Here is a 56,611-nt window from a genome sequence, read left to right on the forward strand (position 1 = left end):
CGGGACCGGTAGCGTCCTTGCGCAATCCGGGTTCTGGAATATGGCGACGGGAGCCGACGGGCTGGGTGCAGCCGGTCTGGATATCTCGTTGGTCAATGACCAGTTCACCCTCGTCAGGCCAGATAACACGACCACGACCGGGACCGGCACGCTCCACGAGCTGGCGCTGTCACCGGATGCCAACGGCGCGTACCAATTCGCAGGAACGTTGACCGGTGATTTCGACAACAACGCTGCAACGGCGAATACCACCGTCGACTACACGCTGACCGCCTTTGCCGATGGTCGCTATGCACTGGATCTGGTGCAAGGCTTCAGTTCGACGATAGTGCTCAGCAGTGCCAGCGGCTCGCTCTCTCCCGGCAACCCGGATCCGGTGCGCACATTGTTGATTCCGCAGACGAATGACCCGGCTATTCCTTCGACATCCGAGGAGATTGTGTTCTTTTCCGCGAAGGCGCTTGCGTCGACCTCGGATATCCTGACCGGCATCGGGCTCGGAGCACCCGACCCCACCGAAGCCACGCTACAGACCCCCCCCCTGCCGTCGTACATAGACCCGGCGAACATGTACGTCAGCACGGCCGGCATCGGCGTCGGCAATAACGTTTTCCAGGGAGATAACCTGGCGGCAATCAGCGCCGCCGATGAAAGCTTCGTCATCAATCCAGAGAGCCTGCTGACGGGCATGAAGGTCTTCATCGACAACTCCGTGGCGGGTTACAACACGGCGACCGAGGATCTGTACTACAGGATCTACTACGCGGATGGCACGCATTCGAACCAAGTCGAGGTGAACACCCTGACGCCGGAGGCTGGCGGGCAGGTGTCCTTCCTCGTCGAGAAGGAGGGTACGTCACTGATCGACGCTGTTCAGCTGACGATGGGCCGGGGCGATATCAAGATCCCGGTGATCCAGTTCATTCAGCAGAGTGAGAGCCTGGCCAGCGATGTCCAGCTGGCGTTCAGCGCGACGCTGACGGACAAGGACGGGGACTCGGCGACGAGTACGTTTGCCGCCAACCTGTTCGCCAACGAACCGGCCAACGCACCCTTCGACTTCACGCTGGTTGGCACGGCCGGAGAGCAAGATGCGTTCAACATCGATCTGTCAGTCAATGAGAACCTGTACCAGGTCACCGGTTTCGATGTGGGCTCAGGTGTGCAAGACAAGCTGGTGCTCAACGGCGACCCGAACGCCGTTTTCCAGATCGACAACTCTGGTGCAAACGGCGTCGTGACGGTTGCCGAGGCTGGCGGACAAGCAACGACCATCACCGTGGTTGGGGCCCATGTTCAGAATACCGACATCTTTTTTGGCAGCGCCTGAGGCTTTGCGCGCGTGAACGGATGCGAGGGTGGCCTAGGAAACCACCCTCGCATTCTTTTTGCGGTTCAGATACGAGATCCCCGTGATCGCATGCGCTGTGAACTGGCGAGCAGCACAAGGCTTGAAGAACGCGGCGGGTAGGTACAGGTTGGCGTGGCGGGATTTACCGAGAACGACATCAGTATTGCGGGGCACTCTGTCCCGGGTTACCGACAAGGATGGCGAAACGTTGGCGGTCTACCCCCTGAAAGTGAGGGGCAGACCCTATTGTATCGACTTGAAATTCAATCCAGTTCCACCCAGGCGGACTCGGACGGTGCTTCGTTGGTGAGCCCGTGTTTCAGCGCATACATCAGCAAGTCGATGCGGTTGATGAGATTAAGCTTTTGATAGATGTTGCTGAGGTGGTTGTGCACGGTGTGCTCGCTGATCCCCAGGCGCCCGGCGATGCTCACATATTTGGCGGACGGTTCGCCCACGATGGCGCGAATCAGTTCTCTCTCGCGCAACGTCAACCGCGCCTGTTTCGCCTGCTCCAGATTGCATTTCATGGGTATATGCCCGGTCGCGGCATAGCCGGAAAGGCCGCCAGCCCAGGCTCTATCCATTGCGAAGTCGCTATGGTGGACCTTGAGGATGGCCTGGATAATCGATTCCGTCGGGTCTTCCGCCAGCACGATGCCGCGAGCGCCAGCCTCTATCGCCTGGGCAACGGGGACGACTTCGTACAGGCCCTTGAGCAGCAGCACTTTCATTTCGGCGCTACGGGTGAGTCCCGCGACGACATCCAGAGGATTCAGCGCATTCGGAAAGAAACTGAAAAAAATGACATTGGGCCGCAACTGATCGGCAAGATCCAGCGCACTGGTATAGGTGGTGGCCTGTGCTATCACTTCCATCTGGGGCTTTCTGGCATTGATCAAGTCGTGAAGGCCCTTAAGCACGAGCGGACGACAATCGATCAACATCACACGAATTGGTTCTTTTTGGTCAGTCATGATCTTCCTGACCCCCTTGATAAACTAACGATGGCCTCCACCCGCTGGCCTTCCCGGGTCAGCAACTTGCTCACTGGGTCGGCGCGATTGAAGGACGGATTTGAACGCCGGGAGGCCGCGATAGCGCCCACCCAGGCATTGGCAACCAGAGGCCCTGGGGCCATTTCCATCAACAGCACCGGCAGGCGAGGCGAACGTTTCCAACAGGCAGACAAAGCCCGGGAGAAAAGATCAATACGAGTAATTATCAATGGTTTGCGCATGATGATGTGCTCCCTCCCGCCTCTCAACTGATTCTAGGCCAGCCCGGAGCGCTACCTGCCTGCCCATCCGTCGGTCCTCGATGCAAGCCCAGTGCGAGTAGGCCTGACCGCAGTTCTCAAGAGGGGGGGTAACCCTCGAAAATCAAGGTATTAGGCTCGCCAAAGGTGGCCAGTGGCCAAGGTCTGATCCTGGTTGCAATCGTCAATTAATCGACGAATGGTGTGCACTTAGGAGTACTAATTTTGGTTTAGTCAATTTATCGGCGATACCTGCCTGGCCGAGCCACCTGCCAGCCAGAGTTTGGGGAAATCAGTGAGTAGCTCTGGCCGCTCCCGTCCTGCGGATTTGAGATAACACCTGATGCCCGCGCCACTGCCCTAAAAGCCCCGCCGGAAGAATGATTCGGCGGGTTTTTTTTGTGCGCGAGGTCTCGTTCTCAGTAACGCCTTCACATATTCAGAATGAGCATTGGGGAAGGTTCTCAAGGGAACGCTGTTGCTGGCCGATAACCCGGGCAGTCAGGGACTTGTTGGTCTCTTCCGGTCGGCATGGGGGCTCATAGTCTATGCGAAGGTGTTTGATAGCCTAGTGCCACCAATTATCATCTGCGCGCCAAATCAAGGGCTGCGAAGCTGAGTCCGTCCGTGCATTTGTCTTTGGGTTCTTCTTCTTAAATTGCCTGGAAATCTTCGATGCTGTCGTATCACCAAAAGCGTTTTCTGATCGTCGATGATTTCTCGGACTTTCGCAGTTCGGTCAGGTCGATGCTGCGCGAACTGGGCGTCAAGGAAGTGGACACTGCCGATACCGGTGAGCAGGCGCTGAAAATGTGCTCGCAGAAGCAGTACGACTTCATCCTGCAGGACTTTCACCTGGGCGACGGCAAGAAGAATGGCCAGCAGGTGCTCGAAGACCTGATGGAAGAAAAGCTGATCAGCCATGAAGCGGTGTTCGTCATGGTCACCGCCGAAACCAGCCAGGCCATGGTGCTCAGCGCGCTGGAGCATGAACCCGATGCCTACCTGACCAAGCCGTTCAACCGATCCAGCCTGGCCCAGCGCCTGGAGCGCCTGGAGCAGCGCAAGACCCTGCTCAAGCCGATCCTGCAGGCCCTTGACCGCGGCAAGCCGATGGAAGTGCTCAACGCCTGCATCGCCCTGTGCAAGCAAGATATTCGTTACTCGCCGTTGTGCCTGCGCTATCGCGCCGATGCTCTGCGCGACCTGAATCAGAACGAAGCGCTGGAGCGCCTCTATGACGGCATCATTGCCGACCGCCCGTTGCCATGGGCGTTTGCCGGGTTGGGCAAGTTGCTGTTCAAGCGCGGTCAGGTCGGGCAGGCCAAGGGCATTTATGAGAAAGCCCTGAAAGTCTTCCCGATGATGCCGTCGCTGTATGACGGCATGGCTGACGTGCTGGTCGCCGAAGGGGACACCAAGGGTGCACAGCGCGTTCTGGAAGAGGCGATTCGTCTGTCGCCGCTGGCGGTGCGCCGGCAAGCGTTGCTCGGTAAGCTGGCGATGACCAACGAGGACTTCGACACGGCGGCCAAGGCCTATCGCCAGGCCGTGAGCCAGGGCGCGCAGTCTCGGTTCAAGGATGCCGAGAGCAATCTCGGCCTGGCCCACGCCTTGATCAGCAAGGGCAGCGAACGGGGCCTGGACACGCGGACCCGACTGGAAATCAACACCACATTGAGCGCCGTGGCCAAGGAAAATCCCTCCGATCCGGGCCTGCAAATCCGCGCGCGCCTGATGAAGGCCACCAGCCTGTTGCTCAACGATGCCGAGACGGCGGACAAGCTCACCGAGCAAGCCTTGTTGCGCCTGGATGGCATGGAGCAATTCATGAGCGCCGAAGCGGCCTTGCTGGTGGCCAAGCAGCTGAAAATGCTCGGGCAGACCGAGGCCGGTACCGCGATGCTGAAAAACTGCGTGGAAATCTACGGCGACGATCCGGTGGTCATGAAGGACATCGCCAAGCAGACCGACGACCCGAGCATCCTCAACTCCGGCAACGCCGCCGCGGAACTCAACCGCCAGGGTGTGCGCGTGTACAAGACCGGCAACCTGGTGGAGGCCCGGCAGGTATTCCGCAAAGCCCTGGCGATGCAGCCGAAGAACATCAGTATCGCCCTGAACATGGCGCAATCGTTGTTGCATGGCACCGATACCAGCGCTCCTTCGGCGGAGCTGGAAGAATGCCGGACCTGCCTGAAAATGGTCGGCCTGATGCCCGACTCCGACGCGCGCTATCCGCGTTACCAGAAGCTGAAAAGCAAGGCGTTTGGCCAATGAACGACAACCAACAGGCACTGGATTTCTCCACGGTGATCGCCTCTACCGTGCACGACATGAAGAACTCGCTGGCCATGCTGATGCAGGCCCACAGCCAGTGGCTGGCGCGATTGCCGGAGCCGGCGCAGCAGACACCGGAGCAGGGCGTGATCGACTTCGAGTTCGCCCACCTCAACGGCATGCTGGTGCAGTTGCTGGGGCTGTATAAGCTCGGCGTCAATCAGATGCCCTTGCAACCGGCCTACCATGAACTGGACGACTTCATCGAAGCGCAACTGGCATGCCATCAGGAGGTGTTCGCCAGCCGCGGCATCATGGCCACCTTTGAAGTGGACCCGTTGAGCCCGTTGGGTTTCTTCGACCGTGAGTTGATCGCGTCGGTATTGGCCAACTGCATCAACAACGCCATTCGCTTTGCACGGCATGCCGTTTTGATCAGCGTCAGCGACGAAGCCGGGCAACTGGTGTTGACCATCAATGACGATGGCGAGGGATACCCGGCTCAGATGCTCGAACGTCAGGCCGATTACGTGCAGGGCATCAATCAAAGCACCGGCAGCACCGGGCTGGGCCTGTACTTTGCCGGGCGAATTGCCGCGCTGCATCAACGCAACGGCGTGGGAGGGCGTACCGAAATCAGCAATGGTGGTCCGTTGGGCGGTGGGGTGTTCCGCCTTTACCTGCCCTGACAGGCAGCATATTTTTCGACGCTGCTTGAAATTCCGAACACGCGGAGCCTATTTTGTACGGTCGCCGTTCGCGGCCCGCGCAATAACAAGGATAGCGTCATGAGGACCGTTGGCCTGAGTTCACTCGCGCAGCGATTGACGGGCATTGATGAAGTTGAATGTGTCACGCCGGATTTGAATGGCGTTCCACGGGGCAAAGTGATGACCTGCGAGGGCTTTCTCGACGGTCGACGTCTGCAGATGGCGCGGGGCGTGCTGTTGCAATGCATCATGGGCGGATATCCGCCGGCGCGGTTTTACGGCAGCGATGATGGCGACCTGGCGCTGATCCCGGACCCAGCACAAATCCACCGCTTGCCCTGGAGCCATCCACCGCGGGCCTTCGCCATTTGCGACGCGAATGAACTGGGCACCACCACCAGCTCCAGCCTGTCGACCCGTGGTCAGCTCAAGGCCGTGATTGCCCGTTACGCAGCCCGTGGCTTGGCGCCCGTGGTGGCGACGGAGCTTGAGTTCTTCGTTTTTGCGCCTAACACCGACCCGACTCAGTCGTTCCAGCCGCCACTGGGGCTGGACGGTCGTCGCGAAGATGGTCAGTCGGCGTTCAGCGTCAGTTCCAATAACGGCTTGCGGCCGTTCTTCAATGAAGTCTACGAATGCATGGCTGCGTTGGGGTTGCCTCGCGATACCTTCATGCACGAAATGGGTGTCAGCCAGTTCGAGATCAATCTGCTGCACGGTGATCCGCTGTTGCTGGCCGACCAGACGTTCCTGTTTAAGCACTTGCTCAAGGAAGTTGCCCTCAAGCACGGCCTGAGCGTGGTGTGCATGGCCAAGCCATTGCCGCATACGCCGGGCAGTTCAATGCATATCCACCAGAGCGTGGTCGAGATCGATTCAGGGCGTAACGTGTTCAGTGATGAAGCGGGGCAGGAGACGCCGACCTTCCGCCACTTCATTGCCGGTCAGCAAGTTTGCATGGCCGACTTCACCGCGTTGTTTGCGCCGAACGTGAACTCCTATCAGCGCTTGTGCCACCCTTACGCCTCACCGAATAATGCCTGCTGGTCCTACGACAACCGGGCGGCCGGCCTGCGCATTCCGGCCAGTTTACCGGTGGCCCGTCGAGTCGAGAACCGCTTGCCGGGGGCCGATGCCAACCCGTATCTGGCGATTGCCGCAAGCCTGGCGGCGGGCTTGCATGGCATCGAGAACGCGTTGGAACCGAGCGCGCCGATCCAGGGTGAGTTCGAAGTGCCGGACAATCTTTCGTTGCCGTGTACCTTGCATGCGGCACTGGAGCGTCTGAAACGTAGCCAGTTGGCCAAGGAACTGTTCGGCGCGGAATTCATCGAAGGCTACATCGCTTCGAAGACCCTGGAGCTGAGCAGTTTCCATGATGAAATTACTCCCTGGGAGCGTCGTGTGTTAGCGACCCAGGCCTGACGATCCGTCGACATCCGGCTATCGTTTAGCGGTAGCCGATTCTCACTGCAAGGAGCCGCTCGTTGCGCCAAATCTGGAAATCCTTTCGGGCGCTGTATTTCGCCTCGCTGATGATGTTGATCGGCTCGGGCCTGTTGAGTACTTACCTGGGCCTGCGCCTGGCGGCCGACCATGTCGACAGCCTGTGGGTCGGTGCATTGATGGCCGCCAACTACTTCGGCCTGGTGCTGGGGGGCAAGATCGGTCACCGGTTGATTGCCCGGGTCGGGCATATCCGGGCCTACTCGGCCTGTGCCGGGATTGTCGGCGCGGCGGTGTTGGGGCATGGCCTGATCGATTGGCTGCCGGCCTGGCTGTTCCTGCGGGTGATCGTCGGCCTCGGCATGATGTGCCAGTACATGGTGATCGAGAGCTGGCTGAACGAACAGGCCGAGGCCAAGCAGCGCGGGTTGGTGTTTAGCGGTTACATGATCGCCTCTTACCTGGGCCTGGTGATGGGGCAACTGATTCTGGTCATGCATCCGGCGCTGGGGCTGGAGCTGCTGATGCTGGTCGCCCTGTGTTTCGCCCTGTGTCTGGTGCCGGTGGCCCTGACGCGGCGGATCCACCCGGCACCCATGCATCCGGCGCCGATGGAGCCACGGTTCTTTATCAAGCGCGTGCCGCAGTCATTGAGCACGGTGCTCGGGGCAGGCCTGATCGTCGGTTCGTTCTACGGTCTGGCACCGCTGTATGCCTCGCAGCAAGGATTGTCCACGGAGCAGGTCGGTCTGTTCATGGGTAGCTGCATTTTTGCCGGGCTGCTGGTGCAGTGGCCGTTGGGCTGGTTGTCCGACCGCTACGATCGGGCCGTGTTGATTCGCAGCTTCGCGTTCAGCCTGGCCCTGGCTGCACTGCCGCTGGCGATCATGCCGCAGGTGCCGCTGGAGGTTCTGTTTATCGCCGGTTTCGTCTGTTCGCTGGTGCAGTTCTGCCTGTATCCGTTGGCGGTGGCGTTCTCCAATGACCACGTCGAAGGCGATCGTCGGGTGTCCCTGACGGCAATGTTGCTGGTGACCTATGGCGTGGGTGCGAGTATCGGGCCGCTGGTGGCAGGCGTGCTGATGAAGCTGTTCGGCAGCCAGATGCTCTACGCGTTTTTCAGCTTCTTTGCGTTGGTGCTGGTATGGCGGATTCGCCCGAAAGCGGTGACCAACCTGCATCAGGTCGACGACGCACCGCTGCATCACGTGGCCATGCCGGACAATATGACGAGTTCGCCACTGGTGGCGGCGCTGGATCCTCGGGTCGATGAGCAGGTGGTGCAGGATCAGATGTGCAATCCGGTGAATCCGGAGCCGTCAGCCGAACCTGAATCCGAATCAGAAACCGATCAACCGCCAGAAGACCCTGATTCGGGGCGCGAGCAAAGCTTTACCGAGGCCAGGCCTTAAAACCGGGGGCACAAAAAAAACGGGCAGTCACCGCAAGGGACTGCCCGTTTTTTGTTGACGCTCCATCAGATGTCGTCTTTGTCGAAGCGACGTGCTTCGCGTTGCAACTGATAGACGAAGCGTTCGACCTGACGCTGCACCAACCCGCTCATGTTGTGGAAGCGAACGCCGGCGAAGGTGGTGGAAATCTTTTCTTCGAAGTGCAGATAACGCAACTCGACCGGCGCGGTCATCTTGCCAAAGGGCAGTTCGGCGCTGAAGCGGTCGTACACCTGGCCCAGTTGCAGGCTGCCAGTGATGTCGCCGTCGAAGCGCAGTTTGCAGCCGGTAGCGGAAATATCCAGCAGCTTGCCGCTGATGGGGGCCTTGAGTTTTTCGCCGTCGAGGTTGACGTTGACCAGTTGTGCCAGCTTCAGCGCGGCGCGGAACGCATTGCGGCGCTGGTGGTACACCACTTCGTCGGGCAGGGCGCCACGATAGCAGCGGCTGCCAGCGGATTCGTCGATGTTCAACCGGCCGTTGCTTTCCCAGGCAATGCGTACACCTTCGTGGAAGCCTTCGACCCTGAACGGTTCGCCCGCCAGCAGGTAGCGCTCGCCATCACGGGGAATCATTTCGTCCAGGGCAATCATGTTGCTGTCACGGTCCAGGTCCACCAGATAGCTCTGGAAGCGCTGGCTGCGCTCGTGGAATGTGATGATCAGCGGGTCATGGCTTTCGAGCAGCTGGCGCAGGTTGCTGGAGATTTCCAAGGGCGTGGAGAGCACCTTGGGTGGCTGCGGAGCATCATCCACGGATAAGGCATTGGACACGGTTAATCAATCTCCAGACAAAATTTGACTACGGCAGTCTGGCAGTTTGCCAGTATGTTGCGCGTCTTGATAGAGCGGGGGCATTGACCGGCTCATGCCTGACTGAGCGGGCGCGGCTTGGCAAGCTTGGAGAATGTTCCGCTGGCATCGTAAAGCGCCGGGGTTTCACCGCCGGTGAGGATTTTCAGCTGGGTGGCCGTAGCGGCCTGCTGAGTGAGGATCGACTGGCCGTTGTTGGCGTTGATGGCCTGGCACTGGGCGAGGAGATCGGTCAGCACGTCACTTTGCGCCAGCAACTGCTCGCCAATGCTCGACTGGCCGGCCAATTGCTCCAGACCGCCGCGGTTGGTCGGCAGGTTGAGGCTGGCGAGGACTTCACTGCGCTTGCGGCCATGCTGTTCGAGCAAAACGACCAATGCCTGTTTCTGCGCCAGGATGTTCTCGAGCAATGGCATGTCGCGGCCATGCAATGCGAGGGATTCGGTCTGCAGTAATTCCAGCAGGTGTTGCGCTGGGGCAAAGTCGTCGGTGATCAGTTGCAGTAAATGAGTGTCGTGCATGGCTGGCCTTGGGTTTTAAGCGTCCAAAAGCCTGGCGCCGGCGGTGGCCTAGCGCTGGGCTTCGAAGTTGAGCAGTTTGCTGGCTACACGGTTGCTGTCGACTTTATAGCTGCCATCGGCAATCGCTGCTTTCAACTCGGCCACGCGGGCGTTGTCGACGGCAGGCTGATCGCGCAGCTTGTCAGTGACCTTCTGCAACTGTTGAGCCTCATTGCTGAGATGTACCGATTCCCCGCTTTTGACGGTACCGGCCGGTTCGGCCGCGGACTCCAGCGGCGCAGATTTGCCGGCCTCGGCACTTTCCTTGCTGGCGCTGGTACGTGTACTGCCCGTAAGGGACGAGGAGCTGTTCAATCGGCTGAAATCGATGACCATGATAAAAAACCTCTGGGAATTTGGACGCTTGCCATGGTTTCGGCCATTCCCTGGAAAACTTTAGGCCCATTTATCAATGAACCTTGCGCGCGCCAGCGCTTGCCGTGCCTGGAACACAGTCTAGGGAACAGCCGCGGCAAGCGCCACATTCTGATGAATAGCGAGCCTTACATGGACACTTCCACCTGCCCCGGCGCGATGACCTGCGCCTTGATGACTCGCTGGGAGTTGAGGTTTTTCACCCGGATCTGTTCGCTCAGGCTGCCGTTTGACAGCGCTTCGCCCGGCATGCGCACGCTGAGCGTACCGCTGCGGGCGGTAATCACCACCTGATCACCCTTGCGGATGACTTCTGCCTGTTCGATATGCACCAGGGTAATCACCTGGTCGGCGACCATTGGTCGGGTCAGTCGCTGTCCGATCGCCTGATCGAGGGAGGTCAGGTAGCCCTGGCTGGTGAGGCTGATATCGCGCTCGCGCAGGACCACGTCCCCAGGCTCGACAATGGCTGCGCGGCGCAGTGGCCGGGCGCTGGTCACGACTTCGCGAAACAGGCGGACTTGAGCGGGCACGAACACTGTCCAGGGGGAAACGCCCTCGCAGCGAACCTTGACCGTAACCCGTCCCAGCGGCTTGGGACTCTCAAGCGTTGCTGTCAATTCCTTGTCGCACATGGGCATGTGCATGCGCGGATCGAGTTGGTTGACCTGGATCTCGTAGCGACCTTCCGTTTGGCTGGTAGCCAGATAGTCTTCTACGGTGAATTCAAGAAAGCCCTGAGTGACGCCGATAAGCATGTCAGGCAAGGTAACCGCGTCAGCAAGGGCAGGGCTGCCAGCGTTGAACAGGCAAACAGCCGCCAGCACACCGAGCAATTTTCGGCAGGGTGTGGTCAGGCGTCGGAAAAATGTCGGTTCTGTGTTCATAACGATTAAAAAAGCAAGCGCCGTGCCGTTTAGTGATGAAGGCGCGTCGCAACAACACTTGGCGTTGGTGTAGGAGTCTGGGCATGGCTGGTGTAATGGATTCGGTAAACCAGCGCACGCAACTGGTGGGGCAGAATCGCCTTGAGCTGTTGTTGTTCCGTCTCGACGGCCAGCAGCTGTACGGGATCAACGTGTTCAAGGTTCGGGAGGTGCTGCAATGCCCCAAACTGACGCTGATGCCCAAGTCCAGTCCTGTCGTGTGCGGCGTGGCGAACATCCGGGGGGCGACCATCCCGATCCTTGATCTGGCGATGGCGACCGGCTCCGGTGCGTTGAAGGACAAGCACAATCCCTTCGTGATCATCACGGAGTACAACACCAAGACCCAGGGTTTCCTGGTCCGCTCGGTGGAGCGCATCGTCAACATGAACTGGGAGGAGATCCATCCGCCGCCCAAGGGCACCGGGCGCGATCACTACCTGACGGCGGTGACGCGAGTCGACAATCAGTTGGTCGAGATCATCGACGTCGAGAAGGTGCTGGCGGAAGTGGCACCGACGCCTGAAGCGATTTCAGTCGGTGTGGTGGATGTCGAAACCCAGCACAAGGCGCTTTCGTTGCGCGTGCTGACGGTCGACGACTCGTCGGTGGCACGCAAGCAGGTCACGCGTTGCCTGCAAACGGTCGGCGTCGAAGTGGTGGCGCTGAACGACGGTCGGCAAGCGCTGGACTACCTGCGCAAACTGGTCGACGAGGGCAAGAAGCCGGAAGAAGAGTTCCTGATGATGATCTCCGACATCGAGATGCCGGAGATGGACGGGTACACCCTGACGGCGGAAATCCGCAACGACCCGCGCATGCAAAAGCTTCATATCATCCTGCACACTTCGTTGTCGGGGGTATTCAATCAGGCGATGGTCAAGAAGGTCGGTGCCGATGACTTCCTGGCCAAGTTCCGTCCTGATGACCTGGCATCCCGGGTAGTCGACCGGATCAAAGCAGCAGATATCAGCTAGGGATTCGCACCCCTGGCAGTCAACACGATTTAAGAGGCGGCATCATTGTCTACGGGTAATTTGGATTTCGAACAGTTCCGGGTATTCCTGGAAAAAGCCTGTGGCATTTTGCTCGGTGAAAACAAGCAGTACCTGGTCTCCAGCCGTCTCAACAAACTGATGGAACAGCAAGGCATCAAGTCTTTGGGGGAGTTGGTTCAGCGCATGCAGACCCAACCGCGCAGCGGTTTGCGCGAGCAGGTGGTGGATGCCATGACCACCAACGAAACCCTGTGGTTTCGTGACACCTACCCGTTTGAAGTCTTGAAGAACAAGGTTCTGCCCGAGGCGATCAAGGCCAGTCCCGGCCAGCGCCTGCGCATCTGGTCGGCGGCGTGTTCGTCGGGCCAGGAACCGTATTCGCTGTCGATGTCCATCGACGAGTTCGAGCGGGTCAACCTGGGCCAGTTGAGGATGGGCGTGCAGATTATTGCCACCGACCTGTCCGGTACCATGCTGAACTACTGCAAGACCGGCGAGTACGACAGCCTGGCCATCGGCCGCGGTCTGTCGCCCGAGCGCCTGCAGCGTTATTTCGACCCGAAAGGGCCGGGGCGCTGGGCGATCAAGGCGCCGATCAAGAGCCGTGTGGAATTCCGTTCCTTCAACCTGCTGGACAGCTACGCGAGCCTCGGCAAGTTCGATATCGTGTTCTGCCGCAACGTGTTGATCTACTTCTCCGCCGAGGTGAAGAAGGACATCCTGTTGCGTATCCACAGCACGTTGAAGCCGGGCGGTTACCTGTTCCTCGGTGCTTCCGAAGCGTTGAACGGTTTGCCGGATCATTACCAGATGGTCCAGTGCAGCCCGGGGATCATTTACCAGGCGAAGTGATTTCGTTGGTGTTGTCAAAAAACGGGAGCCCCTCAGGGGCTCCCGTTTTTTTGTCCGCAATATCTCTCCCACAGTTGTTAGGTGGTGTTCTCGAAAGTGGATCAAGCGGCAGAAAAGCGGCATCCGGCGGAAAACCGTTGCCGCTTTTCTGGCATTACCGCGTTGCCATGGCCGGCAAAGCCCCGGTTTCCGGGGTTTTTTGAATTGGCATGGGGCTTGCTAAGTTGATCCTACGAAAAATCAGGTCACCCGAAGGTTTCCCGACATGAGCATCAGCTTCGATAAAGCGCTCGGTATCCACGAACAAGCCCTGGGCTTCCGCGCCCAGCGTGCCGAAGTCCTGGCCAACAACATCGCCAACGCCGATACCCCGAACTACAAGGCTCGGGACCTGGACTTCTCGAAAGTGCTCGCCGAGCAGAACGAGAAAACCAAAAACGGCACCTTCGCCTTGAACATGACCAACAGCCGTCACATCGAAGCTGAAGGCCTGGGCAATGGCGACGAGTCGTTGCTGTATCGCACCCCGATGCAACCGTCGATCGACCAGAACACCGTGGACGCCCAGCTGGAACAGTCGAACTACGCGGAAAACGCGATTGGCTTCCAGGCCAGCTTCACCCTGCTCAACAGTAAATTCAAAGGGCTGGTGTCAGCCCTGCGTGGAGAGTAAGCCATGTCTCTGTCCAGTGTTTTCAACATTGCCGGTAGCGGCATGAGTGCGCAGACCACGCGCTTGAACACCGTCGCTTCGAACATCGCCAACGCCGAGACGGTCTCGTCGAGCATCGACCAGACCTACCGTGCGCGTCACCCGGTATTCGCCACCATGTTCCAGGGCGGGCAGAACGGCGGCAGCGACTCGCTGTTCCAGAGCGAGGACGCCGCCGGTCAGGGCGTTCAGGTGCTGGGTGTGGTCGAAGACCAGAGCAATCTTGAAGCGCGCTATGAGCCGAACCATCCAGCGGCCGATGCCAAGGGCTACGTCTATTACCCGAACGTCAACGTGGTGGAAGAAATGGCCGACATGATTTCCGCGAGCCGTTCGTTCCAGACCAACGCCGAAATGATGAACACCGCCAAAACCATGATGCAGAAGGTCCTGACCCTCGGTCAGTGATAAGGGGCGATTCAGATGAGTGTTACCGATTCCACCAGTGGTTTGAGCCTCAACGACATCCTGGCCAACTCTTCGATCAAGACCAGCACCACGACTGACGGCCTCGCGTCGGCAACCGGCAGCGCCACGGGTAACCAGGCCCTGGGCAAGGATGCGTTCCTGCAGTTGCTGGTGACCCAGCTGAAAAACCAGAACCCGCTGGAGCCCCAGGACAACGGCGCGTTCGTGGCCCAGTTGGCGCAGTTCAGCAGCCTGGAAGGCATCACCACGCTCAACAGCACCGTGACCGGCCTGGCCAGCAACTACAACTCGTCCCAGGCCTTGCAGGCATCGTCGCTGGTGGGGCGTTCGGTCATCGCGCCGGGCGACAAGGCCGTGGTTGATACCACCAAGAGCCTCAGCGGCACGGTGGTCGTTCCGTCTTCGGTGGCGTCCGCCACCCTGAAGATCACCGACGCCGACGGCAAGACCGTGCGCACCATCGACCTCGGTTCGCAGAAGGCCGGCAATGCCAGCTTCATCTGGGACGGCAAGAACGATGCGGGTGAGACGGTACCTGCGGGCACCTACACCTTCGGCGCCACGAGCACGATCGATGGCCAGTCCGTCGCGTTGATCACCAACCTGCCCGCGACCGTCAACAGCGTGACCATCAGCCAGACCGGCGGTGAGTTGATGCTCAATCTGGCCGGGCTGGGCAGCGTTGCCCTGTCCAAAGTACAAACCATTGGTATGTAGAGCCGACTAACACGGCACAAAGGAGTGGATGATGTCTTTCAATATCGGCCTTAGCGGTCTCTATGCAGCCAATAAACAACTGGACGTGACCGGCAACAACATCGCCAACGTCGCGACCACCGGTTTCAAATCGTCCCGCGCAGAATTCGAAGACGTGTACTCGGCGACCCGCCTGGGCACCGGTAGCAAGGTCATCGGTAACGGTGTGCGCCTAGCCAACGTGTCCCAGCAGTTCACCCAGGGTGACATCAACAACACCGGTAACGTGTTGGACATGGGCATCAACGGTTCCGGCTTCTTCACCCTGAGCAACAACGGCTCGATTTCCTACACCCGTGCCGGTACGTTCAAGGTCAACAGTGATGGTTACATCACCAACACCGACTACACCTCGCGTCTGCAAGGCTACGGTGTGGATGCCAACGGCAAGATCATCAACGGCGTATTGACCGACCTGAAGATCGACACTTCGAACCTGGCACCGAAGTCCACTTCGCTGGTGACCTCGACCATCAACCTGAACTCGACGGCTCCGGTGATCGACGACACAGTGGCGGCGGGCAAGTTTGACCCGACCAATACCGCGACCTACACCAAGTCGTTCAGCACGCCGATCTATGACAGCCAAGGCAACATGCACCCCATGGATCAGTACGTGGTGAAAACCAGTGCCAACATCTGGAAGGTCTACACCCTGGTGAACGGTCGTAACCCGGATGCTACCGGTAGCGATCCGAAAACCACCGCGCCGGTGGCTTCCACCATGACCTTTGACTCCACTGGCAAGCTGACTCAAGTCAGCACTCCGCCAGGTCCGGTGATCCGCAGTGACCTGAAGCTCACCGGCTGGGTACCAGGCAATGTAACCAACGGTGTCTTCACGCCTAACGGTGCTTCGGCGAACCCGGCCGGTATTACCATTTCAATGGCCCAGACCACTCAGTACAACGCAGACACCGCCCGTTCGATCCCGACTCAGGACGGTTACGCCACTGGCCAGATCACTAACCTGACCATCGACGGCACCGGTACCTTGTTCGCTAACTTCAGCAACAACCAGAACAAGGCCATCGGCCAGGTTGCGCTGGCCAGCTTCACCAACGAGCAAGGCCTGCAAGCGATCGGCGGGACCAGTTGGAAGGAAACCTTCGCATCGGGTATCCCGGGTTATGACGCGCCGGAAACCGGCACCCTGGGTTCCATCCAGTCCAACTCCCTGGAAGAGTCCAACGTCAACCTGACCAACGAACTGGTGGACCTGATCAAGGGCCAGAGCAACTATCAGGCGAACGCCAAGACCATTTCGACCCAGAGCACCATCATGCAGACCATCATTCAGATGACCTGATACCGATGCTTTGTAAAAAGCTGTAACGGAAAGCTCCTCTTTTAGGGGCTTTCTTGTTTAATGCACGCGCCGTGGCCCTCCGTGCCCGGCATTGGTGTTTGCGTGGGCGTTTTCGCACGCATCGTCACGCAAGACCTGGGCGCCAATGAGCGGTTCGCCCAACCACTGACAGGGATGCAACGAATACTTCATGGCTTTTCTTTCTCGCTCTCGAATCGTCTTCGGGACGCTGTCCTTTTTTGCCTTGCTGGTCGGGCTTGCCTGGCATCAGGGCTGGGGATCTTCTCCAAAGAAGTACCTGACCACCACGGTGACCGTCGAAAACCTTGAAGAAACCGTATTGGCCAGCGGCGTGGTCAAGCCCTTTGAGCAAGTCAGCGTCGGCGCTCAGGTCAATGGTCAACTCAAGAGCCTGAAGGCCGGGTTGGGCGATACCGTGCGCCAAGGGCAGCTGTTGGCCGAAATCGACCCGCTGTTGCCACAGAATGAGTTGCTCAAGTCGCGGGCCGCATTGCTCAGTGTCCGGGCGCAACACAAAGCCCGACGGGCGATGATTCGTCAGTACGAACTCGATTTTCGTCGCAAGCAAAGCCTGGTTGCCACTGAGGCCGGATCGCGGGCCGATCTGGAAATGGCCGAGGCGCAACTGCAAAGCGCCCGTGCCGAATTGGCATCCCTGGCGGCACAAATCTCCCAGGCAGAGATAGAAATCAGGATCGCCGAAGTCAACCTCGGCTATACGCGTATCAGCGCGCCGATGGACGGCGAGGTCATTGCCGTAGTGACCAGGCAAGGTCAGACCGTCGTTTCCGCACAAAGTGTGCCGACGTTGCTGATCCTCGCCCGGCTGGACCGGATGACGGTCGAGGCGCGGATATCCGAAGCCGATGTGGTGCGAGTCAAGGCCGGTCAGGCAGTGTCCTTCAATATTCTGGGGGACCCGGATCGGCGTTTCGAAAGCCATATCCGCGCGGTCGAGCCTGCGCCCGAATCCATTGCTCGCCAGGATTCGACACAAGGCGCTGGCGGTGCGACGTCCGGGGGCGCCGATGCGGCGGTGTATTACAACGCATTGTTCGACGTGTCCAATGATGATCGTTCGCTGCGTACGTCGATGACGGCGCAGGTCAGCGTGTTGCTCAACTCTGCTGAAAAGACCACGACGCTGTCGGTGGCGGCACTTGGCAAGCGTGTGGCCGACGGCCGCTATGAGGTGCGTCGGTTGGTTGATGGCCAGCCGCAGACCGTGCTGGTCAAGACCGGATTGCGCAATGACCTGATGGTTCAAGTGCTGGACGGGCTCAAGGAACACGACGAGGTGGTGCTCGGTGAGGAGCTGGAGCCTCTATGAGCAGCGTGACCGACGTCGGCAGCTTGAACGTCGAGCCCCTGAAGGAGGCTTCACGAACCTTGCCACTGCTGTCACTTGAAGGCGTTCAACGCTGGTTCGCCGACGATGAGGCCAGGACTCATGTTCTGCGTGATGTGAACCTGGTGATCGAAGCCGCAGAGATGGTGGCGATCATCGGGCCTTCCGGCTCCGGCAAGTCGAGTCTGATGAATATCCTCGGTTGTCTGGATCGTCCCTGCGCCGGACGCTACTGCATCAATGGCGTCGACATGGCGCAGATGAGCAGCGATGACCTGGCGACATTGCGCCGTGAGCATTTCGGTTTCATCTTCCAGCGTTTTCATCTGTTGTCCCACCTGAGTGCCGAAGCCAACGTCCAGATTCCAGCCATCTATGCCGACGAACCTTTTGCCGAACACCAGCAACGGGCCAGGTCATTGCTTGAGCGTCTCGGGCTGGGGCAGCGATTGCAGCATCGACCGGGGCAGCTCTCCGGTGGTCAGCAACAGCGTGTCAGCATCGCTCGCGCATTGATCAATGGCGGTGCGGTGATCCTGGCCGACGAGCCAACCGGTTCGCTGGACTCGCACAGTGGCGAGGAGGTGATGGCGATTCTGCGGGAACTGCATCGCAACGGTCACACGGTGATTATCGTGACCCACGATCCGCAAGTGGCCAAGTGCACTGACCGGATCATCGAAATCCGTGACGGCGAGATCGTTGCCGATCAAGTCAACCACGCCCAAACAGCCTTTGCGGGGCGGGCTGTCGAGCCCGCGAGCACTGCGCAGCATGTCGTGCGCGATGTGAGCGGGGTGCATTGGCGCCGATTCATTGAGGTCTTCAAGATGGCCTGGCTTTCCCTGTGCAGCCATCGGATGCGCACATTGCTGACCATGTTGGGGATCATCATCGGAATTGCTTCGGTGGTCTCGGTGGTCGCACTGGGGCAGGGCGCGCAGACTCGAGTGTTGCGTGATATCAGCGCCATGGGCACCAACACCATTGATGTATATCCGGGCAAGGACTGGGGTGATGAGCAAGCCGCCTCTATCCGGACCTTGCAGGCTGTTGATCTACGGGTCATCCAGGCGCAGTTCTGGGTCGACAGCGTTTCACCGATGGTGAGCGGTAGTCGGACGATTCGTTATCGCAACCAGCACGTCGACGCGTCGGTCAACGGCGTCAGTCAGGATTACTTTCAGGTGATGGGCATCGGCATGGCCAGGGGGGTGGCGTTCAGCGACAGTGATGTCGCGCGTCGCGGCCAGACCCTGGTGATCGACCACAACACTCGACAACGGCTGTTCAAGGAATGGGAACAACCGCTGGGCAAAGTGATCTTTGTGGGCGGCATGCCGTGCACGGTCGTCGCGGTCATGGAAAGTCGCGATGACGGATTTGCGGGGCCGAGTCTTCAGGTCTATTTGCCTTATACGACCGTGATGGGGCGTTTGCTGGGGCAGAGTCATTTCAATTCGATCAAGGTCCGGCTCAAGGATCAGATTGCCAGCGGTGCCGCCGAGCAAGCCCTGCAAACATTGTTGCTGGCGCGCCATGGGCGTCAGGACTTTTTCTTCAACCCCAGCGACAGCATCCTCAAGGCCGTGCAGAAAACCACGGACACCCTGACATTGCTCATTTCCGCGGTGGCCTTTATTTCTCTGCTGGTGGGTGGCATCGGCGTGATGAACATCATGTTGGTGTCGGTTACCGAGCGAACCCGGGAGATTGGCATTCGAGTGGCCGTCGGCGCACGGCGTGCTGACATCCTGCAGCAGTTTCTGATCGAAGCTGTGCTCGTGTGTCTGTTGGGTGGTTTGTTGGGCGTGCTGCTGTCGTTATTGATCAGTCAGGTATTTGGCTACTTTGTGCAGATGATCGTCATGGAATTCACCGCGCTGGCGATGGTTTCAGCCTGCCTATGTTCGCTTTTGGTGGGCGTGCTCTTCGGCTACATCCCAGCGCGCAATGCGGCGGGACTAGACCCTATCCATGCGTTGGCCCGGGAATGAAGTCCATGAAATCCAGATGGGCATCGGCGCTGTTGTTACCTTTGTGGTTATCGGGTTGCGGCTCTCTGTTGCATAGTGAATATCGTCAACCGGCGGTGCAAACGCCGGCCTACTGGTTTGGCGACGCCTCGGATGGGCGAGCGCTGGCTGCGGGTGAGCGTTGGTGGGAGACGTTTGCCGACCCGCGTCTGAATGCACTTGTCGACGATGCGCTGGCGCGTAACAACGACCTTGCTGTCGCCGCTCTCAGAGTGCGCCGTGCGACGCTTCAGGCCGGACTGACCGGCACCAGCATCAGCCCTGATGTGAACGTTGGTCTGGGGGCCGACTGGAGCAAAAAACTGCACGCAGGCAACTCGAGTTCGCGTCGGTTCACCACTGACACGGCGATAAGTTACGAAGTCGACTTATGGGGACGGCTGGCCAGTACGCGTGATGCTGCTGAATGGGAAGCTCTGGCGACCGAGTATGACCGGCGAGCCAGTGCTTTGAGCCTGATCGGCACTACCGCCCGACTGTACTGGCGCATCGGGCTTTTCAACGAGCTGCTCAGCAGCGCCCGGGAGAGTATCCGCTACGCCGAGCAGACTCTACGGTTAGTGCAGTCCCAGCGCCTGGCGGGTGCGGCATCCCGCCTGGAAGAGGCCCAGGCCGAGCAGGTGCTGGCCACGCAACGCGCCGTACTGAGCGACTATCAGCAGCAGCTTGAAGCGGCGCGCAATGCCTTGGCGATTGTGTTTGATCGAGCGCCGGAACACCGGCTCTCCGAGCTTGAGCAATTGCCGGCGGCGACATTGGCAAACGTGCCGGCGGGGTTGCCGGCTCATTTGATTGATCGTCGTCCGGATCTGCAGGCGGCCGAATGGCGATTGCGCCAGGCACTGTCGAACTATGATGCAACGCGGGCAAGTTTCTATCCCGGCTTTACGCTTACCAGCAGTCTGACCACTGGAGGTAGTCGAGAGCTGCACAATTTACTGAGTGACCCTGCGGGCGTGTTGGGGGTTGGCGTGACGCTGCCTTTTTTGCAGTGGAACGTGCGCAAGTACACTGTCGGTATATCGAAGGTGGACTATGAAGCCGCGATCATCGGTTTCCGCCAAGGCGTCTATGTGGCGCTGTTCGAAGTCGAGGATGCCCTGTCGGCGCGGGAACAGTTTGCGAATCAGGGAGCGCTGCGCGAGCAAGCCCTGGCGGCAGCGGTCAAGGCTGAAGGGTTGGCCGAGATTCGCTACCGCAGTGGGCAGACGGGGATCAAGGAGTGGCTCGACCTGCAAGAGACTCGTCGCTCGGCGCAAATTACTCTGGCGCAAAACCGCTTTGACCGATTGCAGGCGCAAATGGGCTTGTACCTCGCGTTGGGGGGCGGCTTCGGCCACTAAATTTTATTCCGGTATTAACGTCAAGTTATTGGGATGATGGTTTTGCAATTAAGGAAGATTGTGTTCGGGGTTTGGTTTTAGTTGGTTTCGTTTGATTGATATGGCCCGGTGTTTTTATGCAATTTAGGTTGTAGGGGTTTGTTTGTGTGTAAGTGTTGTTTTTTATTGTTTAATTAATCGATAGTGGATGGTTGCTAGCCAATTGATGTTGTTTTTGGTTGGGTTGGGGCGTAAGGTGGGCGCTCTTTCATTAGGGGTGAAATGATAGCTCGGCTTTTTGTCGATAGAGCTTTTGATGTGGGTGTGACATTTGTATTGATGCCTGACTTCAACGTTGCCGGCCAAGTGCCGAAGTGTTGAGTTGGTACTCTGTCTACGCATGTTTGAGGGCTTGTCGTACGAGGGGAGGGCTATGGTCGATCGAGTTAATAGCGGCGGCTTTCGTCTTTGATGAATTGACGGGTACTGAATCGCAGTGCTCTTGCTAAAGTATCTAATTCAATGAGTGATTGGGTGCGAAGTGCCAACTTGCTGATTGAGGGGGGGACGTTCTTTTTGAAATGGAGGTCGTTATGTCACTGCGTATGGGTTTGGGTCTTACTTTGGCTGCAAGTTTGCTGGTTGGCGCTGTTGCTGTTCAGGCTAAACCAGCCGCCTGGTGGAAGTACCAATCGGCTTCGACCGGTCGCTTTATGTGCAGTAATGTTCCGCAAGCGCCGGGCTGGATTCGCTTCTCCGGTCCTTACAATAATGGCGGTTGCCGTTAAGTCGTACGGTACGACTAAGTAAGTAAAAAAGGCCTCTTCTCCTGGAAGGGGCTTTTTTATGGTTCTTCACGGAATCCCGGGAAACACAGAAACAAGAACGCCGATTTGATTGATGATGTTCGTGCGAGCAAACACATCTAACAAACCGGCGTTCTTATGCGCGATATTAATACTTTCCTTCCTTTTTGGGAGGGATTTTCTGTCGTCACCATCAAGCCCGATGGCGATGCTCTACAGATCGACCTGACGCCCCACGCCACCCGGTTTCCTTCCTGTGGCGGCTGCCAACAACCTTGTTCAACCACGCATGAGTACTGCCAGCGAGTCATTCGTGATTTGCCCATTCTCGGCCGAGCAGTGCGCCTCAGCGTGTTGCTCCGACGTGTCGGTTGTCGCGACTGTGGCAAACGCATGGAAGCCGTCAGTTGGCTGGATCGCTATGCCCGCATGACGCGCCGCCTGGCCGAGGCGGTCATTCAAGCCTGCGAACGCCTGCCCACAAAACACGTGGCTCAACTGTTCGGGCTGCATTGGGACAGCGTGCGGTTGCTGGAGCGTCGAGCCTTGCAAGCGGCGTTGAGTGTTTTGCCAAAGGCGCAGCCACGGCGCTTGGTAATGGATGAATTCGCGCTGTTCAAAGGTCATCGTTACGCCAGCGTCGTGCTGGACGCCGATACCCGGCGAGTGCTGTGGATTGGCGAAGGTCGCAGCCGTGCGGCGATCAGGCCATTCTTCGAGGAGCTGGGGCCAGAGGGTTGCGCTCGCATCGAAGCGGTGGCGATGGACATGAACACCGCCTTTGACCTGGAGGTTCGTCAGCACTGCCCAAAAGCGCGCGTGGTCTACGACCTCTTCCATGTGGTGGCCAAATATGGCCGAGAGGTGATTGATCGAGTCCGCGTCGACGAAGCGAATCGGCTACGTCATGACAAGCCTGCCCGAAAGGTCATCAAGCAGGCGCGATGGCTGTTGCTGCGCAACCCGCAGAACCTGAAAACGCCGGAGCAACAGGTCCGTTTGGAGGATCTGCTGGCGGCCAACCAAGCGTTGATGACGGTCTATTTGATGAAGGCTGAACTCAAAACGCTTTGGGCACCGAGCACCGCCTGGGGCTGGCGATCAGCCTGGCAGCAATGGCTGCGCCTTGCGCATGAAAGCGACATACCGCCTCTGATCCAGTTTGCCAAACGACTGAAGGGTTACTGGCGGGGCATCGTCAGCCGTGTTCGCTGGCCGATGCATACGGGCCAGTTGGAAGGCATCAACAATCGAATAAAGGTCATCAAACGGATGGCGTACGGTTACCGGGACAGCGAATTCTTTTTCATGAAGATCAAGAGCGTCTTTCCCGGTAATCCGTGAAGAACCATTTTTATACGTGACAGAAAAACAAAAGAAAAACCCCCGGCAAACCAGAAGTCTGTCGGGGGTTTTTCGTTCAGGCGTCTCGCAACGCCTGAGTCAGCTCAGCTTACTGGCAAGCTTCGCAATCCGGCTCGTCGATGGCGCAAGCCTTCGGAACTGGAGCAGGACCGGCAGGCGCTGCCAGGACCGAGTCGTCACCGTGGTTGCCGCCGCTGGAAACAGCGTTCAGCTTGCCGGTGTTGATGGTCGACTTCTCGGTGCTGGTCGCAGCCAGGGCACGGAGGTAGTAAGTGGTTTTCAGGCCACGGTACCAGGCCATGCGGTAGGTCACGTCCAGCTTCTTGCCCGAAGCGCCGGCGATGTACAGGTTCAGCGACTGAGCCTGGTCGATCCACTTCTGACGACGGCTTGCCGCGTCGACGATCCACTTGGTGTCAACTTCGAAGGCGGTCGCATAGAGCTCTTTGAGTTCTTGCGGGATGCGCTCGATCTGCTGCACCGAACCGTCGTAGTACTTCAGGTCGTTGATCATGACCGAGTCCCACAGACCGCGAGCCTTCAGGTCGCGAACCAGGTACGGGTTGATCACGGTGAATTCGCCCGACAGGTTCGATTTCACATACAGGTTCTGGTAGGTCGGTTCGATCGACTGCGAGACGCCGGTGATGTTGGCGATGGTCGCGGTCGGTGCGATGGCCATGATGTTCGAGTTACGGATGCCTTTCTGTACACGGGCGCGAACCGGTGCCCAGTCCAGGGATTCGTTCAGGTCGACATCGATGTACTTCTGGCCACGGGACTCGATCAGGATCTGTTGCGAATCCAGCGGCAGGATGCCTTTGGACCACAGCGAACCCTGGAAGGTCTCGTAGGCGCCGCGCTCGTCGGCCAGGTCGCAGGAAGCCTGGATCGCGTAGTAGCTGACCGCTTCCATCGACTTGTCGGCGAACTCGACGGCAGCGTCGGAACCGTAAGGGATATGCTGCAGGTACAGCGAGTCCTGGAAGCCCATGATGCCCAGGCCGACCGGACGGTGCTTGAAGTTGGAGTTCTTCGCTTGCGGCACCGAGTAGTAGTTGATGTCGATCACGTTATCGAGCATGCGCACGGCGGTGTTCACGGTGCGTTGCAGCTTGGCGGTGTCCAGCTTGCCGTCGACGATGTGGTTCGGCAGGTTGATCGAGCCCAGGTTGCAAACGGCGATCTCGTCCTTGTTGGTGTTCAAGGTGATCTCGGTGCACAGGTTCGAACTGTGGACCACGCCCACGTGCTGCTGCGGGCTGCGCAGGTTGCACGGGTCCTTGAAGGTCAACCATGGGTGGCCGGTTTCGAACAGCATGGACAGCATCTTGCGCCACAGGTCTTTGGCCTGGATGGTCTTGAACAGCTTGACCTTGCCCGGGTACTCGGTCAGGGCTTCGTAGTACTCGTAGCGCTCTTCGAAGGCCTTGCCGGTCAGGTCGTGCAGGTCCGGTACTTCGGACGGCGAGAACAGGGTCCACTTGCCGTCATCGAAGACGCGCTTCATGAACAGGTCAGGGATCCAGTTGGCGGTGTTCATGTCGTGGGTACGACGACGGTCATCACCGGTGTTCTTGCGCAGTTCGATGAACTCTTCGATGTCCATGTGCCAGGTTTCCAGGTAGGCACACACAGCGCCTTTGCGCTTGCCACCCTGGTTAACGGCTACAGCGGTGTCGTTCACTACTTTCAGGAACGGCACGACGCCCTGAGATTTGCCGTTGGTGCCCTTGATGTACGAACCCAGCGCACGAACCGGCGTCCAGTCGTTGCCCAGGCCACCAGCGAATTTCGACAGCATGGCGTTGTCGTGGATCGCGTGGTAGATGCCCGACAGGTCATCCGGCACGGTGGTCAGGTAGCAGCTCGACAGCTGTGGACGCAGGGTACCGGCGTTGAACAGGGTCGGGGTCGAAGCCATGTAGTCGAAGGACGACAGCAGGTTGTAGAACTCGATCGCGCGGTCTTCTTTGTGCTTCTCTTCGATCGCCAGGCCCATGGCCACGCGCATGAAGAAGATCTGCGGCAGTTCGAAACGCACGCCATCCTTGTGGATGAAGTAACGGTCGTACAGGGTTTGCAGGCCCAGGTAGGTGAATTGCTGGTCGCGCTCGTGGTTGATCGCCTTGCCCAGTTTTTCCAGGTCGAAGGTGGCCAGCACAGGGTTCAGCAGTTCGAACTCGATACCTTTGGCGATGTAGGCCGGCAGTGCCTTGGCGTACAGGTCGGCCATTTCGTGGTGAGTGGCGCTCTCGGCCACACCGAGGAAGCCCAGGCCTTCGCCGCGCAGGGTGTCCATCAGCAGGCGTGCGGTCACGAACGAGTAGTTCGGCTCGCGTTCAACCAGGGTACGGGCGGTCATCACCAGGGCGGTGTTGACGTCGTTCAGGGCCACGCCGTCGTACAGGTTCTTCAGGGTTTCGCGCTGGATCAGGTCGCCGTCGACTTCTTCCAGGCCTTCGCACGCTTCGGTGACGATGGTGTTCAGGCGGCCCATGTCCAGCGGCGCCAGGCTGCCATCGGCACGGGTGATGCGGATCGACGGGTGAGCGTTGACCGCTTCCTCGGCCGGTGCGTGGGCAGCGCGTTCTTTCGAACGACCGTCACGGTAGATCACGTAGTCGCGAGCCACTTTCTGCTCGCCGGCACGCATCAGGGCCAGTTCGACCTGGTCCTGGATTTCTTCGATGTGGATGGTGCCGCCCGATGGCATGCGACGCTTGAAGGTCGCGGTGACCTGTTCGGTCAGGCGGGCAACGGTGTCGTGGATTCGCGACGAGGCAGCAGCGGTGCCGCCTTCAACTGCGAGGAACGCTTTGGTGATGGCGACGGTGATTTTGTCATCGGTGTAGGGAACGACAGTGCCGTTACGCTTGATCACGCGCAGTTGGCCAGGCGCGGTGGCGGACAGATCCGAATTCGAATCAGCGGCCTGCGGCAAGGTGCCCTGCGGGTTCTCGCGAGTTGTGTCGGTTTGCATGGGGGAGTGTCTCCACATTCTCTATGTTTGTTTGGGCACCATCACGGTGCCCACCGTTCCGTCCTGAAGCACTACAACCGGCGAGCGCCGGGCATAACAACTTCGGGACAGTAGGAAGGGGGCTTTATCGAGCGCCGCTTCCATGCCGAAGTCTTTGGTCTCACGCCTTGGGCCTGAAACCTTGGTCCTTTGCAGGTGACAGTTGGGACTGCAACACCCGTACCGTTTTCACCACTCGGGGCCGAAACACAGTAGCCATCCGCACGCGCGGTTTGGTCTTTCAAAAATACGTATGGTTCAACCGGACAGAGGCAATAAAAGCGCTTGAAATTGGTGTCTGGTTTGTGTTTGGTTTTTTTGCGCAAAACCCTACATCTAGGGTTTTTTTAGCGCCGGGCTACAAGATAATGCGTTTTGGGGGGCGATTGCAACGTACTGCCTGTGGATAAACCTGTGCGTAAATTGTGTGTGAAAGAGGGAACCGGCGTGTAGGCCGCGACCTTGCTGGACCGGACCTTTTTTCAGCGATTTTCAACGATCGAAAACGGCCGGGCGGATTTTTAAGGGCGCGAACCCTATCACAAAAAACCCTGTTGTCCGAACGCATTTACCCGCTTGTGTTCTCGACGGGCGACGTTTATACAATCGGCCCAGCGTGTATACATTTTTATCCCCCCGAATCATTACAAAAAGACGGGTGGATCCTTCCTTATTGGTGTTTTTGGCAAGCAGAGGTCACCCGTGGAGCAAGAAGCCTGGCAGGTATTGATTGTGGAGGACGACCAGCGACTGGCCGAACTGACCCGCGATTACCTGGAAGCCAATGGCCTGCGTGTATCGATCGAAGGGGATGGTGCGCTCGCTGCGAATCGCATCATCAAGGAACAACCGGACCTGGTGATCCTCGACCTGATGCTCCCCGGTGAAGATGGCCTGAGCATTTGCCGCAAGGTCCGCGCCCGATATGACGGCCCGATCCTGATGCTCACCGCCCGCACCGATGATACTGACCAGATTCTCGGCCTGGACCTGGGTGCTGACGACTACGTTTGCAAACCGGTACGCCCGCGTCTGCTGCTGGCGCGCATCCAGGCGCTGCTGCGTCGCAGTGAAACACCCGAAGTCCCCCCGGAAAAACAGCGGCGCCTGCAGTTCGGCCCGCTGATCGTCGACAACGCCTTGCGCGAAGCCTGGTTGCAGGGCAACGGCATCGAGCTGACCAGCGCCGAATTCGACCTGCTCTGGCTATTGGTGGCCAATGCCGGGCGCATCCTCTCCCGGGAGGAGATCTTCACCGCGCTGCGGGGTATTGGCTATGACGGTCAGGACCGCTCCATCGATGTGCGCATCTCGCGCATCCGCCCGAAGATCGGCGATGACCCGGAGCATCCACGGCTGATCAAGACCGTGCGCAGCAAAGGCTATCTGTTCGTTCCCGAGGCTTGCGTAGACCAGTCCCTGTGAACTCGATCTTCCTGCGTATCTATGGCGGCATGTGCGCCGCGCTGATCCTGGTGGCGGTGCTCGGTGTGCTGGCGTTGCACCTGCTCAATGAGGTGCGCAGCGAGCAATACCGCGAGCGCCTGGCCCACGGCACGTTCTCGCTGATGGCCGACAACCTGCAACCGATGAACCAGACTGAGCGCCACCGGGCCTTGCTGGTGTGGGAGCGGCTGCTGGGGATTCCGCTGGCGCTGAAAACCTTTGCCGAGACCGACCTCGACCTGACCCAGCGCACCCGTGTGTTGCGCGGTCAGGCATTGGTGGAACAGACCGGGCCGCACGCGGCGAAGGTCTACAAGCTGGTCAGCGACAAGGAACAGTTGATGCTCACCGGGGAAGTGCAGCAGATCAGCGAGCAACTGGCCCGGGCGACCATCTACCTGTTGACCGATGAACTGGTGCGCACCCCGGTCGCCGACCAGCCCTTGCGCCTGGCGCAATTGAAGGAAAGCAAGGGCTTCGGCTTCGACCTGCGCCTGGTCACGGTTGACGAGGCGGACATGGACGAAGACCAGAGCCGCCGGGTGTCCGAGGGTGACACGGTGATGGCGCTGGGCAAGGGGGGCGATTCGATCCGGGTATTTGCCGGCATGGTCGGTACGCCGTGGGTCCTGGAAATCGGCCCGTTGTATCAGATGAATCCTTATCCACCAGAATGGCTGGTGCTGATCGCCGCGCTGGGCCTGACACTGATCGGTTTGATCGTCTATCTGCTGGTGCGTCAGCTCGAGCGACGCTTGCGTGGCCTGGAGGCCGCCGCCACGCGCATTGCCAAGGGCAGCCTGGAAACCCGCGTGCCGGCGCGCGGCGCGGACTCGGTGGGGCGGCTGGCCTCGGCGTTCAACGGTATGGCTGAACACTTGCAGCAGTTGCTGGCGATCCAGCGCGAATTGGTGCGCGCGGTGTCTCACGAATTGCGCACGCCGGTGGCACGCCTGCGCTTTGGCCTGGAGATGATCGGTTCGGCCACCACGCCGCAAGCCCTGGAAAAATACTGCCAGGGCATGGACCACGACATCGAGGACCTCGACCGGCTGGTGGACGAGATGCTGACCTACGCGCGGTTGGAGCAGGGCTCGCCGGCGCTGAACTTTCAGCGGATCGATCTGGATGCCTTGGTCGATCAGGTGATCGAAGAGCTGGCGCCGTTGCGTGCCGATGTCACGGTGCAACGGGGCTTGTGTCTGTCGGCTGCCGATAACGACGACGCCTGGGTCGAGGCCGAGCCGCGCTACCTGCACCGGGCGATCCAGAACCTGGTGAGCAATGCCATGCGCCATGCGCAATCACGTGTGACCATCAGCTATCAGGTGGGGCAGCAGCGATGCCGGGTGGATATCGAAGATGACGGGCCGGGGGTGCCGGAGTCAGCGTGGGAGAAGATCTTTACGCCGTTCCTGCGTCTCGACGACAGCCGTACCCGCGCGTCTGGAGGCCATGGGTTAGGCCTGTCCATTGTGCGACGCATCATCCATTGGCATGACGGGCGCGCGTTGATCGGCAAGAGCAAGAGCCTGGGCGGGGCGTGCTTCAGCCTGAGCTGGCCGCGCAATCAGGAGAAGCGTTGAGCTCTCGTGTTGTCTGATATGGCCCCATCGCGAGCAGGCCTGACAGGCGCCAAAGACTTCAGGCCTTGATGCTGACCAGACTCAACAACTGCCCATCCTTGACCCCGAACTGCGCATCCAGCTCGGTGCCATTGCGCCATTCGCTGGACAGATCAGTGAGCAATCGCAACCGCACCTCACCCGACTCACTCCACTCCAGCACTTCGGCATGTTCGAAATAAAAGCGTTGCTGAACGATCGGATAGAGCGCCTTGAACAGGCTTTCCTTGACCGAGAAAGTCAGGGTGACCAGCAACGCCCTTTGATCGTGATCACCGGCCGCCATGCGCTGTAGCTCCGGCGGATTGAGGATTTCCCCGGCCAGGCGTTCGGCCCGTTCGGCATTGAGCAGGTTTTCCAGGTCCATGCCCAGGCCGCGCCAATGACTTTTGTTCGCCACGATCGCCGCGGCCCGGCCAGTGCTGTGGGTGATCGAGCCTGCGATATGAGCAGGCCAGACCGGTGCCCGGTCTTCACCGATGGCCGGAATGAAGCTCAAGCCTTCCAGTCGCTGTAGCGCGGCCCGGGCACACACCCGCCCGGCGAGAAACTCCGCCTGCCGTTTGGCGACAGAGCGCTGAATGCTCGCCGGCGCTTCGACAGCGCTGCGCTGAAAGTCATCGCTGGCCAGTCGGGCGCTATCGAAGTGAGTACTCAGCAGGACCGTATCGGGCAGCACAAACGGCAGCGGCCAATGGTCATCGAGGGGCGTGCAGCAGACGGGCAGGACGGGGGTTGAATTCATATCAGGCATTTTGCCGGGTTGGCTTGAGGCTGGGTAGTGGCAGATGGCTTTTGTGGCGAGGGAGCTTGCTGTGGCGAGGGGGCTTGTCGGAATGCCGCACCACCCCGTTGGGTGGCGGAGCCACCCCAAAACCTGCAACCGAGATTTGTCAGACATACGGTGTTTACCGAATTTACGACTGCTTCGCAGCCGAGCGGGACGGTGCGGCGATCCGACAAGCTCCCTCGCCACAGGGAGCTGTGCTTTTCCTCAATAGTTGAGTGTCAGCTGAAGATCTTCTTGAAAAACGCCTGCATGTCCGCCCAGGATTTTTCATCCGCGGCCTAGTTGTAGCCAATGTCCGGTCCGCCATGGTCGCCATGGCCCAGTCGATCGGCATCCGGGTTGGTGAAGCCGTGCCTGGCGCCGTCGAGGCTGACGAATTGGTAGTCGTCGCCGGCCTTGTCCATCTCACTCTTGAACGCCGTGATGTTTTCCGGGGTGACGATGCTGTCCAGCGCCCCGTGTTCCACAAGGATCTTCGCCTTGACGCTGCCTGGCGTCGCCGGCGTATTGGTCGCCAGCGCTCCGTGGGAACTCACCACACTTGCCAATGGCACGCCCTGTCTTGCGGCATTGAGCACCACGGCGCCGCCAAAGCAGTAGCCGATGGCGGCAATTTTATGCGGGTCGGTCTGTGGTTGTTTTTTCAGCAGGTCGAGCCCGGCCTGAAACCTCGCGCTCGACACGGCACTGTCTTTCGCCACGGCTTGCATGAAGGCCATGGCGTCCTTGGGGTGCTCGGTATTTTTGCCATCGCCATACATGTCAATGGCCAGGGCGCTGTAGCCCAGGCCGGCGAGATCCCGGGCGCGACGCTTGGCGTAGTCGTTCAGGCCCCAGAACTCATGTACCACCAGGACCCCGGGGCGCGGGCCTTTGATGGCATCGTCATAAGCGTAATAGCCGATCATTTTCGTGCCATCGGCACTTTGGTAGGGGATTTCCCGGGTCTGGATGGCGGCCTGGCTGAGCCCGCTCAAGGCCAGCAGGAGGACGGCGAGGAACATGCGCATGGTCGGAACTCCTGTTGAAACGTGTCGAATGATTCGGGACGGGCCGGTTCAGCCCAGGTTCAGAGTGTGTTCAGGGGGAGTTCAGGGCGCGGTGCGTAACCTTGCCCCGTACCCAAAAAACAAACGGCACATGAGGAAACTCCCCAATGACTGGATTCAAAAAACTGCTTCTGGCATTCGCGGTTCTGGGCGCAAGCACCGCGGCTTTCGCGTCCGACGACAACTTCGCCAGCCTTACTCTTGGACAGACCAGCGACAAGGTCAAAAAATCCCACGCCTTGAACGATAACCTCAATCACCCGAACGCCGATGGCGTGATCGGCAAGGACACCACCTGGGGTGTTCGTCTGGGCCAGCAAAACACCAAGGGCCGCTACTACGCCACTTACGACAATGTGTCGGGCTCGCACAACGGCATTAAACTGCGTCAGGAAAACCTCCTGGGCAGCTACGATCTGTTTTACCCGGTGGGCGGCAGCACCAGGCTGTTTGGTGGCGCCACGGCCGGCCTGACCAAAATGACTCAGGAGTCGCCAGGCTTCAGCCGCGACAGCGATATCGGCTACGCCATCGGTGGCCAGGTGGGGGTGCTGCAACAGGTTTCGCAGAACACCTCGGTTGAACTGGGTTACCGTTACCTGCGCAGCAACGCCAGCACCGAGATGAGTGAGCGCGGCGGCAGCAAGCAGGGGTCACTGGACCTGACCAGCAGCGCCCAGACTTACCTGTCCGCCAACTACGCTTTCTGACAAGCGTTTCGTGAACGGCCTGCGCCGGATCAGCCCGAGTGACTGATCCGGCGTTGCCATGTTAGCTATTGAGGTGCGACGTTGTGCCTCTGGAGATGTTGATTTGCCCGGGAGAGCGTTATGAAACTGCTGGTCGTCGAAGATGAAGCGCTGCTGCGTCATCACCTGCAAACCCGCCTGACGGAGAGCGGCCACGTGGTCGAGTCCGTGGCCAACGCCGAGGAGGCGCTGTATCAGACCGCACAGTTCAACTTTGACCTGGCGGTGATCGACCTTGGTCTGCCGGGCATGAGCGGGCTCGACCTGATCCGCCAGTTGCGTTCAAGTGGCAAGAGCTTCCCGATCCTGATCCTCACTGCGCGCGGCAACTGGCAGGACAAGGTCGAAGGCCTGGCCGCCGGTGCCGACGATTACCTGGTCAAGCCATTCCAGTTCGAAGAGCTGGAGGCCCGCCTGAATGCCTTGCTGCGCCGTTCCAGTGGTTTCACCCAGTCGACCATCGTTGCCGGTCCATTGCTGCTGGACCTGAATCGCAAGCAGGCGTCTCTCGACGAACAGCCGCTGGCACTGACCGCGTATGAGTACCGTATTCTCGAATACCTGATGCGTCACCATCAGCAAGTGGTACCCAAGGACCGCTTGATGGAACAGCTCTACCCGGATGACGACGAGCGTGATCCGAATGTGATCGAGGTGCTGGTCGGCCGTCTGCGCCGCAAACTGGAGGGACCGGGCGGGTTCAAGCCGATCGACACCGTGCGCGGCCTGGGCTACCTGTTCAATGAGCGTTGCACTTGATCCGTTCGCTGCGCATTCGCTTGATGCTCGCCGCCACACTGTTGGCAGTGTTGTTCATGTTGGCGTTGCTGCCGGCGATGCAGGGTGCCTTCAGCCTGGCGCTGCAGGACTCCATCGAGCAGCGCCTGGCATCCGACGTGACTACGCTGATCTCGGCCGCCCGGGTGGAGAACAACAGCCTGCAGATGCCGGCGCAATTGCCCGACGAGCGCTTCAACCTCACCGACAGCCGATTGCTAGGCTACATCTATGACCGTGAAGGGCATCTGGTCTGGCGTTCGAAGGCGACCCAGGAAGAACGCATCAATTACAAGCCGCGCTACGACGGACGTGGCAGCGAGTTTGCGCGGATCCGCGAAGCCAATGGCCAGGAGTTCTTCGTCTACGACGTCGAGGTCAAGTTGCTCGGCGGCAAAAGTGCGGCCTTCAGCATCGTGGCGCTGCAACCGGTTCGCGAGTACGAGCTGACTCTCGAAGGTCTGCGGGAAAATCTCTATCTGGGTTTTGGCGCGGCACTGCTGGTGCTGCTGGCGTTGCTGTGGATCGGTCTGACCTGGGGCTTGCAGGCATTGCGGCGCTTGAGCCAGGAACTGGACCAGATCGAAGGTGGCACCCGCGAAAGCCTCAGTGAGGAACATCCCCGGGAATTGCTGCGCCTGACCGGTTCCCTCAACCGATTGCTGCACAGTGAGCGTGAGCAGCGCAGTCGCTATCGTGATTCCCTCGACGACCTGGCCCATAGTCTGAAAACGCCACTGGCGGTGTTGCAAGGCGTTAGTGAGGACATGGCCCAGCGTCCAGAGGATCGCGATCAGGCCTGGGTGCTGCAAACCCAGATCGAACGCATGAGCCAACAGATCAGCTACCAGCTGCAGCGCGCCAGCCTGCGCAAAAGCGGATTGGTACGTCATCAGGTGCACTTGCGGCCGGTGCTGAAAAGCCTGTGCGACACGCTGGACAAGGTCTATCGCGACAAGCACGTGCACGTCGCGTTCGATTTGCCCGACCCGTGCTACGTACCGATCGAGCAGGGCGCTCTGTTGGAGATGATGGGCAACCTGCTGGAAAACGCCTATCGCCTGTGCCTGGGCGAAATACGCATCAGTGTGCGTGAAACCCTCAGCGGCACCGAGTTGTGTGTCGAGGACGACGGCCCCGGCGTACCACAGGATCAGCGCTCACGGATTCTCGAGCGCGGAGAGCGCCTGGACCGCCAGCATCCGGGGCAGGGCATTGGCCTGGCGGTGGTCAAGGACATCATCGAGAGCTACAGCGCCAAGCTGACCTTGGGCGATTCACCGATGGGCGGAGCGGCGTTCCGGATTCATTTTCCGGCGGTTTGAACGGGTTTCTGATAGTGGTCTTTTCCGGCCGCTATAGGTATCAAGCGTTAAACGACCGGCAACAATGTTTTGTTGGCGTTCAGCCGTTTGGTGGCAGGTAATAAGCCTCGCCTTAAAGACGACATGCACACGCAGAGCCTGTGTTGGTGCATGAGTGGATAGGGGCTGAAGCGTTACAAGCCACCAAAGGAGATAAAAATGGAAAGGAAGAAAGTTTGGCTGACGTTTGACGATGGTCCTCGGCAAACCCAGACCGAAACCGTGCTCGAAACACTGGCGCTGTTTGATATCAATGCAACGTTTTTTATTGTTGGCAATCTGGTTGCCAGGCAAGGCGAGCGTATCAAGCGCATCCTGGGCGAAGGGCACCGGATCGGCAATCACACTTACGATCATCTGAGACTGGTCGGCCAGGACAAGGACACCATCATCGATCAAATCAAAATGACGGAGCAGGCACTGGCTCCCTACCAGCAGCCGGACCTGATCATGAGGCCGCCTTATGGCGCTCACGATGCGCTGGTCGATCGCACTGTCGCCGAGTTGGGGTACCGGCAGGTTCTCTGGAGCGTGGATACCCTGGACTGGAACAGCAACTACCAACCGGGGGGCTGGGTATCCCATGGTGTTGAGCAAATAAGGAACAGAAAGAACTCCATTGTGCTGATGCATGACATACACGCGACCACGGCCAATAATCTTGGCCGGTTCATCGGACAAATAAAACTGCTGGGCGATGTGGATTTCGAATCACCGGCCACACTGGCGATTCCGCCGGTCAGCCAGTTGAACATGTATGTGGTTGTCAGGGGCGATACATTGTCCAAAATTGCCAGAGAGTTTTATGGTGATGCTGCCAGGTACCTACTGATCTTTAATGCGAACAGGTCGGTGCTGGATCATCCAGATAGAATTTATCCTGGCTTGTCACTGATCATCCCGCCTTTAGGGTAAGCGTTCGCAAAACCTGGGCGGGGTATTTCCGGGTGTGTTCGCAAGGACGCCAGTGATCACTGCGCAACGCGGGTGCTGAAACTCAGCTCTCCTGCGCCCGATAAGCCCCCGGCGTCAGCCCCGTCCACTTCTTGAACGCCCGGTGAAACGCCGACGGCTCGGAAAACCCCAGTTGCTCGGCGATCTGTTGCAATGACAGGTCAGCGCGGCTCAGGTGATAAATCGCGATGTCCCGGCGCAACTGGTCCTTCAGTTCCTGAAAGCTCGAGCCCTCTTCCCGCAAATGCCGGCGCAAGGTCTGCGGGCTGATGTGCAGGTGGGCGGCCACGGCTTCCAGGTCGGGCCAGCGTGAGCTGTCGCGACTGAGCAAGCGCCGCAGGCGGCTGCTCAAACTGTCGCCATCATCCGGGCGCGAGAGCAGGTCGGCGGGGGAGCGCTCGAGGAAATGCTTGAGGGTGCGTTCATCCTGCAACAGCGGCATCGCCAGGTAGCGGCTGTGAAACAGCAGGCTGCTCTGGGGGCTGGAAAACTCGAGCGGACAGGAAAACAGCAGGTCGTACTCGGCGCCGTGTTCGGGCCGCGGGTAGCTGAACGTGGCCTGTTCCAGGCGAATGCGCTGGCCGATCAGCCAGCTGCCGAAACGGTGCCAGATCACCAGCAGGCTTTCGCTGAGGAAATGATCGGGGTCCCAAAGCTGCGAGTCGTCCAGGCTCAGGCGAACCCATTCATCTTCGCGGCTCAGGGTCAAACGCGGAGCCCCGGAGAATAGGCTATAAAACAATAAGCCGCGATTGAGTGCCTTATCCAGGTTGCGGCAGTGAATCACGGCATGGCACATCATCGCGAAGCTGCCCGGCCTGCTTGGGGCTTGCCCGAACCCCAGGTACTCGTCATCCAGTGCCAGCCATAACGCCTGGATCAGTTGGGTGAATTGCTCCGGAGCGATGCGTGCCCGGGGCTCGTCCAGCAACTCGGGGCTGATTCCCAGTTGCTGTAGCAGGCCCGAATACTCGTAGCCGTGCCGACGCGCACCACCGAGGGCGGCGCGGGCGAAATGACTGGCGATGGTGCGTTCGCGCATGGCAGCAGATCCGACCGTTGATCGACGGATGGTAGCTGCGCACTGCGGGCATGAACAGGGCGGATATCCGCCAAATAGCAGGACGACTTCTAGTGGAAGGGCGGAAATCCGCCACATGCTTGTAACCGTTCGATGACAGGGAATTCGCTGCAACCCCGGATATCAAAAGGCTTGCAGGGATTTTGCGGAAGGTGGCACGGGCCTTGCGATACAACGAGCAGATGCCTGCCGTTGTGCAGCTCGAAAAAACAAATCCCTCCAGTGCAGGAGGGTTCGCAATTGCGGTGTTGCGGGCAACAGATGGATGTTGTCACCGGGCACCCTTGAGGAACTTTGCAATGACGACTCGTCAGCCACTGTACAAATCCCTGTATTTCCAGGTGATCGTTGCAATTATCATCGGTATCGCACTCGGTCACTTCTATCCACAGTTTGGTGTGGCCGTTAAACCACTGGGTGACGGGTTCATCAAACTGATCAAAATGATCATCGCCCCGATCATCTTCTGCACCGTCGTCAGCGGTATCGCCGGCATGCAGGACATGAAAGCAGTCGGCAAGACTGGCGGTTACGCACTCCTTTACTTTGAAATCGTATCGACCATCGCATTGCTGGTGGGTCTGGTCGTGGTCAACGTCGTGCAGCCGGGCAATGGCATGCACATCGACGTCGCCACCCTTGATGCCTCCAAGGTTGCCGCTTATGTTGCAGCCGGTGCTGACCAAAGCGTCGTCGGCTTCCTGCTGAACGTGATCCCGGCCACCATCGTCGGCGCCTTTGCCACCGGTGACATCCTGCAAGTGCTGATGTTCTCGGTGATTTTCGGTTTCGCCTTGCATCGCCTGGGTGCCTACGGCAAGCCGCTGCTGGACTTCATCGATCGCTTCGCCCACGTGATGTTCAACATCATCAACATGATCATGAAGCTCGCGCCAATCGGTGCCTTCGGTGCCATGGCCTTCACCATCGGTGCCTACGGTGTCGGCTCGCTGGTGCAACTGGGTCAACTGATGGCCTGCTTCTACATCACTTGCCTGCTGTTCATCCTGGTCGTGCTGGGCTCCATCGCCCGCCTGCACGGCTTCAGCGTGCTGAAAATGATCCGCTACATCCGTGAAGAACTGCTGATCGTGCTGGGTACTTCTTCTTCGGAATCGGTGCTGCCACGCATGCTGATCAAGATGGAGCGTCTGGGCGCGCAGAAATCTGTCGTGGGTCTGGTGATCCCGACCGGCTACTCGTTCAACCTCGACGGTACCGCCATCTACCTGACCATGGCCGCGGTGTTCATTGCCCAGGCAACCGATACGCACATGGACATCACGCACCAGATCACCCTGCTGGTGGTGTTGCTGCTGTCGTCCAAGGGCGCTGCGGGCGTAACCGGTAGCGGTTTCATCGTACTGGCTGCCACCCTGTCCGCCGTGGGCCACCTGCCGGTTGCCGGCCTGGCGCTGATCCTCGGTATCGACCGCTTCATGTCCGAAGCCCGTGCCCTGACCAACCTGGTCGGCAACGCCGTGGCCACCATCGTTGTGGCCAAGTGGGTCAAGGAACTGGACACCGACGTGCTGCAAGCCGAGCTGGCCTCGGGCGGTCGCGGTATTGCCGACGAGCCTAAAGACGATGTTTTGGGCCACGTCGAAGAGGTAGCCCCGGCTAACGCCAAGTAAGCCTTGTCCTGATGAAAAACCCGCTTCGGCGGGTTTTTTCATGCCCGACGATTGAGCGTAACGGTCATTGCACGTGGCGCATAAGGTGATTGCTGCAAAGCGTTCGGCTGCCTAGTCTGTGGGCATCGTCAAGGGAGAACGCTCATGCTCGGTCCACTGGCATCACTCAAGGTTCTGGATTTCTCGACACTGCTGCCGGGGCCGTTCGCCTCGTTGCTGCTGGCGGACATGGGCGCCGAAGTACTGCGCATCGAATCACCGACGCGCATGGATCTGCTGCGGGTGTTGCCACCCCACGATCAAGGCGTGTCAGCCAGTCATGCCTACCTCAATCGCAACAAGCGCAGCCTCGCTCTGGATCTCAAGCAGCCTGAGGCGCTGGAGGTGATCAGGTCGTTGCTGCAGGACTACGACATCGTGCTCGAGCAGTTCCGTCCAGGTGTCATGGAGCGTCTTGGCCTGGGTTACGAAGCCCTGAAGGCGATCAATCCGAAACTGATTTATGTGTCGATCAGCGGCTACGGTCAGACGGGCCCCTACAAGGACCGCGCCGGCCATGACATCAACTACCTGGCCCTGTCCGGGCTCGCGAGTTACACCGGCCGAACCAACAGTGGGCCGCTGCCATTGGGCATGCAGGTGGCGGATGTCGCCGGTGGCTCGCTGCACGGGGTGATTGGCTTGCTGGCGGCGGTCATTGCCCGGCAGCAAACCGGTCAGGGCCAGCACCTGGATGTCAGCATGACCGACTGCGCGTTCAGCCTGAATGCGATGGCGGGTGCCGGGTATCTGGCCTGTGGCGTCGAGCCGGGTCCGGAAAACCAGGTGCTCAACGGCGGTAGCTTCTATGACTATTACCGCTCACGGGATGGGCGCTGGCTGTCGGTGGGCAGCCTGGAACCGGCGTTCATGAAGCAGTTGTGTACGGCGTTGGGGCTGGAGGATTTGGCCGGTCTCGGCCTGTCACCGCAAGCGGCGCATCAGAAACAGCTTAAAGACGCGCTGAAGGTTGAATTCGAAAAGCATGACTTTGCCGATTTGCGCGCGCTGTTCGCCGAACTGGATGCTTGTGTCGAACCGGTGTTGAGCCTGGGAGAAGCGCTGCGTCATCCGCAGTTGCAGGCGCGGGAGTTGGTGACCGAAGTGCCCCGTGGCGATGGCTCGTCCCAGGCGCAGATGGCTTGTCCGCTGAAGTTTTCGCAAGGGTTGCCTGAGCCCCGGCATGTTGGCGCGGCGTTGGGGCAACATACGGATCAGGTGTTGGGGGAGTTGGGGTTCAGTGCGCAGAGGATTGAAGAGTTGCGGCGATCCAAGGTGATTCTCTAGTGCCTGTCAGGCCGCCATCGCGAGCCTGCTCGCGATAGCGGCGTCACAAACACCGAAAATCCAACTACTCGACCCGCATCTCCCCACTGAACACCAGGGTATTGCGACACCGTCGGCACAAATACCGCCGACCTTGCCGAACCAGGCTGTGGCGCTGCGCCGAGAACGGGAAGTCGCTGTCGGCGCACGGGCACTTGTAGATGTAGCGGGTCACGCTGCGGCGTTTGACGTCATAGGTGTGGCAGCGGTTGGGCGGCAGTTCGTACACACCGCGCATGATCAATTGCCACTCTTCGCCATGGGGCTGGATGCGGTCGCCGAACAGCTGGTGGGCAATCAGGTGCGCGACTTCATGGGCCACGGTCTGCTTGAGGAAATCTTCGGTGTTTTCCCGGTACAGCTGCGGGTTGAAGCGCAGTAGGTTCTCGTGCAAATGCGCGACACCGGCTTTTTGCCCGCGCAGCTTGAGGCTCACCACGGGGCGCTTGAAAGGTCGTTTGAAAAAGGATTCGGCTAGTTGGAAACAGTCTTCGACGCGGGTATTGAGTTGCTCGGGCATGCTTGATGGATCTCCAGAGCACTCGAGTATGCCGCAACCCTCGGACCTTGCGAATCGCCAAGTTGCCGAATGGTCGTGTGCGTTCTCGTTGCTGAAGAATGAAAAGGCCGCCTTGCGGCGGCCTTTGTCGGCAGTTCTGACTTTCAGTGATGAGCGGTTAACTGGTGTAGACCGGGCCCACGCCGAGTCCCCAGACAATTACAGTGAACGCCATGATGGCGACCAGCACCACCAGGCCTACGGCGAGCACCGAGCTTGAAAACAGGAAGCCCTCGTCAGATGGAATGTTCATGAACGTCGGCAAGCCCACGTACAGCAAATACACCGTGTAGCAGATGGCGGCGGTGCCGACGATCATCCCCAGCCACAAGTGCGGGTACAAGGCGGCGAGGCCGCCGATGAACAACGGTGTAGCGGTGTAGGTTGCAAACGCAATGCAGCGGGCGAGGCTTGGGTTGGCGTCATAGGTGCGGGCCATCCAGTGGATGAATGCGCCCATTACCGCGACACCACCGAGCATCGCCAGGTAGGACATGACCGTCATCCATATCGCGCTTTCTACGGTCAGCATCACGGGAGCCCGATTGCCGATGACCCAGCCGACCTGTGTGGTGCCAATAAAGGCAGACACGGCGGGGATCGCCGCCAGGATCAGCGTATGGGTCAGGTACATGTGGCTGATGCTTTCCTCCTGGTCGCCACGGATTTCTTTCCATTCTTGGTCAGGGTGGGTGAAGAGCCCCACTACGTGATGGATCATGCCAGTCACTCCTCTTGTTTTACCGTCGCCCCCCAGTGGAGCGCCTACGGGCCAATACGGCCAAGTAAGTTATAGGTCTGAATTTGTACGTGACCTTATGTCGCAGTATAGGGAGGAGTTTCCCCAGAGGGAGTAGGGGCTTTAGAGCAAATCGCGCTGTAAACACAGTTGTTAATCGCCGCGAGGTCTGTGGCGAACAGCCCTTTTGGCGAGGCACTTCGCCCCTGAGGTGTTTTTGCGTAAAATGCCGGCCTTTCGTCACATCTCACGGATTTCGCGTCATGGGCACACTCACGGTCAACCAGAACAAACTGCAAAAGCGCCTTCGCCGACAGGCCGGTGAGGCGGTTGCCGATTTCAACATGATTGAAGACGGCGACAAGGTCATGGTCTGCCTGTCCGGTGGCAAGGACAGCTACACCATGCTCGATGTGCTGATGCACTTGCAGAAGGTCGCGCCGATCAAGTTCGAGATCGTGGCCGTGAACATGGACCAGAAGCAGCCGGGCTTCCCGGAGCACGTATTGCCGGCCTACCTGAAAGAACTGGGTATCGAGTACCACATCGTCGAAAAAGACACTTACTCGGTGGTCAAGGAACTGATTCCGGAAGGCAAAACCACCTGCTCGCTGTGTTCGCGCCTGCGTCGCGGCACGCTCTACACCTTCGCCGACGAAATCGGCGCGACCAAGATGGCCCTCGGTCACCACCGCGATGACATCGTCGAGACGTTCTTCCTGAACATGTTCTTCAACGGTTCGCTCAAGGCCATGCCACCGAAGCTGCGCGCCGACGATGGGCGCAACGTGGTGATCCGCCCGCTGGCCTACTGCAATGAAAAAGACATCCAGGCCTACTCGGACTTCAAGCAATTCCCGATCATCCCGTGCAACCTCTGTGGTTCCCAGGAGAACCTGCAGCGTCAGGTGGTCAAGGAAATGCTGCTGGACTGGGAGCGCAAGACCCCGGGCCGTACCGAGAGCATTTTCCGTAGCCTGCAGAACGTGATCCCGTCGCAACTGGCGGACCGCAACCTGTTCGACTTCACCAGCCTGAAGATTGACGAAAGCGCGGCTTCGCGCTTCGTTAACGTGGTCAACCTCTGACCAACATTGTGGGAGCGAGTCTGTGGTGAGGGGGCAAGCCCCCTCACCACAGACTCGCTCCCACAGGTTTTTCGTTTACCTCAGGAGAGGGCATGCGCGATTACAAGTGGCTCAATGAATACTGTCTGAACCGCTTCGGTTCGGCGGCTGAACTGGAGGCCCATCTGCCCGTTCCCAAGACTCCGGCACAACTGCGCAAGATCAGCGACGATCGCTACCTCTCGATGATGGCACTGCGTGTATTTCGCGCCGGGCTCAAGCACAGCCTGGTGGATGCCAAGTGGCCGGCTTTCGAAGAAGTGTTTTTCAAGTTCGACCCGGAAAAAGTCGTGCTGATGAGCGCCGAGCATCTGGAACGGCTGATGCAGGACACGCGGATCATCCGTCACCTGGGCAAGCTCAAGAGCGTGCCGCGCAATGCGCAGTTCATACTGGACGTGGCCCATGAAAAGGGCAGCTTCGGTGCGCTGATCGCCGATTGGCCGGTGACCGATATCGTCGGGCTCTGGACCTTCCTGAAAAAACGCGGACATCAGTTGGGCGGGCTGTCAGCCCCGCGCTTCTTGCGGATGATCGGCAAGGACACCTTTGTACCGAGCTATGACGTGGTGGCGGCGCTGAATGCGCAGGACATCATCGACAAGGTGCCGAGCAGTCTGCGCGACCTGGCTTTGGTGCAGGACGTGTTCAATCAGTGGCATGAAGAAAGTGGTGGGCGGCCGATGAGCCAGATTTCGATGATGCTGGCTTATACAGTGAATCATTAAGACCGTGTCGCCCCAATCGCGAGCAGGCTCGCTCCCACATTGGATTGCATTTCAATGTGGGAGCGGCGGTGCGACGATTCGACTTGCTCGCGAAGGCGTCGGATCAGGCAACAGAGATTTCGCCTTCACCCGCCAGCTTACGGTTCAACTGATAGCGCCAGCGCACATACAACAGCGCCGAGCAGAACACCGCCAGGCTCGCACCCATCTCCAGCAAACCGAAGATTTGCCGGTTCGGGTCATAGGCCGCCAATGCGCCCTTGATGAAATACAGGTTCACCACAAAGCACATCCACGAATGCCCGCGAGGGCTGCCGATGATCATCCCCGGCGCCAGAATCAGCAGTGGCGCCAGTTCGATCAACAGGATCACCCAAGGGCGTGCCCCATGCAGGTCGGCAATCGCCAGGTAGTAAACACACAGCAATCCCACCAGGCCGAAAAAGCACAATAGGCTGATGGCGCGCATCGCCTTCACGCGTGGTTCGAGCCATTCGAGGGCGGGTAGAATCTTCGGCTTCTTGGCCACCTCAGCTCTCCAGTTTCTGTGCGGTCTTGGCCAGGCGCATACCCAGCGCGCGGCACAGCGCCACTTCATGGGCATCCAGACCGCTTTTGCCGTCGGCACCAGCGTGGTGGCTGGCGCCGTAAGGCGTGCCGCCGCCCTGGGTTTCCAGCAGCGCCGATTCGCTGTACGGCAGGCCGGTGATCAGCATGCCGTGGTGCAGCAACGGCAGCATCATCGACAGCAGCGTGGTTTCCTGGCCGCCGTGCAGGCTCGCGGTGGAGGTGAACACACCCGCCGGTTTGCCCACCAGGGCGCCGGTCAGCCACAGGTTGCTGGTGCCGTCGAGAAAGTACTTGAGCGGCGCCGCCATGTTGCCGAAGCGGGTCGGGCTGCCGAGCGCCAGGCCGGCGCAGTTCTTCAGGTCGTCGAGGCTGGCATACAGCGCACCTTCGTCGGGAATCTCCGGCGAAACGGCTTCGCACTCGCTGGAAATCGCCGGCACCGTGCGCAGGCGGGCCTCAAGCCCGGCCTGTTCGACGCCACGGGCGATCTGCCGGGCCATTTCGTTGGTCGAGCCGCTGCGGCTGTAGTACAGAACCAGAATGTACGGTGCACTCATGGCAACAGTTCCAGGATCTGTTCCGGTGGGCGGCCGATGATGGCCTTGTCGCCGACTTCGAGAATCGGTCGCTCCATCAGTTTCGGGTGGGCGGCGATGGCGGCGATCAATTGCGCTTCGCTCAGGCTGTTATCGGCCAGGTCGAGGGTCTTGTACTCGTCCTCGCCGGTGCGCAGCAATTGCCGGGCGCTGATCCCGAGTTTGCCCAGCAGGCTCTGAATCTGCGCGGCGTCCAGCGGGGTTTCCAGGTAGCGGACCACGGTCGGCGTCAGGCCACGGGCTTCAAGCAGTTCGAGCGCACCGCGGGATTTCGAGCAGCGCGGGTTGTGATAAAGCGTCAGATCGGTCATGAGCGGGTCGCATCTTGCGTAAGGTGGCGGCTATTCTAACTGTGCAGCGCGCAATCCAGAACCGTGAGAGGCGATGGGTCGCAGGCGCAATCAATTTTTGACAAGGAACACGACATGACAAGGCGACTGGCAGCAGCATTGACGATCATCGGAGCGTTGATGCTGGGGGGCTGCGGTAATGACTATGGCATCGACCAGGACGGTCATAAAATCGCCTCTGACCGCCTGGACGGCAAATGGCTGGTGCTTAACTACTGGGCAGAATGGTGCGGGCCTTGCCGTACCGAGATCCCGGAATTGAACACCCTGGCAGAGCAACTCAAGGACAAGAAAATCGGTGTGTTCGGGGTCAACTTCGACAATGTCCAGGGGCAAGAGTTGAAGGGCGCGAGCGAGAAATTGGGGATCAGGTTCACCGTGCTGGCCCAGGACCCTTCCGAACTGTTCGAGTTGCCGCGCAGCGAGGCGTTGCCGGTGACGTACATCATCGATAACAAGGGCAAGGTACGTGAGCAGTTGATGGGTGAACAGACGGCGGCGGGGGTGATGGCGAAGCTTGAGGCGTTGCAGGCGAAAAACTGATCAGATGATCGATTTCACTGTAGCCAGGGGCTTTTTGTGGTGAGGGGGCTTGCCCCCTCGCCACAGGTTTCTCGGGATACCCAGTAAGGATCAACCCTCCTCAAGCCACCAACGCAGCGGCTTGCCTTCGGCTGGCCAGAAGCGCATCTGCTCGATCGGGGAGACGTCCCAGCGCTGGACGTTTTCCAGGGCCTGGAGGAAGCGTTTTTCCTGTTCCATCAGCGCTGGCGCGCACAGTTTGCGGGTGCTGCCGATTTTGCCGAAGGTCAGTTTGTCGCTATCGAGGGTGTACGGCGCGAACCAGTGGTTGCAGCCGCCATTGCCGTAGGCCCGGCCGTCTTCGCCGAGGGTGATGGTCAGGTGGCTGTAGTCCATCAACGGCCGCTCGCCGATCCACTCCAGAATGTAGCTGCGGTTCTGTTGCAGTTGCACCGGCTCGGAGGCGCAACCCAGCAGGCTGGCGCTGACCATAGTGGTCAGAGCGAGGCGTTTCATCACGCAGGCTCCTGGCATTTCGGGCACAGGTGTTTCTCGCCAGCGGTGGTCCAGCCCAGCTCGGCAATCCGCGCGGTGGCGGCAGGTTTTTCGGCCTTGTTGCCCAGCTTGGCATCGACGGCGAACTCGAAGCTCAGCGCTTTGGCGCAGCTGTCACAGTTCACTTGCCAGGTGTGGATGGCCAGTTCGCCGAACACCGGGCCACTGGCCACCGCGACCCATTGGCCGGGCGGGTTGATCAGGTGGCGAACCGTTTCGACGGTCAGGCGCATGGACAAGTCCTTGGCACCCTTGAGGGTCACGACCAGCACGTCGTTGTTGCGAATCGAGCCACCGTTGCCGGTGACCTGATAACGCCCTGGCACCAGGGCGCGGCATTCGGTGAGGGTGTGTTGCGGGTTCATCAGGCTGTAGCGGAAATCGTGTTCGACCATGGGTCCTCCAAATATGCGCGATATGCTATCACGGGCTTGCACGCCGCATCGCGCAGGCAGATGACCTTCGATCCGTTTCAGTCTCCCGTCACCTGGTTTTCCGGTGTGCCCGCCGTCCAGGCTGCAATGTTGCGCAATGTGGTGGTGGCAATCGCGTCCAGCGCTTCGCGGGTCAGAAAGGCCTGGTGCGCGGTGACGATCACGTTGGGGAAGGTCAGCAGCCGTGCCAGCACATCGTCTTGCAGCGGCAGGTCGGAGCGGTCCTCGAAGAACAACTGCGCCTCTTCCTCATACACATCCAGCCCCAGGTAACCCAGACGACCGTCTTTCAAGGCATCGATCAGCGCCGGGGTGTCCACCAGGCCGCCACGTCCGGTATTGATCAGCATCGCGCCCGGTTGCATGTGCGCCAGGGATTGGCGGTTGATCAAGTGCTTGCTCTGCTCGTTGAGCGGGCAGTGCAGGCTGATGATCTGCGATTCGGCCAGCAGCTGCGGCAGGCTCAGGTAGCGCGCGCCGAGGGCTTCGACCTGCGGGTTGGGATAGGGGTCGTAGGCCAGTAGCTTGCAGCCGAAACCGTGCATGATTTTGGCGAAGGTGGCGCCAATCTGACCGGTGCCGACCACGCCGACGGTCTTGCCCACCAGATCGAAACCGGTCAGCCCCTGCAGCCTGAAATCCCCATCGCGGGTGCGGTTACAGGCTCGGGGCAAGCGGCGGTTGAGTGCGAGGATCAGCGCCACTGCATGTTCGGCCACCGCGTGGGGCGAATAGGCCGGGACGCGCACGATGGCCAGTCCCAGACGTTTTGCCGTCGGCAAGTCGACATGGTTGTAACCGGCCGAGCGCAGGGCGATCAGGCGTGTGCCACCGGCGGCCAGGCGTTCGAGTACCGCCGCGCCGAGGTCATCATTGATGAACGCGCAGACCGCTTCATATCCCTGGGCGAGCGCCACTGTGTCGAGGCTCAGGCGCGCAGGCTGAAATTGCAGCTCGATGCCGGCAGGTTGTTCGGCAGCGAGAAAACTGTCGCGGTCGTAGTTCTGGCTGCTGAAAAGAATCGTACGCATGCGGTGCTCCTTGAAGGTGGCCTGCGCCGTTGAGCAAGCCGGCATTCGACAGTCGTCAGGTTAGCTCGCCGGCAGCCCTTCGCGATTGCGCTGCATCAAGCATTCATGCGCGCCTGGGCTGCCAGGCGATTGATTGCCCGGTCGAGCTCTTCCAGTGCCACGCTGGCTTTCGGGTCCTGTTGCTTGAGCAGGGTTTCGCTGCGTTGGCAGGCCGCACGCAATTGCGGTACGCCGCAGTAACGCGTCGCGCCATGCAGGCGATGGACCCGTTCGATCAGGGCGTTGTGGTCGTTGCTTTGCTGAGCGAGGCGGATGGCTTCGCGGTCAGCCTCCAGGGACGCCAGCAGCATCGCCAGCATGTCCGCCGCCAGATCAGCCTTGCCAGCGGCCAGGCGCAATCCTTCGTCGTGGTCGAGCACCAACAGGTCATGGGCACCAGCATGCCCATCGCCGGAGCGCTCCGGGCTGTGATTGCGCAGCGCCAGGCCGCTCCATTTCAGCACCACCTGGGCCAATTGCCGTTCGCTGATCGGTTTGGTCAGGTAGTCGTCCATGCCGCTTTGCAGCAGCGCGCGTTTTTCGTTGGCCATGGCGTGGGCGGTGAGGGCCACGATCGGTAGCGGCGTGCAATGACGTTCGCTTTCCCACTGGCGGATCGCCTCGGTGCTCTGGCGACCGTCCATGCCGGGCATCTGTACGTCCATCAATACCAGATCGAATGTCTCGTTCTGCACCGCCCTGATGGCGGCATAACCGCTTTCCACCGCGAGTACCTTGGCACCCATGTCTTCGAGCAGGGTCTGCACCAGCATCAGGTTGGCCGGATTGTCGTCGACGCAAAGCACCTTCGGGGCTCGGCTGGACACTGGTTCGCCCGGTTCGCTGCGCATCGGTCGCGGGTTGACCAGGTCCGACAGGGAGCGTCGCAGCTTGCGGGTACAGGCCGGTTTCGCCTGGAGCTGGCTGTGGGGGTTGGGCACGGAAAGATGGAACAGCGTCTGTTCCGTGGTCGGGCACAGCACCAGCACTTTGCAGCCAAGATGTTCGAGGTCCCAGATGTGCTGGTTGAGGCGTTCCGGCGGCATGTCGTTGCTGGTGATGCCGAGCACTGCAAGGTCGATCGCCTGATCGGTCTGGTGGGCGGCGGTGACGCCATTGGTCAGGCTTTCCAGGGTGTTGAACGGTGTGGTGCTGAGACCGCAGTCTTCCAGTTGGTGCTGCAACGCCTGCCGGGCCAGTTCGTGGTTTTCCAGCACCGCCACCCGGCGCCCGAGCAGCGGCGCGGCGGGCAGGTCTTCGGCATCGTCGCGGGTTTTCGGCAGGCTCAGGCTGATCCAGAATTCCGACCCTTCCCCCGGCGTGCTGTCGACGCCGATCTCGCCGCCCATCTGTTCGATCAAACGTTTGGAAATCACTAGGCCCAGGCCAGTGCCGCCGGGTTGCCGCGACAGCGAGTTGTCGGCCTGACTGAAGGCCTGGAACAGGGCGCGTACGTCCTGGTTCGACAGGCCGATGCCGGTGTCCTGAATGCTGATGCGCAGCTGCACGGTGTCTTCGTGTTCTTCTTCGAGCATGGCGCGGGCGACAACGGTGCCTTCGCGGGTGAACTTGATCGCATTGCTCACCAGGTTCGTCAGGATCTGCTTGAGCCGCAGCGGGTCGCCCACCAGTGACAGCGGCGTGTCCCGATACACCAGGCTGACCAGTTCCAGCTGCTTGGCGTGGGCGGCCGGGGCGAGGATGGTCAGGGTGTCCTGGAGCAGGTCGCGCAGGTTGAACGGAATATGGTCGAGCACCAGCTTGCCGGCTTCGATTTTAGAGAAGTCGAGAATCTCGTTGATGATCCCCAGCAGGCTGTCGGCGGATTTTTCGATGGTACCCAGGTAGTCGAGCTGGCGTGGGGTGAGCTCGCTTTTTTGCAACAGGTGGGTGAAGCCGAGAATGCCATTGAGTGGCGTGCGAATTTCATGGCTCATGTTGGCCAGGAATTCGGACTTGATCCGGCTCGCTTCCAGGGCTTCCTTGCGCGCCAGATCCAGCTCGATGTTCTGGATCTCGATGGTTTCCAGGTTCTGGCGCACGTCCTCGGTGGCCTGGTCGATGCTGTGCTGCAATTCTTCCTGGGCGTTTTGCAGGGTGCCGGCCATGCGGTTGATGCCGGAGGCCAGTTCGTCCAGTTCCTGGCTGCCGAGGGGCGGCAAGCGGGTCTCCAGGTGGCCGTCCTTGAGTTGGGCCACGGCCTGCTTGATCTGGCTCAACGGCCGATTGATCGTGCGGCCCATGCGCACGGCCAGCAGTGCCGCACCCGTCAGTCCCGCAGCGATCAGCATCAGGCTGGCGAACAGGCTGCGGTAACCGCGCAACAGCATGCCGTTATGGGACAGTTCAAGCTCGACCCAGCCGAGCAGGCGGTCGGCTTCTTCGGGAATCACGTCCCCGGCCAGGTTGCGGTGTTTGCCGAATACCGGCAGCAGATAACGGGTCGCATCGCTGCCACTGCGGCGCAGCATTTGCGTGCCACTGCCAGAGGGCGTCTGATTGAGCATGGTCGGGCCGGCGTGGGCCAGCAACGTGCGGTCGGGAGCCAGGAAGGTCACGGCCCGTACGTCGGTTTGTTCCAGGGCCTGGGTGGCGATGCGTTCGAGCAGTTCGTTGTCCTGATGGCCCATGGCTGGCGCCACCAGTGGAGCCAGTTGCTCGGCGATCATTTCGCCGCGCTGCATGAGTTGGGTTTGCAGGTCAGCCTGTTGCATCCAAGTAAAATAACCCCCCAGCACCAACGCCATCAGGCTGGTTGGCAACAGGGTCAGCAATAGCACGCGGCCTTTGATTCCCAGTTTCTTGAGCACGCATCTCTCCTGCATCCCGCTATTTATAGGCCTGCACATGCATCCGCCATGCACCACTTGCGCAGTGTAGCGATTTGCTCGCGGGCAATCCTCGTAAAAATGGTGCCGTCTTTCGTCGGCCCGGACGACTCAATGGCGATACGGACAAACGGTGGGTTGCCCCGGGCGAGGCAATCTTGAATAATTACTCAACTGAGAATTATTTGCAGATAGTCATGGCTCCCATCACTGCTGGCCTCCCCCGAATCCTGTCCATCGAAGACGACCTTGTGCTCGGAGCCTACGTTCATGAGCATCTGGACCGCAGTGGCTTCCAGGTGACCTGGTGCCAGAACGGCCAGGAAGGCCTGGACATTGCCCGCCGGCAACCGTTCGACGTGGTGTTGATGGATATTCTGCTGCCGGGCCTGGACGGCCTGGCGGTACTGACCCAATTGCGCCAGAGCCATTCCACCCCGGTGTTGCTGATGTCGGCCCTTGGTGCCGAGGCCGATCGCATCAGCGGCTTTCGCCTGGGGGCCGATGATTACCTGCCAAAGCCCTTCAGCATGGTGGAGTTGCGGGTGCGCATCGAAGCCATTCTGCGGCGGGTGGCACTCGACCGCCGGCCCGTACCCGCAGTGCCAGCCCCGTCGATGGACAGTCTGCGTTTCGACGATGAAAACTTCGAGGTCTTTTACGGGGAACAGGCCGGTGGCCTGACCCGCAGCGAGTATCGGTTGCTGGAGACGCTGCATCGCAGCGCCGACGAAGTACTGAGCAAAGCCTTCCTTTATCAACAGGTGCTGCAACGCGGTTACGCGGCCCATGACCGCAGCCTGGACATGCACATCAGCCAGATCCGCCGCAAGCTCAAGGCCATTGGCTACACCGAGCGCGAAGTGCGTACGGTATGGGGCAAGGGTTACATCCTGAGCGCCGCCGATGAAATGTAACTTGCCGGGCAGGCATTCGCTGTTCTGGAAACTGGCTTGTCTATTGGTCGCTTTCTGTCTGCTGATGATCTGGTTGAGTTGGTCCTGGGGCCGTTACATGGAACAGCGTAATCAGTTCCTCTCCGATGAGGCCCGCGGCACCCTGTCGGGTTATGCCGCCGAAGCCCAGCAGGCTTGGCAGCAGCGCCAGAGCGCCGGTGTCGATGACTGGCTGCAAGGCATGCATCAGCGGGAAAAAGGCTGGGTCGGTGTCATCGGCGGTGATTTGCAGTCCTTGAGCAACCAATCGCTGACGGACAAGGAAGTCGAACGCCTGACTTTTTTGCGCGGCCTCGATTGGCCCATCCACAAGAAAGGCCGGCCGTGGATACGCATACCGTTTCCCGGCGACCCGTCCGCCGGCAGCCTGGTGATCGAACTGCCCGAACGCTTTCTGCCTGGGCAATACCAGGTGTTCTGGCGGGTGATCACCAACGGCGTGATTCCGGGGCTGTTCACTTTGCTGCTGTGCGTCGGGCTCTACCGTTTGCTGGTGGTGCCGCTCAATCACTTGCGTGAGCAGGCCAACGCCTGGCGTGCCGACCAACTGAATGTGCGCCTATCGAGCCGCACCACCAATCGTTCCGATGAATTGGGTGAGCTGGGGCGGGCGTTCGATCACATGTCCGAGCGCCTGCAAGGCACCGTGGCCTTGCAGCAGCAACTGCTGCGCGACTTGTCCCATGAATTGCGTACACCATTGAGCCGCCTGCGGGTGGCCAGTGAAAGCGAGCAGGGGCTGGAACCATTGCGCGAACGCATCGGCCGTGAAGTCGATGGCATGCAGCGCCTGGTGGAAGACACGCTGCAACTGGCGTGGCTCGATACCGAGCGCACCCGATTGCCCGACGAAGCCATCCAGATCCAGGCCCTGTGGGAAATGCTCTCGGAGAACGCCTGCTATGAAAGTGGCTGGCCCGATACGCAGTTGCAATGCACGGTGGATGCATCCTGCTGGGTTCGCGGTCATCTCAACACCCTGGCCCAGGCATTGGAAAATATCCTGCGCAATGCCATTCGTCATTCACCGGCGGGAGGCATTGTCCAATTGGGCGGTCGTCTTGATGGCGATTTCTGGCACCTTTGGCTGGAAGATCACGGCGGCGGTGTGGCAGAAGCTGATCTGGAGCGGATCTTCCTGCCGTTCACCCGACTCGACGGTTCGCGGCCGGGGGATGGTGGGTTTGGGTTGGGGTTGAGCATCGCCAGGAACGCAGTGCAGCGACAGGGCGGACAGCTTTGGGCGCAGAACACCGGGACCGGGTTGCGGTTGAATATGCGGTTGGTGATTCATTAGGCTATTAGGTAATGCGTTTGGAGGCGAGTATCCCTTTACAGAAGCACTGGATTAGATAATAGAAGCATTGAGATTTTTATGCCTGACAACAATCGTTTGCTCAATTGCTCAATTGCTCAATTGCTCAATTGCTCAATTGCTCAATTGCTCAATTGCTCAATTGCTCATTAGCGCGTTGACTTCGGCAATATCTACTTTACTTAATGTCCCTACCGCAGCCTTGAGTCGTAACTGGGCTAATAATGTGTCATAACGGGTGCGGGACAATTGCTGAACTACATCACTGAACTTGCTTTGAGCCTCTAATACATCAATACCAACTCGTATTCCAACCTTATAGCCGATCTGATTGGAGGCCACCGCCGAGCGTGCGGAGGTTTTCGCTGCTTCGAGCGCTTTCACCCGCGCCATTCCATCCATTACACCTGACCAAGCCTCTCGCACTGCTTGCGCCGCAGCACGACGTGCATCCTCCAGTTCAAACTCAGTTTGCTCTTGCAACACCACCGCTTGCCGAGTAGCAGAACCTATTCGACCGCCACTGTACAACGGCATACTCAAACGCAGTCCGATGCTAGAGGAGTCGGTGCGTTCTGTATTGGCATTAGGATATTGCTGCATGTTCTGACTGATAACCAGGTCAATAGTCGGTAGGTGTTCGGCCTTACGAATACGTACTTCGTTGTCCGCAATGAGTAGTAAAAGCTCCTGTGCTTGTACATTAAGATTATATCGCTTGGCCGCCTTAATCCATGCGTCAAGTTCTGCTGGTTGCGGAGAATATAGGGTCACATTTTCTCGCAGTCCCCTCAATTCGCCAGGGTGCTGTCCAGTAATTCGAACTAAGGCATATCGAGCTAGATCAAGCTCGCTTTTGGTTTTGATGAATTGCGCCATGCTTTTATCAAAACTAGCCTGAGCCTCATGCACATCGACAATGCTGACGTTACCCAATTCAAAGTTTTTTTTAGAACTTGCCAATTGTTCTGCGTCGGCAGTTCGGAGATTCCGAAGGGACTCATGCACGTCAGTTGCATTCAGAACTTCAAAATAGGCTTGAGCAACTCGCAGCAGCAACGCCTGCTCTGCACTTTCAAGATGGATTTTTGCTTGCGTACGTTGAAGTCCTCCCTGCTGGAACTGAACCCAGTTTTGTAAGCGAAAAATAGGCTGTATCAACTGGATACCGTAACTACGATTCTGTCTGTTGTATTGAGCGTTACCCGTTGGGAACTGGTAATCGGTTTCCATCCAATGGGTCTGAGCATCTATTGATACTTGGGGTAAAAGCCCCGCTCTTCCTTGTACCCAGTGCTCTTGCTCCACGCGTTGATGGGCTTTCGCCGCCGCATATTGAGCATCATGAAGCAATGCTAGTTGGTAGATTTGCAGAAGATCAATGCTTTGCGCTTGTGCAGCCGCCCCCTCTAGCAGCATTGTTGCTCCAATAACAATTTTCCTGGCAGCCATCACTCTGTGACCCTCGCCTCATCAAGGCGAACGTCCTCCACCACTACACCTTTATCTAAGCAGACAAGACGTTTAGCGAAAGCAATGGTTTCACGACGGTGAGCAATAATGACTCGAGTCATAGGCATTTCACCCAACGCCTTTATTACATGCTGCTCACTGTGTAGATCCAGATTGCTGGTGGCCTCATCAAGCACAAGAATTTTCGGCTTCCGGTACAAGGCGCGCGCAAGAAAAATGCGCTGCTTTTGCCCGCCGGATAGCCCAGCGCCCATATCTGTGACCCGCGTCTGATAGCCCATGGGCATATTGGTAATTGTCTTGTGGATATCCGCAATTTGAGCTGCTTCCTTCACACGCTCCTGACAGAAGTGAGGATCGAAACAAGCAATATTTTCAGCTAGAGATCCAGCCAGCAACTGATCCTCCTGCATTACAGCGCCTACTAAGCTGCGACATGCTTGAGGCCCAAGCTGACGCATAGATATTCCACCAATCAAAATCTCCCCCTCTGTTGGTGTGAGCAAACCGAGAATTAACTTAAGTAATGTGGTTTTACCACAACCAGAACGACCAACAAGTGCAACTGAATCCCCCGCATGGATCATGAGCGATAGATTGTGAATTACCGAGGGCTCACCTTGCGCGTATCGGTATGAAGCGTGCCTGAGTTCAATGTGGGGTTTTATGCATTCAATATCTGTTTCCATCGGCCCATCAGGCTCCGGCGTTTCTAAGGCGATATCAGCCAGGCGCTCGGCATGTAGCGAAAGCATCCGAATTTCGATGCCCAAATCAATCAGCTTGCTTGCTCGTCCAGAAAATTGGGTCTTGTAGGCGATGAATGCCAGTAACATGCCCAATGATAGTGCGCCTTGGAGAACGGAGGAACCACCGACAAAGAGCAGCAGCATCCCTTCTAATCCAAAGATCAGAGTGTTCAAACTGGCAAATACCAACAATATTTTCTGTGTTGTTACGTCTCGATTTTGAACATCCGCTATCAGATTTTGCCAAGTCGCCAATCGCGACGGGGTAGCATTGAAGAGCTTGAGAGGTAAAACAGCCCTTATTGTTTCCAGGAAATAGGAGTTTTCTCGTGCGCCCAGTACGATGCGCTCCTCAGCAGCATTGCGGAGTGGGTGATAAAAGGCCAGTCGTAGGACGCCATACAATACCAGAGCGATCAACACGATAGCTGTTAGTGCGCTGCTGTAAAAAAGCATCATGGTTAGTGTTGCTATTGCAACTAATCCATCAAGTACTCCTGTGATAGCTCCGTTGGTCAATATCTTGCGAATGGCAGCAAGTGACTGAAAGCGGGCTGCAATATCCCCAATTTGGCGCTTTTCGAAAAACGGCCAGGGTAGACGCAGCATATGGCTGAACAAATTACTCGACCACTGTATTGCTAACTGCTGTCCCAGACGTAATGCCATCCAGCCTTGAGCCATCCGTAGAACAAAATCAATCACCATCAATAGACAGCCCCCCAGTACTGCCAGTAACAGCAGATCATGATCAGAGGAAACCAGTGCACCATCAACCACCCACTGAGTAACTTGAGGGGCGAGCAGGGCGACTATTTCCAGCGCCAGTGCAAGTACAAATATGTTGCCTAAAGCGCGCTTTAGTCCGGTGGTTCGGCCAATCAAATCGTGCAGGCGAACTCGGGATTTTTGTGACCCAGGGCGAAAGGTTGCGTTAGGTGTCAATTCCAGTGCTACACCAGTGAAGTGCCTTGAAGCCTCAGATGATTTCATCACCCTGCGACCAAATGCAGGGTCCAGCAGAGTCAGGCTGTTCCCCTTTACTCTCTCCAGCACCACGAAGTGATCCATGTTCCAGTGCAGGATGCACGGTGTACGCAACATGGATAACTCCTCCAACTCTAACCGCACAGGCCTGCAGGAAAAATTTAGTGAATGAGCATGACGCATTAATTGAGATAAGTTTGTTCCCTTTAGAGAGATGGAGAAGTGTCTGCGCATGCTCATAAGGTCCACGTGCAACCCGTGAAATGCGGCGATCATCACTAGGCAGGCGAGGCCGCACTCTTGGCTCTCTGCTTGTAGCGTTATTTTCATGAGTCATAACATCCTGATAAATTAACGGTGTGATTGGTGTTGGGAGAGTTCCAGGATGTCTAGATGGCACAGTTGGGTGATCAATCCGAGCAGTTTGTTGGTTGGTATTTCCGGAAGAATTGTGATGAGTGTTGCAATACTAATGCCGGGTGCTTTGGCTATGGATGAAATCAGTTTTTTGCTTTGATTATCAAGATTTAGTCGTGTGCCATTGGCAATGATGTGGCTGGAAGTTTTGTTGTGATGATTGTTTGTGCATAGTTTAACTCCGAAGTGATCGGTTAGTGTGCCAGTGTTCGGATTACCAAAAATCTCCAGAGCCAGTGCGGACTCAACTCGCGTTGCACCAGTGAATTCATCGAGGAAACGATGGTAGTTGTCTGGGTTGATGATCATTTCATTGAGGTGTTTTCCTGTCAGTGAAAGGGAGTCCTTATCTTGCTGCCAATTATAAAGTGACCGTCGTGAGCCAGTGAAAGACTCTAGTCGTTTGAGTGACCATGATAAATAATCAATTGTATACGCTGGGAAAGTACCTACTGCAAGATGGAAGGTGGCCTCTCCCAATGGTAAGGGGTTATGCCACCAGCCTCGGGGGAGATAAAAACATCACCCGGCTCAAGAATAATGTCCATATAAGGATTGGGTGGGCAAGGATAGTGCTGTTCGTAGTCTTTGCTTTGTTGGGTGTATAAGGGATGCTCCAATGACGGCTCGTAAATTATCCAACGCTTACGCCCGATTAATTGAATCGCAAATACATCCCGTGTATCCCAGTGGCATCTAAAGGAATCTTTGTAACCGAAAGCCAAGTATGCTCTGCTTACGACTTGCCTGCCGGTGAATGTTGCAATCTGATTTGAAAGATGGCTGATCTTGGGTGAGTTTTTAATTTTGTTGGCGATTAGTGTGGCCCCATTTTTAAGATTTTCATATACGACGGGTTTTATCAGGCGGTGACGTAAGATCCCGATATCGAGATAGCTCTCCACATACTCAGACTTGGGTCGTATACCGTTTAGCGAGAGTTTGAAGTCATTGGAAGCAGCGTCGCTGTTGCTATAAATGTCGTTTACGTCTTTCCACGAGAATTCAATTTCAGAAACTGCTCCCTTAAGAAGTAATGGTTTCTTCTCTTGGTAATGTTCAAAAAAGTCACCAAAAGGCATGTTGAACGCTATGCTCATAAACGTAGACCTTGGGAGCCTGGCTTTAATAGAGAAGCCAGGCTCAATTATGAGTTAATTGGTTAATTGTAATTTGTGCCGCCGTAGTTCGTTCCGGCTGCATTGACAGCACTTTGAACCTGGCCGCCTAGCATGCCGGAATAAAATCCTACTTCGGCGCCAAGAATGGATGCAGCAGTTGTTTGTGCGACCCCCATGCCAGCGGGGCCCAGTATAAAACCTGCTGCTCCCCCAGCCACTGCGCTTGCACTCAGGCCGGCTATATCACCCTGCCCTGTAGCCATTGCACCTCCAATATAAGTCGCCGCGCCCGTTACGGCACCAACAACGGCTCCGGGTGGGCCAACTGCACCAGAGACTAATTCAAAATCACATATTGTTAATTCGCGCATGGTTACTCCTTGTTTTGTGTGAGGTAAGTTGTGAGAGTGTAATTGTTCACTGCTAGGTAATGAGTTTTATTGTCCATAGCGCAATGACAGGGATGATGTGAAGTAAGATAAAGGTTATGCATAGGCTTTTGTATGGTCCCCATCGTAAGCGCAACAATCTGAATG

52 protein-coding genes (1 of these 52 running past the window's edge) are annotated in these 56,611 nt (G+C 58.6%); 29 read left to right on the plus strand and 23 right to left on the minus strand.

What is annotated here, in order from left to right; genetic code table 11:
• A protein-coding gene (locus KGA85_RS28810; protein WP_223543571.1) for a DUF5801 repeats-in-toxin domain-containing protein crosses the window boundary here: on the plus strand, positions 1–1,330 show its end. 2,822 nt of this gene lie to the left of the window's left edge; the window shows 1,330 of its 4,152 coding nt (coding positions 2,823–4,152); the start codon falls outside the window, past its left edge; it ends in the stop codon at positions 1,328–1,330.
• Positions 1,331–1,614: 284 nt separating this feature from the next.
• Here the strand turns inward: KGA85_RS28810 and KGA85_RS28815 are convergent, their stop codons facing one another.
• Positions 1,615–2,328, minus strand: coding sequence for a response regulator transcription factor (locus tag KGA85_RS28815; protein ID WP_223456073.1), 714 nt, complete (start codon positions 2,326–2,328; stop codon positions 1,615–1,617).
• A 956-nt stretch (positions 2,329–3,284) separates the two neighbouring features.
• Here KGA85_RS28815 and KGA85_RS28820 point away from each other — a divergent pair.
• The 4 genes from KGA85_RS28820 (at position 3,285) to KGA85_RS28835 (ending at position 8,457) form a co-directional block, all read left to right on the plus strand.
• The gene (locus KGA85_RS28820) at positions 3,285–4,889 is read left to right on the plus strand and encodes a tetratricopeptide repeat-containing response regulator (protein ID WP_223456074.1); all 1,605 of its coding nucleotides are present in this window, start codon (positions 3,285–3,287) and stop codon (positions 4,887–4,889) included.
• Positions 4,886–5,578 carry a sensor histidine kinase gene (locus KGA85_RS28825; RefSeq protein ID WP_223456075.1) on the plus strand — a complete coding sequence of 231 codons (693 nt, stop codon included), beginning with the start codon at positions 4,886–4,888 and terminating at the stop codon, positions 5,576–5,578. The genes KGA85_RS28820 and KGA85_RS28825 overlap by 4 nt, the downstream gene beginning before the upstream one ends.
• A 201-nt stretch (positions 5,579–5,779) precedes the next feature.
• Positions 5,780–7,024 carry a glutamine synthetase family protein gene (locus KGA85_RS28830; protein ID WP_223456299.1) on the plus strand — a complete coding sequence of 415 codons (1,245 nt, stop codon included), beginning with the start codon at positions 5,780–5,782 and terminating at the stop codon, positions 7,022–7,024.
• Positions 7,025–7,086: 62 nt separating this feature from the next.
• Positions 7,087–8,457, plus strand: a complete 1,371-nt coding sequence (locus tag KGA85_RS28835) for an MFS transporter (RefSeq protein ID WP_223456076.1) — start codon at positions 7,087–7,089, stop codon at positions 8,455–8,457.
• A 65-nt stretch (positions 8,458–8,522) separates the two neighbouring features.
• Here the strand turns inward: KGA85_RS28835 and KGA85_RS28840 are convergent, their stop codons facing one another.
• From KGA85_RS28840 to flgA, 4 genes are all read right to left on the minus strand, one after another.
• Entirely contained in the window at positions 8,523–9,269 is a 747-nt protein-coding gene (locus tag KGA85_RS28840) for a flagellar brake protein (protein ID WP_223456077.1), read from the minus strand.
• A 92-nt stretch (positions 9,270–9,361) separates the two neighbouring features.
• Positions 9,362–9,829 carry a flagella synthesis protein FlgN gene (locus KGA85_RS28845; protein WP_223456078.1) on the minus strand — a complete coding sequence of 156 codons (468 nt, stop codon included), beginning with the start codon at positions 9,827–9,829 and terminating at the stop codon, positions 9,362–9,364.
• Positions 9,830–9,877: 48 nt separating this feature from the next.
• Positions 9,878–10,204: a flagellar biosynthesis anti-sigma factor FlgM gene (gene flgM, locus KGA85_RS28850; RefSeq protein ID WP_223456079.1), complete on the minus strand. Its 327-nt coding sequence runs from the start codon at positions 10,202–10,204 to the stop codon at positions 9,878–9,880.
• A 167-nt stretch (positions 10,205–10,371) separates the two neighbouring features.
• Complete coding sequence (gene flgA, locus KGA85_RS28855; protein WP_223534293.1) at positions 10,372–11,130, minus strand: flagellar basal body P-ring formation chaperone FlgA; 759 nt, start codon at positions 11,128–11,130, stop codon at positions 10,372–10,374.
• Between the two features lie 83 nt (positions 11,131–11,213).
• Between flgA and KGA85_RS28860 the strand changes: the two genes are divergently transcribed.
• The 11 genes from KGA85_RS28860 (at position 11,214) to KGA85_RS28910 (ending at position 23,102) form a co-directional block, all read left to right on the plus strand.
• On the plus strand, positions 11,214–12,146 hold the full coding sequence (locus KGA85_RS28860; RefSeq protein ID WP_008051531.1) for a chemotaxis protein CheV: 933 nt from the start codon (positions 11,214–11,216) through the stop codon (positions 12,144–12,146).
• Positions 12,147–12,191: 45 nt separating this feature from the next.
• The gene (cheR, locus tag KGA85_RS28865; RefSeq protein WP_223543572.1) at positions 12,192–13,019 is read left to right on the plus strand and encodes a protein-glutamate O-methyltransferase CheR; all 828 of its coding nucleotides are present in this window, start codon (positions 12,192–12,194) and stop codon (positions 13,017–13,019) included.
• Positions 13,020–13,284: 265 nt separating this feature from the next.
• On the plus strand, positions 13,285–13,692 hold the full coding sequence (gene flgB, locus KGA85_RS28870; RefSeq protein ID WP_007988729.1) for a flagellar basal body rod protein FlgB: 408 nt from the start codon (positions 13,285–13,287) through the stop codon (positions 13,690–13,692).
• Between the two features lie 3 nt (positions 13,693–13,695).
• Positions 13,696–14,139: a flagellar basal body rod protein FlgC gene (gene flgC, locus KGA85_RS28875; RefSeq protein WP_223533005.1), complete on the plus strand. Its 444-nt coding sequence runs from the start codon at positions 13,696–13,698 to the stop codon at positions 14,137–14,139.
• Between the two features lie 15 nt (positions 14,140–14,154).
• A complete protein-coding gene (gene flgD / locus KGA85_RS28880) occupies positions 14,155–14,877 on the plus strand; it encodes a flagellar hook assembly protein FlgD (RefSeq protein ID WP_223456082.1) in 723 nt (240 codons plus the stop codon).
• Between the two features lie 31 nt (positions 14,878–14,908).
• The gene (gene flgE / locus KGA85_RS28885) at positions 14,909–16,225 is read left to right on the plus strand and encodes a flagellar hook protein FlgE (RefSeq protein ID WP_317848680.1); all 1,317 of its coding nucleotides are present in this window, start codon (positions 14,909–14,911) and stop codon (positions 16,223–16,225) included.
• A gap of 190 nt (positions 16,226–16,415) precedes the next feature.
• A complete protein-coding gene (locus tag KGA85_RS28890) occupies positions 16,416–17,576 on the plus strand; it encodes an efflux RND transporter periplasmic adaptor subunit (RefSeq protein ID WP_223456084.1) in 1,161 nt (386 codons plus the stop codon).
• Positions 17,573–19,591: a MacB family efflux pump subunit gene (locus tag KGA85_RS28895; protein ID WP_223534299.1), complete on the plus strand. Its 2,019-nt coding sequence runs from the start codon at positions 17,573–17,575 to the stop codon at positions 19,589–19,591. Before KGA85_RS28890 ends, KGA85_RS28895 begins: the two co-directional genes overlap by 4 nt.
• A 5-nt stretch (positions 19,592–19,596) precedes the next feature.
• Complete coding sequence (locus KGA85_RS28900) at positions 19,597–20,973, plus strand: efflux transporter outer membrane subunit (RefSeq protein ID WP_223456086.1); 1,377 nt, start codon at positions 19,597–19,599, stop codon at positions 20,971–20,973.
• 572 nt (positions 20,974–21,545) lie between these two features.
• Positions 21,546–21,740: a hypothetical protein gene (locus tag KGA85_RS28905; protein WP_223456087.1), complete on the plus strand. Its 195-nt coding sequence runs from the start codon at positions 21,546–21,548 to the stop codon at positions 21,738–21,740.
• A 156-nt stretch (positions 21,741–21,896) separates the two neighbouring features.
• Complete coding sequence (locus KGA85_RS28910; RefSeq protein ID WP_223456088.1) at positions 21,897–23,102, plus strand: ISL3 family transposase; 1,206 nt, start codon at positions 21,897–21,899, stop codon at positions 23,100–23,102.
• A 109-nt stretch (positions 23,103–23,211) separates the two neighbouring features.
• Here the strand turns inward: KGA85_RS28910 and KGA85_RS28915 are convergent, their stop codons facing one another.
• The gene (locus tag KGA85_RS28915; RefSeq protein WP_223456089.1) at positions 23,212–26,106 is read right to left on the minus strand and encodes a ribonucleoside-diphosphate reductase subunit alpha; all 2,895 of its coding nucleotides are present in this window, start codon (positions 26,104–26,106) and stop codon (positions 23,212–23,214) included.
• Between the two features lie 741 nt (positions 26,107–26,847).
• Between KGA85_RS28915 and KGA85_RS28920 the strand changes: the two genes are divergently transcribed.
• Together KGA85_RS28920 and KGA85_RS28925 are read left to right on the plus strand one after the other, a co-directional pair.
• Positions 26,848–27,570, plus strand: coding sequence for a winged helix-turn-helix domain-containing protein (locus KGA85_RS28920; protein ID WP_223456090.1), 723 nt, complete (start codon positions 26,848–26,850; stop codon positions 27,568–27,570).
• Positions 27,567–29,177 (plus strand): ATP-binding protein, encoded by a 1,611-nt coding sequence (locus KGA85_RS28925; RefSeq protein WP_223456091.1) that lies wholly within the window; start codon positions 27,567–27,569, stop codon positions 29,175–29,177. Before KGA85_RS28920 ends, KGA85_RS28925 begins: the two co-directional genes overlap by 4 nt.
• A 58-nt stretch (positions 29,178–29,235) precedes the next feature.
• Here the strand turns inward: KGA85_RS28925 and KGA85_RS28930 are convergent, their stop codons facing one another.
• Positions 29,236–29,961 (minus strand): 4'-phosphopantetheinyl transferase, encoded by a 726-nt coding sequence (locus KGA85_RS28930; protein WP_223456092.1) that lies wholly within the window; start codon positions 29,959–29,961, stop codon positions 29,236–29,238.
• 323 nt (positions 29,962–30,284) lie between these two features.
• Positions 30,285–31,016: a dienelactone hydrolase family protein gene (locus KGA85_RS28935; protein ID WP_223543573.1), complete on the minus strand. Its 732-nt coding sequence runs from the start codon at positions 31,014–31,016 to the stop codon at positions 30,285–30,287.
• 146 nt (positions 31,017–31,162) lie between these two features.
• Here KGA85_RS28935 and KGA85_RS28940 point away from each other — a divergent pair, with 146 nt between their 5' ends.
• The 4 genes from KGA85_RS28940 (at position 31,163) to KGA85_RS28955 (ending at position 34,860) form a co-directional block, all read left to right on the plus strand.
• Complete coding sequence (locus KGA85_RS28940) at positions 31,163–31,765, plus strand: porin family protein (protein ID WP_223456094.1); 603 nt, start codon at positions 31,163–31,165, stop codon at positions 31,763–31,765.
• 120 nt (positions 31,766–31,885) lie between these two features.
• The gene (locus tag KGA85_RS28945; RefSeq protein WP_008051507.1) at positions 31,886–32,563 is read left to right on the plus strand and encodes a response regulator transcription factor; all 678 of its coding nucleotides are present in this window, start codon (positions 31,886–31,888) and stop codon (positions 32,561–32,563) included.
• Complete coding sequence (locus KGA85_RS28950; protein ID WP_223456096.1) at positions 32,560–33,906, plus strand: ATP-binding protein; 1,347 nt, start codon at positions 32,560–32,562, stop codon at positions 33,904–33,906. Before KGA85_RS28945 ends, KGA85_RS28950 begins: the two co-directional genes overlap by 4 nt.
• A gap of 198 nt (positions 33,907–34,104) precedes the next feature.
• Positions 34,105–34,860 carry a polysaccharide deacetylase family protein gene (locus KGA85_RS28955; protein WP_223456097.1) on the plus strand — a complete coding sequence of 252 codons (756 nt, stop codon included), beginning with the start codon at positions 34,105–34,107 and terminating at the stop codon, positions 34,858–34,860.
• Positions 34,861–34,942: 82 nt separating this feature from the next.
• Here KGA85_RS28955 and KGA85_RS28960 read toward each other — a convergent pair whose 3' ends face one another.
• Entirely contained in the window at positions 34,943–35,941 is a 999-nt protein-coding gene (locus KGA85_RS28960) for an AraC family transcriptional regulator (protein WP_223456098.1), read from the minus strand.
• A gap of 338 nt (positions 35,942–36,279) precedes the next feature.
• Between KGA85_RS28960 and KGA85_RS28965 the strand changes: the two genes are divergently transcribed.
• Together KGA85_RS28965 and KGA85_RS28970 are read left to right on the plus strand one after the other, a co-directional pair.
• Positions 36,280–37,614 carry a dicarboxylate/amino acid:cation symporter gene (locus KGA85_RS28965; RefSeq protein WP_223456099.1) on the plus strand — a complete coding sequence of 445 codons (1,335 nt, stop codon included), beginning with the start codon at positions 36,280–36,282 and terminating at the stop codon, positions 37,612–37,614.
• A gap of 144 nt (positions 37,615–37,758) precedes the next feature.
• Positions 37,759–38,940 (plus strand): CaiB/BaiF CoA transferase family protein, encoded by a 1,182-nt coding sequence (locus KGA85_RS28970; RefSeq protein WP_223543574.1) that lies wholly within the window; start codon positions 37,759–37,761, stop codon positions 38,938–38,940.
• A gap of 64 nt (positions 38,941–39,004) precedes the next feature.
• On the opposite strand, the gene KGA85_RS28975 is transcribed toward KGA85_RS28970, so the two are convergent.
• Positions 39,005–39,499 (minus strand): SprT family zinc-dependent metalloprotease, encoded by a 495-nt coding sequence (locus KGA85_RS28975; RefSeq protein WP_046043022.1) that lies wholly within the window; start codon positions 39,497–39,499, stop codon positions 39,005–39,007.
• A gap of 157 nt (positions 39,500–39,656) precedes the next feature.
• Positions 39,657–40,259 carry a Yip1 family protein gene (locus KGA85_RS28980; RefSeq protein ID WP_150726117.1) on the minus strand — a complete coding sequence of 201 codons (603 nt, stop codon included), beginning with the start codon at positions 40,257–40,259 and terminating at the stop codon, positions 39,657–39,659.
• 281 nt (positions 40,260–40,540) lie between these two features.
• Between KGA85_RS28980 and ttcA the strand changes: the two genes are divergently transcribed.
• Together ttcA and KGA85_RS28990 are read left to right on the plus strand one after the other, a co-directional pair.
• The gene (gene ttcA / locus KGA85_RS28985) at positions 40,541–41,365 is read left to right on the plus strand and encodes a tRNA 2-thiocytidine(32) synthetase TtcA (RefSeq protein ID WP_223456101.1); all 825 of its coding nucleotides are present in this window, start codon (positions 40,541–40,543) and stop codon (positions 41,363–41,365) included.
• 92 nt (positions 41,366–41,457) lie between these two features.
• Entirely contained in the window at positions 41,458–42,132 is a 675-nt protein-coding gene (locus KGA85_RS28990; RefSeq protein ID WP_223456102.1) for a DNA-3-methyladenine glycosylase I, read from the plus strand.
• A 103-nt stretch (positions 42,133–42,235) separates the two neighbouring features.
• On the opposite strand, the gene KGA85_RS28995 is transcribed toward KGA85_RS28990, so the two are convergent.
• Genes KGA85_RS28995 through arsC form a run of 3 tightly spaced genes read right to left on the minus strand, consistent with a single transcriptional unit; the run spans position 42,236 to position 43,609 of the window.
• Entirely contained in the window at positions 42,236–42,661 is a 426-nt protein-coding gene (locus KGA85_RS28995; RefSeq protein WP_223543575.1) for a DUF2069 domain-containing protein, read from the minus strand.
• A 1-nt stretch (position 42,662) separates the two neighbouring features.
• Positions 42,663–43,259, minus strand: coding sequence for an NAD(P)H:quinone oxidoreductase (wrbA, locus tag KGA85_RS29000; RefSeq protein ID WP_095942677.1), 597 nt, complete (start codon positions 43,257–43,259; stop codon positions 42,663–42,665).
• Entirely contained in the window at positions 43,256–43,609 is a 354-nt protein-coding gene (gene arsC / locus KGA85_RS29005) for an arsenate reductase (glutaredoxin) (RefSeq protein ID WP_085724786.1), read from the minus strand. The genes wrbA and arsC overlap by 4 nt, the downstream gene beginning before the upstream one ends.
• 114 nt (positions 43,610–43,723) lie before the next feature.
• On the opposite strand from arsC, the gene KGA85_RS29010 reads away from it, so the two are divergent.
• The gene (locus tag KGA85_RS29010) at positions 43,724–44,191 is read left to right on the plus strand and encodes a TlpA disulfide reductase family protein (protein WP_150726121.1); all 468 of its coding nucleotides are present in this window, start codon (positions 43,724–43,726) and stop codon (positions 44,189–44,191) included.
• 90 nt (positions 44,192–44,281) lie between these two features.
• On the opposite strand, the gene KGA85_RS29015 is transcribed toward KGA85_RS29010, so the two are convergent.
• The 4 genes from KGA85_RS29015 to KGA85_RS29030 all read right to left on the minus strand — a co-directional run bounded on the left by KGA85_RS29015 (position 44,282) and on the right by KGA85_RS29030 (position 49,039).
• The gene (locus KGA85_RS29015) at positions 44,282–44,686 is read right to left on the minus strand and encodes an META domain-containing protein (RefSeq protein WP_223533016.1); all 405 of its coding nucleotides are present in this window, start codon (positions 44,684–44,686) and stop codon (positions 44,282–44,284) included.
• Positions 44,686–45,120 (minus strand): hypothetical protein, encoded by a 435-nt coding sequence (locus KGA85_RS29020; protein WP_223456105.1) that lies wholly within the window; start codon positions 45,118–45,120, stop codon positions 44,686–44,688. The genes KGA85_RS29015 and KGA85_RS29020 overlap by 1 nt, the downstream gene beginning before the upstream one ends.
• A 77-nt stretch (positions 45,121–45,197) precedes the next feature.
• Positions 45,198–46,190, minus strand: coding sequence for a 2-hydroxyacid dehydrogenase (locus KGA85_RS29025; RefSeq protein WP_223456106.1), 993 nt, complete (start codon positions 46,188–46,190; stop codon positions 45,198–45,200).
• A gap of 95 nt (positions 46,191–46,285) precedes the next feature.
• Entirely contained in the window at positions 46,286–49,039 is a 2,754-nt protein-coding gene (locus KGA85_RS29030; protein ID WP_223456107.1) for a response regulator, read from the minus strand.
• Positions 49,040–49,254: 215 nt separating this feature from the next.
• Between KGA85_RS29030 and KGA85_RS29035 the strand changes: the two genes are divergently transcribed.
• Positions 49,255–49,974: a response regulator transcription factor gene (locus tag KGA85_RS29035; protein ID WP_223533018.1), complete on the plus strand. Its 720-nt coding sequence runs from the start codon at positions 49,255–49,257 to the stop codon at positions 49,972–49,974.
• Positions 49,964–51,310: a sensor histidine kinase gene (locus KGA85_RS29040; protein ID WP_223543576.1), complete on the plus strand. Its 1,347-nt coding sequence runs from the start codon at positions 49,964–49,966 to the stop codon at positions 51,308–51,310. Before KGA85_RS29035 ends, KGA85_RS29040 begins: the two co-directional genes overlap by 11 nt.
• Before the next feature lie 156 nt (positions 51,311–51,466).
• Here KGA85_RS29040 and KGA85_RS29045 read toward each other — a convergent pair whose 3' ends face one another.
• The 5 genes from KGA85_RS29045 to KGA85_RS29060 all read right to left on the minus strand — a co-directional run bounded on the left by KGA85_RS29045 (position 51,467) and on the right by KGA85_RS29060 (position 56,446).
• Entirely contained in the window at positions 51,467–52,780 is a 1,314-nt protein-coding gene (locus KGA85_RS29045; protein WP_223543577.1) for a TolC family outer membrane protein, read from the minus strand.
• Positions 52,780–54,867 (minus strand): peptidase domain-containing ABC transporter, encoded by a 2,088-nt coding sequence (locus tag KGA85_RS29050; RefSeq protein ID WP_223543578.1) that lies wholly within the window; start codon positions 54,865–54,867, stop codon positions 52,780–52,782. Before KGA85_RS29050 ends, KGA85_RS29045 begins: the two co-directional genes overlap by 1 nt.
• A 21-nt stretch (positions 54,868–54,888) precedes the next feature.
• A complete protein-coding gene (locus KGA85_RS31210; protein WP_317848681.1) occupies positions 54,889–55,263 on the minus strand; it encodes a hypothetical protein in 375 nt (124 codons plus the stop codon).
• A 140-nt stretch (positions 55,264–55,403) separates the two neighbouring features.
• A complete protein-coding gene (locus KGA85_RS31215) occupies positions 55,404–56,054 on the minus strand; it encodes a cupin domain-containing protein (protein ID WP_263289194.1) in 651 nt (216 codons plus the stop codon).
• 62 nt (positions 56,055–56,116) lie between these two features.
• A complete protein-coding gene (locus tag KGA85_RS29060) occupies positions 56,117–56,446 on the minus strand; it encodes a hypothetical protein (RefSeq protein ID WP_223456112.1) in 330 nt (109 codons plus the stop codon).
• Positions 56,447–56,611 lie beyond the last annotated feature (165 nt).

The sequence above is a fragment of the Pseudomonas sp. GL-B-12 genome, assembly GCF_019955895.1.
Taxonomy (GTDB): Bacteria; Pseudomonadota; Gammaproteobacteria; order Pseudomonadales; family Pseudomonadaceae; genus Aquipseudomonas.

What these genes read in the sequence shown, in the direction of transcription:
- KGA85_RS28895 (WP_223534299.1), top strand. Translation starts at nt 17,573, where the DNA reads ATGAGCAGCGTGACCGACGTCGGCAGCTTGAACGTCGAGCCCCTGAAG.
- KGA85_RS28960 (WP_223456098.1), bottom strand. Translation starts at nt 35,941, where the DNA reads ATGCGCGAACGCACCATCGCCAGTCATTTCGCCCGCGCCGCCCTCGGT.
- KGA85_RS29060 (WP_223456112.1), bottom strand. Translation starts at nt 56,446, where the DNA reads ATGCGCGAATTAACAATATGTGATTTTGAATTAGTCTCTGGTGCAGTT.
- KGA85_RS28910 (WP_223456088.1), top strand. Translation starts at nt 21,897, where the DNA reads ATGCGCGATATTAATACTTTCCTTCCTTTTTGGGAGGGATTTTCTGTC.
- KGA85_RS28825 (WP_223456075.1), top strand. Translation starts at nt 4,886, where the DNA reads ATGAACGACAACCAACAGGCACTGGATTTCTCCACGGTGATCGCCTCT.
- KGA85_RS28980 (WP_150726117.1), bottom strand. Translation starts at nt 40,259, where the DNA reads ATGATCCATCACGTAGTGGGGCTCTTCACCCACCCTGACCAAGAATGG.
- KGA85_RS28845 (WP_223456078.1), bottom strand. Translation starts at nt 9,829, where the DNA reads ATGCACGACACTCATTTACTGCAACTGATCACCGACGACTTTGCCCCA.
- KGA85_RS28860 (WP_008051531.1), top strand. Translation starts at nt 11,214, where the DNA reads ATGGCTGGTGTAATGGATTCGGTAAACCAGCGCACGCAACTGGTGGGG.
- KGA85_RS28970 (WP_223543574.1), top strand. Translation starts at nt 37,759, where the DNA reads ATGCTCGGTCCACTGGCATCACTCAAGGTTCTGGATTTCTCGACACTG.
- KGA85_RS29025 (WP_223456106.1), bottom strand. Translation starts at nt 46,190, where the DNA reads ATGCGTACGATTCTTTTCAGCAGCCAGAACTACGACCGCGACAGTTTT.
- KGA85_RS31210 (WP_317848681.1), bottom strand. Translation starts at nt 55,263, where the DNA reads ATGATCATCAACCCAGACAACTACCATCGTTTCCTCGATGAATTCACT.
- ttcA (WP_223456101.1), top strand. Translation starts at nt 40,541, where the DNA reads ATGGGCACACTCACGGTCAACCAGAACAAACTGCAAAAGCGCCTTCGC.
- KGA85_RS28900 (WP_223456086.1), top strand. Translation starts at nt 19,597, where the DNA reads ATGAAATCCAGATGGGCATCGGCGCTGTTGTTACCTTTGTGGTTATCG.
- flgD (WP_223456082.1), top strand. Translation starts at nt 14,155, where the DNA reads ATGAGTGTTACCGATTCCACCAGTGGTTTGAGCCTCAACGACATCCTG.
- KGA85_RS28815 (WP_223456073.1), bottom strand. Translation starts at nt 2,328, where the DNA reads ATGACTGACCAAAAAGAACCAATTCGTGTGATGTTGATCGATTGTCGT.
- wrbA (WP_095942677.1), bottom strand. Translation starts at nt 43,259, where the DNA reads ATGAGTGCACCGTACATTCTGGTTCTGTACTACAGCCGCAGCGGCTCG.
- KGA85_RS29045 (WP_223543577.1), bottom strand. Translation starts at nt 52,780, where the DNA reads ATGGCTGCCAGGAAAATTGTTATTGGAGCAACAATGCTGCTAGAGGGG.
- KGA85_RS28820 (WP_223456074.1), top strand. Translation starts at nt 3,285, where the DNA reads ATGCTGTCGTATCACCAAAAGCGTTTTCTGATCGTCGATGATTTCTCG.
- flgA (WP_223534293.1), bottom strand. Translation starts at nt 11,130, where the DNA reads ATGAACACAGAACCGACATTTTTCCGACGCCTGACCACACCCTGCCGA.
- KGA85_RS29050 (WP_223543578.1), bottom strand. Translation starts at nt 54,867, where the DNA reads ATGAAAATAACGCTACAAGCAGAGAGCCAAGAGTGCGGCCTCGCCTGC.
- KGA85_RS28905 (WP_223456087.1), top strand. Translation starts at nt 21,546, where the DNA reads ATGTCACTGCGTATGGGTTTGGGTCTTACTTTGGCTGCAAGTTTGCTG.
- KGA85_RS28945 (WP_008051507.1), top strand. Translation starts at nt 31,886, where the DNA reads ATGAAACTGCTGGTCGTCGAAGATGAAGCGCTGCTGCGTCATCACCTG.
- KGA85_RS29035 (WP_223533018.1), top strand. Translation starts at nt 49,255, where the DNA reads ATGGCTCCCATCACTGCTGGCCTCCCCCGAATCCTGTCCATCGAAGAC.
- KGA85_RS28890 (WP_223456084.1), top strand. Translation starts at nt 16,416, where the DNA reads ATGGCTTTTCTTTCTCGCTCTCGAATCGTCTTCGGGACGCTGTCCTTT.
- KGA85_RS28930 (WP_223456092.1), bottom strand. Translation starts at nt 29,961, where the DNA reads ATGAATTCAACCCCCGTCCTGCCCGTCTGCTGCACGCCCCTCGATGAC.
- KGA85_RS29020 (WP_223456105.1), bottom strand. Translation starts at nt 45,120, where the DNA reads ATGGTCGAACACGATTTCCGCTACAGCCTGATGAACCCGCAACACACC.
- KGA85_RS29040 (WP_223543576.1), top strand. Translation starts at nt 49,964, where the DNA reads ATGAAATGTAACTTGCCGGGCAGGCATTCGCTGTTCTGGAAACTGGCT.
- arsC (WP_085724786.1), bottom strand. Translation starts at nt 43,609, where the DNA reads ATGACCGATCTGACGCTTTATCACAACCCGCGCTGCTCGAAATCCCGC.
- KGA85_RS28965 (WP_223456099.1), top strand. Translation starts at nt 36,280, where the DNA reads ATGACGACTCGTCAGCCACTGTACAAATCCCTGTATTTCCAGGTGATC.
- flgB (WP_007988729.1), top strand. Translation starts at nt 13,285, where the DNA reads ATGAGCATCAGCTTCGATAAAGCGCTCGGTATCCACGAACAAGCCCTG.
- KGA85_RS28935 (WP_223543573.1), bottom strand. Translation starts at nt 31,016, where the DNA reads ATGCGCATGTTCCTCGCCGTCCTCCTGCTGGCCTTGAGCGGGCTCAGC.
- KGA85_RS29010 (WP_150726121.1), top strand. Translation starts at nt 43,724, where the DNA reads ATGACAAGGCGACTGGCAGCAGCATTGACGATCATCGGAGCGTTGATG.
- flgM (WP_223456079.1), bottom strand. Translation starts at nt 10,204, where the DNA reads ATGGTCATCGATTTCAGCCGATTGAACAGCTCCTCGTCCCTTACGGGC.
- KGA85_RS28990 (WP_223456102.1), top strand. Translation starts at nt 41,458, where the DNA reads ATGCGCGATTACAAGTGGCTCAATGAATACTGTCTGAACCGCTTCGGT.
- KGA85_RS28830 (WP_223456299.1), top strand. Translation starts at nt 5,780, where the DNA reads ATGACCTGCGAGGGCTTTCTCGACGGTCGACGTCTGCAGATGGCGCGG.
- KGA85_RS28975 (WP_046043022.1), bottom strand. Translation starts at nt 39,499, where the DNA reads ATGCCCGAGCAACTCAATACCCGCGTCGAAGACTGTTTCCAACTAGCC.
- KGA85_RS28915 (WP_223456089.1), bottom strand. Translation starts at nt 26,106, where the DNA reads ATGCAAACCGACACAACTCGCGAGAACCCGCAGGGCACCTTGCCGCAG.
- KGA85_RS31215 (WP_263289194.1), bottom strand. Translation starts at nt 56,054, where the DNA reads ATGAGCATAGCGTTCAACATGCCTTTTGGTGACTTTTTTGAACATTAC.
- KGA85_RS28955 (WP_223456097.1), top strand. Translation starts at nt 34,105, where the DNA reads ATGGAAAGGAAGAAAGTTTGGCTGACGTTTGACGATGGTCCTCGGCAA.
- flgE (WP_317848680.1), top strand. Translation starts at nt 14,909, where the DNA reads ATGTCTTTCAATATCGGCCTTAGCGGTCTCTATGCAGCCAATAAACAA.
- flgC (WP_223533005.1), top strand. Translation starts at nt 13,696, where the DNA reads ATGTCTCTGTCCAGTGTTTTCAACATTGCCGGTAGCGGCATGAGTGCG.
- KGA85_RS29015 (WP_223533016.1), bottom strand. Translation starts at nt 44,686, where the DNA reads ATGAAACGCCTCGCTCTGACCACTATGGTCAGCGCCAGCCTGCTGGGT.
- KGA85_RS28940 (WP_223456094.1), top strand. Translation starts at nt 31,163, where the DNA reads ATGACTGGATTCAAAAAACTGCTTCTGGCATTCGCGGTTCTGGGCGCA.